Source organism: Bacillus sp. UNC69MF (assembly GCF_000746035.1).
In the GTDB taxonomy this organism is placed as follows: domain Bacteria; phylum Bacillota; class Bacilli; order Bacillales; family Bacillaceae; genus Bacillus; species Bacillus velezensis.
This window is the reverse complement of record NZ_JQKM01000016.1, coordinates 1-56,657: the sequence shown is the minus strand read 5'-3', so window position 1 is coordinate 56,657 and position 56,657 is coordinate 1. Positions and strand designations below refer to the sequence as shown.

56 protein-coding genes, 1 rRNA gene and 1 pseudogene are annotated in these 56,657 nt (G+C 44.5%); 21 read left to right on the top strand and 37 right to left on the bottom strand.

Annotated elements, in window-relative coordinates:
- Positions 1–252: helix-turn-helix domain-containing protein (locus tag BR62_RS0111160; RefSeq protein ID WP_032870864.1), on the bottom strand; the 252-nt coding region annotated here is incomplete at its 3' end.
- A 262-nt stretch (positions 253–514) separates the two neighbouring features.
- Here BR62_RS0111160 and BR62_RS0111155 point away from each other — a divergent pair.
- The 4 genes from BR62_RS0111155 (at position 515) to BR62_RS0111140 (ending at position 5,561) form a co-directional block, all read left to right on the top strand.
- Entirely contained in the window at positions 515–1,432 is a 918-nt protein-coding gene (locus BR62_RS0111155) for a DMT family transporter (protein ID WP_007409862.1), read from the top strand.
- Between the two features lie 347 nt (positions 1,433–1,779).
- On the top strand, positions 1,780–3,201 hold the full coding sequence (locus BR62_RS0111150) for a glycoside hydrolase family 68 protein (RefSeq protein ID WP_015240964.1): 1,422 nt from the start codon (positions 1,780–1,782) through the stop codon (positions 3,199–3,201).
- Between the two features lie 61 nt (positions 3,202–3,262).
- Positions 3,263–4,819 carry a glycoside hydrolase family 32 protein gene (locus tag BR62_RS0111145; protein WP_156097782.1) on the top strand — a complete coding sequence of 519 codons (1,557 nt, stop codon included), beginning with the start codon at positions 3,263–3,265 and terminating at the stop codon, positions 4,817–4,819.
- Positions 4,820–4,898: 79 nt separating this feature from the next.
- Entirely contained in the window at positions 4,899–5,561 is a 663-nt protein-coding gene (locus BR62_RS0111140; protein ID WP_007409865.1) for a GntR family transcriptional regulator, read from the top strand.
- A gap of 77 nt (positions 5,562–5,638) precedes the next feature.
- Here BR62_RS0111140 and BR62_RS0111135 read toward each other — a convergent pair whose 3' ends face one another.
- From BR62_RS0111135 to BR62_RS0111125, 3 genes are all read right to left on the bottom strand, one after another.
- Complete coding sequence (locus BR62_RS0111135) at positions 5,639–6,148, bottom strand: DinB family protein (RefSeq protein WP_015240966.1); 510 nt, start codon at positions 6,146–6,148, stop codon at positions 5,639–5,641.
- Between the two features lie 50 nt (positions 6,149–6,198).
- Positions 6,199–7,416, bottom strand: coding sequence for an MFS transporter (locus tag BR62_RS0111130; protein ID WP_032870860.1), 1,218 nt, complete (start codon positions 7,414–7,416; stop codon positions 6,199–6,201).
- Between the two features lie 158 nt (positions 7,417–7,574).
- Complete coding sequence (locus BR62_RS0111125; protein ID WP_007409874.1) at positions 7,575–8,447, bottom strand: LysR family transcriptional regulator; 873 nt, start codon at positions 8,445–8,447, stop codon at positions 7,575–7,577.
- A gap of 126 nt (positions 8,448–8,573) precedes the next feature.
- Here BR62_RS0111125 and BR62_RS0111120 point away from each other — a divergent pair, with 126 nt between their 5' ends.
- On the top strand, positions 8,574–9,152 hold the full coding sequence (locus BR62_RS0111120; protein WP_012118916.1) for a LysE family translocator: 579 nt from the start codon (positions 8,574–8,576) through the stop codon (positions 9,150–9,152).
- Positions 9,153–9,170: 18 nt separating this feature from the next.
- Here the strand turns inward: BR62_RS0111120 and BR62_RS0111115 are convergent, their stop codons facing one another.
- From BR62_RS0111115 to BR62_RS0111085, 7 genes are all read right to left on the bottom strand, one after another.
- Entirely contained in the window at positions 9,171–10,373 is a 1,203-nt protein-coding gene (locus BR62_RS0111115; RefSeq protein WP_032870858.1) for an MFS transporter, read from the bottom strand.
- Positions 10,374–11,264, bottom strand: coding sequence for a LysR family transcriptional regulator (locus BR62_RS0111110; RefSeq protein ID WP_032870856.1), 891 nt, complete (start codon positions 11,262–11,264; stop codon positions 10,374–10,376).
- Positions 11,265–11,420: 156 nt separating this feature from the next.
- Positions 11,421–11,789, bottom strand: a complete 369-nt coding sequence (locus BR62_RS0111105; protein ID WP_032870854.1) for a DUF1304 domain-containing protein — start codon at positions 11,787–11,789, stop codon at positions 11,421–11,423.
- 30 nt (positions 11,790–11,819) lie between these two features.
- Positions 11,820–12,458, bottom strand: a complete 639-nt coding sequence (locus BR62_RS0111100; RefSeq protein WP_004393039.1) for a nitroreductase family protein — start codon at positions 12,456–12,458, stop codon at positions 11,820–11,822.
- 13 nt (positions 12,459–12,471) lie between these two features.
- The gene (locus BR62_RS0111095; protein WP_169510223.1) at positions 12,472–12,933 is read right to left on the bottom strand and encodes a MarR family winged helix-turn-helix transcriptional regulator; all 462 of its coding nucleotides are present in this window, start codon (positions 12,931–12,933) and stop codon (positions 12,472–12,474) included.
- 111 nt (positions 12,934–13,044) lie between these two features.
- Positions 13,045–13,923 (bottom strand): YitT family protein, encoded by an 879-nt coding sequence (locus tag BR62_RS0111090; RefSeq protein WP_032870851.1) that lies wholly within the window; start codon positions 13,921–13,923, stop codon positions 13,045–13,047.
- A gap of 183 nt (positions 13,924–14,106) precedes the next feature.
- Complete coding sequence (locus BR62_RS0111085; RefSeq protein ID WP_007409879.1) at positions 14,107–14,559, bottom strand: MarR family winged helix-turn-helix transcriptional regulator; 453 nt, start codon at positions 14,557–14,559, stop codon at positions 14,107–14,109.
- Between the two features lie 119 nt (positions 14,560–14,678).
- On the opposite strand from BR62_RS0111085, the gene BR62_RS0111080 reads away from it, so the two are divergent.
- Together BR62_RS0111080 and BR62_RS0111075 are read left to right on the top strand one after the other, a co-directional pair.
- Complete coding sequence (locus BR62_RS0111080) at positions 14,679–15,110, top strand: GNAT family N-acetyltransferase (RefSeq protein WP_032870848.1); 432 nt, start codon at positions 14,679–14,681, stop codon at positions 15,108–15,110.
- Positions 15,111–15,461: 351 nt separating this feature from the next.
- A complete protein-coding gene (locus tag BR62_RS0111075) occupies positions 15,462–16,328 on the top strand; it encodes a DUF1259 domain-containing protein (protein WP_032870845.1) in 867 nt (288 codons plus the stop codon).
- Between the two features lie 176 nt (positions 16,329–16,504).
- On the opposite strand, the gene BR62_RS0111070 is transcribed toward BR62_RS0111075, so the two are convergent.
- Both BR62_RS0111070 and BR62_RS0111065 read right to left on the bottom strand, forming a co-directional pair.
- Positions 16,505–16,906 carry a carboxymuconolactone decarboxylase family protein gene (locus tag BR62_RS0111070; RefSeq protein WP_007409882.1) on the bottom strand — a complete coding sequence of 134 codons (402 nt, stop codon included), beginning with the start codon at positions 16,904–16,906 and terminating at the stop codon, positions 16,505–16,507.
- A gap of 104 nt (positions 16,907–17,010) precedes the next feature.
- Positions 17,011–17,919 carry a LysR family transcriptional regulator gene (locus BR62_RS0111065; protein ID WP_025285581.1) on the bottom strand — a complete coding sequence of 303 codons (909 nt, stop codon included), beginning with the start codon at positions 17,917–17,919 and terminating at the stop codon, positions 17,011–17,013.
- 118 nt (positions 17,920–18,037) lie between these two features.
- Here BR62_RS0111065 and BR62_RS0111060 point away from each other — a divergent pair, with 118 nt between their 5' ends.
- Positions 18,038–18,823 carry a 3-hydroxybutyrate dehydrogenase gene (locus tag BR62_RS0111060; RefSeq protein ID WP_015240976.1) on the top strand — a complete coding sequence of 262 codons (786 nt, stop codon included), beginning with the start codon at positions 18,038–18,040 and terminating at the stop codon, positions 18,821–18,823.
- 300 nt (positions 18,824–19,123) lie between these two features.
- Here BR62_RS0111060 and BR62_RS0111055 read toward each other — a convergent pair whose 3' ends face one another.
- Positions 19,124–20,572 carry an aminotransferase-like domain-containing protein gene (locus tag BR62_RS0111055; RefSeq protein WP_032870842.1) on the bottom strand — a complete coding sequence of 483 codons (1,449 nt, stop codon included), beginning with the start codon at positions 20,570–20,572 and terminating at the stop codon, positions 19,124–19,126.
- Between the two features lie 129 nt (positions 20,573–20,701).
- On the opposite strand from BR62_RS0111055, the pseudogene BR62_RS0111050 reads away from it, so the two are divergent.
- Together BR62_RS0111050 and BR62_RS0111045 are read left to right on the top strand one after the other, a co-directional pair.
- Positions 20,702–21,612, top strand: a pseudogene (locus tag BR62_RS0111050) (DMT family transporter).
- 149 nt (positions 21,613–21,761) lie between these two features.
- Complete coding sequence (locus tag BR62_RS0111045) at positions 21,762–23,831, top strand: thioredoxin domain-containing protein (RefSeq protein ID WP_032870840.1); 2,070 nt, start codon at positions 21,762–21,764, stop codon at positions 23,829–23,831.
- Here BR62_RS0111045 and BR62_RS0111040 read toward each other — a convergent pair.
- Positions 23,828–24,724, bottom strand: coding sequence for a CPBP family intramembrane glutamic endopeptidase (locus tag BR62_RS0111040; RefSeq protein WP_032870838.1), 897 nt, complete (start codon positions 24,722–24,724; stop codon positions 23,828–23,830). The genes BR62_RS0111045 and BR62_RS0111040 overlap by 4 nt on opposite strands.
- Before the next feature lie 214 nt (positions 24,725–24,938).
- Between BR62_RS0111040 and BR62_RS0111035 the strand changes: the two genes are divergently transcribed.
- Positions 24,939–26,270, top strand: coding sequence for an MFS transporter (locus BR62_RS0111035; protein WP_007615061.1), 1,332 nt, complete (start codon positions 24,939–24,941; stop codon positions 26,268–26,270).
- 32 nt (positions 26,271–26,302) lie between these two features.
- On the opposite strand, the gene BR62_RS0111030 is transcribed toward BR62_RS0111035, so the two are convergent.
- The 12 genes from BR62_RS0111030 to BR62_RS0110975 form a co-directional block, all read right to left on the bottom strand.
- Positions 26,303–26,683 (bottom strand): VOC family protein, encoded by a 381-nt coding sequence (locus BR62_RS0111030; protein ID WP_015418645.1) that lies wholly within the window; start codon positions 26,681–26,683, stop codon positions 26,303–26,305.
- Between the two features lie 51 nt (positions 26,684–26,734).
- Positions 26,735–27,679, bottom strand: a complete 945-nt coding sequence (locus BR62_RS0111025) for a LacI family DNA-binding transcriptional regulator (protein WP_007409892.1) — start codon at positions 27,677–27,679, stop codon at positions 26,735–26,737.
- A gap of 62 nt (positions 27,680–27,741) precedes the next feature.
- A complete protein-coding gene (gene xth, locus BR62_RS0111020; RefSeq protein WP_020958116.1) occupies positions 27,742–28,500 on the bottom strand; it encodes an exodeoxyribonuclease III in 759 nt (252 codons plus the stop codon).
- On the bottom strand, positions 28,497–29,054 hold the full coding sequence (locus BR62_RS0111015; protein ID WP_032870836.1) for a methylated-DNA--[protein]-cysteine S-methyltransferase: 558 nt from the start codon (positions 29,052–29,054) through the stop codon (positions 28,497–28,499). Before BR62_RS0111015 ends, xth begins: the two co-directional genes overlap by 4 nt.
- The gene (locus tag BR62_RS0111010) at positions 29,051–29,632 is read right to left on the bottom strand and encodes a bifunctional transcriptional activator/DNA repair enzyme AdaA (protein ID WP_020958118.1); all 582 of its coding nucleotides are present in this window, start codon (positions 29,630–29,632) and stop codon (positions 29,051–29,053) included. The genes BR62_RS0111015 and BR62_RS0111010 overlap by 4 nt, the downstream gene beginning before the upstream one ends.
- Before the next feature lie 190 nt (positions 29,633–29,822).
- On the bottom strand, positions 29,823–30,062 hold the full coding sequence (gene rpsR / locus BR62_RS0111005; RefSeq protein WP_004392983.1) for a 30S ribosomal protein S18: 240 nt from the start codon (positions 30,060–30,062) through the stop codon (positions 29,823–29,825).
- Positions 30,063–30,105: 43 nt separating this feature from the next.
- Positions 30,106–30,624, bottom strand: a complete 519-nt coding sequence (gene ssbA / locus BR62_RS0111000; RefSeq protein ID WP_004392979.1) for a single-stranded DNA-binding protein SsbA — start codon at positions 30,622–30,624, stop codon at positions 30,106–30,108.
- Positions 30,625–30,663: 39 nt separating this feature from the next.
- A complete protein-coding gene (rpsF, locus tag BR62_RS0110995) occupies positions 30,664–30,951 on the bottom strand; it encodes a 30S ribosomal protein S6 (RefSeq protein ID WP_004392977.1) in 288 nt (95 codons plus the stop codon).
- 111 nt (positions 30,952–31,062) lie between these two features.
- Positions 31,063–32,163 (bottom strand): redox-regulated ATPase YchF, encoded by a 1,101-nt coding sequence (ychF, locus tag BR62_RS0110990; protein WP_004392975.1) that lies wholly within the window; start codon positions 32,161–32,163, stop codon positions 31,063–31,065.
- A 125-nt stretch (positions 32,164–32,288) separates the two neighbouring features.
- The gene (locus BR62_RS0110985) at positions 32,289–34,292 is read right to left on the bottom strand and encodes a molybdopterin-dependent oxidoreductase (RefSeq protein WP_032870833.1); all 2,004 of its coding nucleotides are present in this window, start codon (positions 34,290–34,292) and stop codon (positions 32,289–32,291) included.
- Between the two features lie 46 nt (positions 34,293–34,338).
- Positions 34,339–34,545, bottom strand: a complete 207-nt coding sequence (locus tag BR62_RS0110980) for a DUF951 domain-containing protein (RefSeq protein ID WP_004392973.1) — start codon at positions 34,543–34,545, stop codon at positions 34,339–34,341.
- 85 nt (positions 34,546–34,630) lie between these two features.
- Complete coding sequence (locus tag BR62_RS0110975; protein WP_088005468.1) at positions 34,631–35,656, bottom strand: YkvI family membrane protein; 1,026 nt, start codon at positions 35,654–35,656, stop codon at positions 34,631–34,633.
- A gap of 143 nt (positions 35,657–35,799) precedes the next feature.
- Between BR62_RS0110975 and BR62_RS0110970 the strand changes: the two genes are divergently transcribed.
- Both BR62_RS0110970 and yyaC read left to right on the top strand, forming a co-directional pair.
- Positions 35,800–36,303 carry a GNAT family N-acetyltransferase gene (locus BR62_RS0110970; protein WP_020958120.1) on the top strand — a complete coding sequence of 168 codons (504 nt, stop codon included), beginning with the start codon at positions 35,800–35,802 and terminating at the stop codon, positions 36,301–36,303.
- A 174-nt stretch (positions 36,304–36,477) separates the two neighbouring features.
- The gene (gene yyaC / locus BR62_RS0110965) at positions 36,478–37,092 is read left to right on the top strand and encodes a spore protease YyaC (RefSeq protein WP_004392969.1); all 615 of its coding nucleotides are present in this window, start codon (positions 36,478–36,480) and stop codon (positions 37,090–37,092) included.
- A 29-nt stretch (positions 37,093–37,121) separates the two neighbouring features.
- Here yyaC and BR62_RS0110960 read toward each other — a convergent pair whose 3' ends face one another.
- The 10 genes from BR62_RS0110960 to rpmH all read right to left on the bottom strand — a co-directional run bounded on the left by BR62_RS0110960 (position 37,122) and on the right by rpmH (position 46,490).
- Positions 37,122–37,973, bottom strand: coding sequence for a ParB/RepB/Spo0J family partition protein (locus BR62_RS0110960; RefSeq protein WP_004392966.1), 852 nt, complete (start codon positions 37,971–37,973; stop codon positions 37,122–37,124).
- Positions 37,966–38,727 carry a sporulation initiation inhibitor protein Soj gene (gene soj, locus BR62_RS0110955; RefSeq protein ID WP_007409899.1) on the bottom strand — a complete coding sequence of 254 codons (762 nt, stop codon included), beginning with the start codon at positions 38,725–38,727 and terminating at the stop codon, positions 37,966–37,968. The genes BR62_RS0110960 and soj overlap by 8 nt, the downstream gene beginning before the upstream one ends.
- Positions 38,728–39,025: 298 nt before the next feature.
- Positions 39,026–39,877, bottom strand: a complete 852-nt coding sequence (gene noc, locus BR62_RS0110950) for a nucleoid occlusion protein (protein ID WP_007615083.1) — start codon at positions 39,875–39,877, stop codon at positions 39,026–39,028.
- A 121-nt stretch (positions 39,878–39,998) separates the two neighbouring features.
- On the bottom strand, positions 39,999–40,718 hold the full coding sequence (gene rsmG / locus BR62_RS0110945; RefSeq protein WP_007409901.1) for a 16S rRNA (guanine(527)-N(7))-methyltransferase RsmG: 720 nt from the start codon (positions 40,716–40,718) through the stop codon (positions 39,999–40,001).
- 13 nt (positions 40,719–40,731) lie between these two features.
- Positions 40,732–42,618, bottom strand: a complete 1,887-nt coding sequence (mnmG, locus tag BR62_RS0110940; protein ID WP_007615086.1) for a tRNA uridine-5-carboxymethylaminomethyl(34) synthesis enzyme MnmG — start codon at positions 42,616–42,618, stop codon at positions 40,732–40,734.
- Between the two features lie 16 nt (positions 42,619–42,634).
- The gene (mnmE, locus tag BR62_RS0110935) at positions 42,635–44,014 is read right to left on the bottom strand and encodes a tRNA uridine-5-carboxymethylaminomethyl(34) synthesis GTPase MnmE (protein WP_007409903.1); all 1,380 of its coding nucleotides are present in this window, start codon (positions 44,012–44,014) and stop codon (positions 42,635–42,637) included.
- A gap of 289 nt (positions 44,015–44,303) precedes the next feature.
- Positions 44,304–44,945, bottom strand: a complete 642-nt coding sequence (gene jag, locus BR62_RS0110930; protein WP_032868209.1) for an RNA-binding cell elongation regulator Jag/EloR — start codon at positions 44,943–44,945, stop codon at positions 44,304–44,306.
- A complete protein-coding gene (gene spoIIIJ / locus BR62_RS0110925; protein ID WP_007409906.1) occupies positions 44,942–45,691 on the bottom strand; it encodes a YidC family membrane integrase SpoIIIJ in 750 nt (249 codons plus the stop codon). Before spoIIIJ ends, jag begins: the two co-directional genes overlap by 4 nt.
- Positions 45,692–45,851: 160 nt before the next feature.
- Positions 45,852–46,202 (bottom strand): ribonuclease P protein component, encoded by a 351-nt coding sequence (gene rnpA / locus BR62_RS0110920; protein WP_004392944.1) that lies wholly within the window; start codon positions 46,200–46,202, stop codon positions 45,852–45,854.
- A 153-nt stretch (positions 46,203–46,355) separates the two neighbouring features.
- Complete coding sequence (rpmH, locus tag BR62_RS19215; protein WP_003178075.1) at positions 46,356–46,490, bottom strand: 50S ribosomal protein L34; 135 nt, start codon at positions 46,488–46,490, stop codon at positions 46,356–46,358.
- A gap of 621 nt (positions 46,491–47,111) precedes the next feature.
- Here rpmH and dnaA point away from each other — a divergent pair.
- The 8 genes from dnaA to BR62_RS0110880 form a co-directional block, all read left to right on the top strand.
- Positions 47,112–48,452 (top strand): chromosomal replication initiator protein DnaA, encoded by a 1,341-nt coding sequence (dnaA, locus tag BR62_RS0110915; protein ID WP_007409908.1) that lies wholly within the window; start codon positions 47,112–47,114, stop codon positions 48,450–48,452.
- Between the two features lie 184 nt (positions 48,453–48,636).
- Positions 48,637–49,773 carry a DNA polymerase III subunit beta gene (gene dnaN / locus BR62_RS0110910; protein ID WP_007409909.1) on the top strand — a complete coding sequence of 379 codons (1,137 nt, stop codon included), beginning with the start codon at positions 48,637–48,639 and terminating at the stop codon, positions 49,771–49,773.
- Positions 49,774–49,907: 134 nt separating this feature from the next.
- Positions 49,908–50,123: a ribosome maturation protein RlbA gene (rlbA, locus tag BR62_RS0110905; protein WP_004392910.1), complete on the top strand. Its 216-nt coding sequence runs from the start codon at positions 49,908–49,910 to the stop codon at positions 50,121–50,123.
- A 15-nt stretch (positions 50,124–50,138) separates the two neighbouring features.
- Positions 50,139–51,251, top strand: a complete 1,113-nt coding sequence (gene recF / locus BR62_RS0110900) for a DNA replication/repair protein RecF (protein ID WP_007409910.1) — start codon at positions 50,139–50,141, stop codon at positions 51,249–51,251.
- A gap of 17 nt (positions 51,252–51,268) precedes the next feature.
- Positions 51,269–51,514: an extracellular matrix regulator RemB gene (gene remB, locus BR62_RS0110895; protein ID WP_004392908.1), complete on the top strand. Its 246-nt coding sequence runs from the start codon at positions 51,269–51,271 to the stop codon at positions 51,512–51,514.
- A 56-nt stretch (positions 51,515–51,570) separates the two neighbouring features.
- Positions 51,571–53,487, top strand: coding sequence for a DNA topoisomerase (ATP-hydrolyzing) subunit B (gyrB, locus tag BR62_RS0110890; protein WP_011996153.1), 1,917 nt, complete (start codon positions 51,571–51,573; stop codon positions 53,485–53,487).
- 215 nt (positions 53,488–53,702) lie between these two features.
- Complete coding sequence (gene gyrA, locus BR62_RS0110885) at positions 53,703–56,171, top strand: DNA gyrase subunit A (protein ID WP_032870831.1); 2,469 nt, start codon at positions 53,703–53,705, stop codon at positions 56,169–56,171.
- Positions 56,172–56,469: 298 nt separating this feature from the next.
- Positions 56,470–56,657: ribosomal RNA gene (locus BR62_RS0110880) — 16S ribosomal RNA — on the top strand; the annotation flags it as partial.

The following is a 56,657-nucleotide window of genomic DNA, read 5'->3' as shown; positions in this document are numbered from 1 at the left end:
GTAACGAATCTCTGCCTGCAGTTTCTCTAAATCGGAAGAATACTCCGGACCTTTTCCGTAAGTGTATTGCTTTCCAACAGGCTGTTCGAATCGATGTGTATCACCAGCCTTATACCATCTAACCCATGTCTGAACCTGTGTCTTATTCTTAATATTCAACTCCTGCAGGATCTCTTTCATAGGTACGCCTGCCAATCTCATTTCTACAGCCTTCTGTTTCACTTCAACCGGATAACTCACTCTTGTCCCCATAGAAAAAACACCTCCAAGTCTAATTTCGGATAACAATCATCCGTATTCAAACTTGAAGGTGTTTTTATTTGTCTCATCTTATGGGGTCAGTCCCAACCCGCCGGGGTGTTTTTTTATTGCTCATTCATCAGACGGCCGTTTTGTAAGAGCTTTCTCCGAAAATCTTTTTGACGGAATTTAATATACAATATATAATATATCACATGTAAGGAGTTCGTTTTCCTAATTATTGTAAGTTAATATCAGAACATCAGAATCGGGGGTGTCTATCCTGGAAAAACACGCTGCTCTTTCTTATTCACGAACAACAGGCATTTGGCTTGTGCTTACAGGAGCTATCTTATGGGGGGTCTCGGGAACGGTTGCCCAGTATCTGTTCCAGCACCGCCATTTTAATACAGAATGGCTGACTTCGGTGCGCCTTCTGGTGTCAGGGGCGCTTCTGCTCGGCATCGCGTACCGCAAAGAAAAAGGACGGATATGGGCTGTTTGGAAAGACAGACGGGACAGAATTCCCCTTCTTTTATTCGGGATTTTCGGAATGTTAGGCGTTCAATACACCTACTTCGCGGCAATTGAGTACGGCAACGCGGCAACTGCTACCGTTCTTCAGTATTTAGGGCCAGCGATCATTACATGCTTTTTAGCGATTCGCGCAAAGAGAATTCCTTCAGGAAAAGAGCTGCTCGCCGTCTTATTGGCGGTTGCCGGCACATTCATTTTGGTCACGCACGGGAATGTCGGAAGCCTGTCCGTATCCGGTCTGGCCGTCTTTTGGGGCATCAGTTCGGCGTTTGCACTGGCGTTTTACACCCTTCAGCCGCATCGTCTGCTGAAGAAATGGGGATCTGCCATTATTGTCGGATGGGGCATGCTGATCGGCGGAGCCGCCCTCAGCTTGATCCGCCCGCCCTGGAAATTTGAAGGCGAGTGGTCCTTTCCTGCATATGCCGCGATCGTGTTTATCATCATTTTCGGAACGCTCATCGCTTTTTATTGCTACTTGGAAAGCCTGAAATATCTGAGTGCCTCTGAAACCAGCCTGCTCGCTTGTGCAGAGCCGCTGTCGGCAGCTTTTTTAGCTGTGATCTGGCTGCATGTTCCCTTCGGAATATCAGAATGGCTGGGTACTTTGCTGATTTTAGCTACCATCGCTTTATTATCTATCAAGAAAAAATAACCTCTCTTTTTTAGAGAGGTTTTTTCCTAGGCCCAGAGCACCCCTTAGTCTCAATTACCCATATATTAAAAGGCCTTTTTTCATTTTACTATCATCCAAAAGAGGAAAATAGACCAGTTGTCAATAGAATCAGAGTCTAATAGAATGATGTCGACAAGTAAATCATGCAGGATTGTTACTGATAAAGCAGGCAAGACCTAAAATGTGTTAAGGGCAAAGTGTATTCTTTGGCGTCACCCCATACATATTTTAGGTCTTTTTTTCTGTAACAAACCTGCCATCCATGAATGCAGGAGGATCGAATCGGCAGATCGCAAAAAAAGGTACATACAAAAGGAGACATGAACATGAACATCAAAAAATTTGCAAAACGAGCCACAGTTCTAACTTTTACGACTGCACTTCTGGCAGGGGGAGCGACTCAAGCCTTCGCGAAAGAAAATACCCAAAAACCTTACAAAGAAACGTACGGCGTCTCTCACATCACACGCCATGATATGCTGCAGATCCCTAAACAGCAGCAAAGTGAAAAATACCAAGTGCCTCAATTCGACCAATCAACAATTAAAAATATCGAGTCCGCAAAAGGACTGGATGTGTGGGACAGCTGGCCGCTCCAAAACGCTGACGGAACAGTAGCTGAATACAACGGCTATCACGTCGTGTTTGCTCTTGCCGGAAGCCCGAAAGACGCTGATGACACATCCATCTACATGTTTTATCAAAAAGTCGGCGATAACTCGATCGACAGCTGGAAAAACGCTGGCCGTGTCTTTAAAGACAGCGATAAGTTCGACGCCAACGATGAAATCCTGAAAGAACAGACACAAGAATGGTCCGGTTCTGCAACCTTTACATCTGACGGGAAAATCCGTTTATTCTACACTGACTTTTCCGGTAAACATTACGGCAAACAAAGCCTGACAACGGCGCAGGTAAATGTGTCAAAATCTGATGACACGCTCAAGATCAACGGAGTGGAAGATCATAAAACGATTTTTGACGGTGACGGAAAAACATATCAAAACGTTCAGCAGTTTATCGATGAAGGGAACTATACATCCGGCGACAACCATACGCTGAGAGACCCTCACTACGTTGAAGACAAAGGCCATAAATACCTTGTATTCGAAGCCAACACGGGAACAGATAACGGATACCAAGGCGAAGAATCTTTGTTTAACAAAGCGTACTACGGCGGCAGCACAAACTTCTTCCGTAAAGAAAGTCAGAAGCTTCAGCAAAGTGCTAAAAAACGCGATGCTGAATTAGCGAACGGCGCCCTCGGCATCGTAGAATTAAACAATGACTACACATTGAAAAAAGTCATGAAGCCGCTGATCACTTCAAACACGGTAACTGATGAAATCGAGCGCGCGAATGTTTTCAAAATGAACGGCAAATGGTATCTGTTCACTGATTCACGCGGTTCAAAAATGACGATCGACGGTATTAACTCCAACGATATCTACATGCTTGGTTATGTATCAAACTCTTTAACAGGTCCTTACAAGCCGCTGAACAAAACTGGTCTTGTACTGCAAATGGGTCTTGATCCTAACGATGTAACGTTCACTTACTCTCACTTCGCAGTGCCGCAAGCCAAAGGCAACAATGTCGTGATCACAAGCTACATGACAAACAGAGGCTTCTTTGAGGATAAAAAGGCAACATTTGCGCCAAGCTTCTTAATGAACATCAAAGGCAAGAAAACATCCGTTGTTAAAAACAGCATCCTTGAACAAGGACAGCTTACGGTTAACAACTAATAACAACAAAAAGAAAATGCCGATACTTCATTGGCATTTTCTTTTATTTCTCAACAAGATGGTGAACTCAATCATGGCACGAAAATGGCCCGTTGTAATATTGATCTTTTTGGGTGCGTTCCTGTTTGTCGGCTTACTGCCGAACAAAAGCCACAATTCCTCTGACACAAACACGGAGCATAAGAAAGATTACCGTGCGGCGTATCATTTTACGACCCCGGACAAATGGAAAAACGACCCTCAAAAGCCCATTTTTTTCGAGGGGAAATATCATTACTACTATCTTTATAATCGGGATTACCCGAACGGCAACGGCACAGAATGGCGGCACGCCGTATCAGAGGACTTGGTGCACTGGACGGACGAAGGCACGGCTATTCCGAAATACACCAACGAAAACGGCGATATATGGTCCGGTTCTGTCGTCATTGATAAACACAACACCGCGGGCTTCGGCAAAAACGCGCTGGTCGCCGTCACAACGCAGCCGACAGCCAAAACAAAAGCCCAGGAACAATATTTATGGTACAGCACGGACAAAGGAAAAACGTTTACTTCCTATAGTGATCAGCCCGTGATGAAAAATCCGGGAACTAAGGATTTCCGGGACCCGAAAGTGATCTGGGATGAACAGGATGACAAATGGGTGATGGCCATGGCCGAAGGCGAAAAAATCGGTTTTTATGAATCACCCGATTTAAAAAATTGGACATACACGGGCGGTTTTATCACTCAGCAGATCGGCCTCGTCGAATGCCCCGACCTTTATATGATGCGTGCAGATGACGGAACAGCCAAGTGGGTTCTGGGCGCAAGCGCAAACGGCAAACCCGCAGGCAAACCGAATACGTACGCGTATTGGACCGGAAACTTTGACGGGAAGGAATTTTCCGCCGATCAAGAAGAACCGCAATGGCTCGATTACGGCTTTGACTGGTACGGCGGCGTCACATTTGAGGACGGTAATAGCGAAGATCCGCTGACAAAACGCTATGCGCTGGCATGGATGAACAATTGGGATTATCCGAATGAAACACCGACACTAAAAAACGGCTTTAACGGTACGGATTCTATCGTCCGTGAAATCCGCCTTCAGCAGCAGGACGGCGGCACATACAGCCTTGTGTCAGAGCCGGTTGAAGCATTGAACCAATTAACCTCTTCAACTGACAGCATAGAACTCAAACAGGTGAACGGTTCAGAGACACTGCCGATCAAAGGTGATACATATCAGCTTGATATGGATATCGCTTGGTCAGATATCAAAAATGCAGGCGTCAGACTCAGAGAATCAGCAGACCAAAGTCGGCATATTGATGTCGGTATTTCGGCAGAAGACGGCTATGCCTATGTGAACAGATCGTTTACAGACCAGCCTGATAAAACCGGTGCATACGCCGAAAGCAAAGCCCCATTTGACGGAAACAAAGGGCGCGTCCATCTGAAAATTCTCGTGGATAAAACAAGTATTGAAGTATTTGCAGACGACGGAAAAACCGTTTTGACAAATGAAGTGTTCCCAAAACACGAAGATCAGGGAATCACGCTCTTTTCTGAAGGCGGCTCCGCTGACTTTCAGCATATTGAGATGAAGCATCTCGGTTCGATTCATTCTTAGACGTCCCTCTTCATTTCTAACCAGCGCCCGGACTGTGGTAAAATGCAAATATGTATACTACGATTCATGAGGTGTTCCATTGGATAATCAAAACAAAGAACCTGTGCTGAAAAGAACCATCATGCGGGACGAAGTGTATCGCACACTCAGAAACTGGATCATAACGGGCAAGCTCAAACCGGAAACAAAGTTAAAGGACAAGGATTTGTCGGAAACATTGGGAATCAGCCGCACCCCGATACGGGAAGCCTTATTGCGGCTGGAAGATGACGGCTTGGTGATAACAAAAGCGAACAGATGGACGCTTGTCGCTCCGATTGAGTTAAAAGAAGCGGAAAACTTGTATTCCATCGTCTGGACGCTTGAAAAACTCGCATTGCAGCAAGCTCTCCCGCATGTGGACGATGCCGTGATTCAGGAATTGAAACAGCTGAATGAAAATCTTCTTCAAACAATGAAAGACGGCGATAAACTGGCCATCCTGGAAGCGGACAATGCATTTCACCATCGCATCATTCTGCTTGCGGACAACGCCGAACTTCACAAATTGCTAGTAAGCCTGAAAGTCAAAATTCAGAGAATGGAAATCCGCTATTTCAGTGAAAACGGCGCTTTAAACAGATCATATAATGAACACTCTGATATCATTCACGCATTAGAACAGCAAGATGCCGCCGCTGCTTTTACAGCGCTTGAAGCGAATTGGAAAAACAGTTTAGAACGGCTGCAGAACATGGCATAGCAAATGAAAAAGCCAAATCACTCATATGATTTGGCTTTTTTACGGATATCACAAGACAGCCGCGTTGGCTGTCTTGTTTACTTATTGTTTATATATAAATACATACCGTAATCCGTCGGCACAGAAGCATACCCCATCTGTCTGAGCATGGCTGTTATATTCCCGCGATGATACGTTCCGTGGTTCACAACATGGAGGATCATATCGGCCGCTGCGGTTTTCATGATGTCACCTGACGGATGCTCTATTTCAAGAGGGAGACTGATATTTTCTTCCTTTTGCAAAAATAATTGATACCGGTCTGATAATTCCGAGAACATATCTTCCAGCTCTTCTATCTCTTTAGACAAGATGTCCTCTTTTTGCTGTTCAGCTGATTTCAGCGTATCCTCCAGACGCTCTCCGGAGAACACATCAAACCACCCCTTATCCGACAGATACACATGAGTCAATACACCGGCTATCGACGGAAAGACACTTTGAATCTCCTTACGATACACATCCTCCGGAAGCTCTTTAAGCCGGGTGAATATTTGCTGATTTGCCCAAAGATGATAATCATACAATTGCAGTGCCAGATGTCCCACATTACCCTCTCCTCTCTCGATATAGAACGTACGTTCCTCATTATACTACACTACATGCGGCTTTGTACCATCTTCTTCATTCGCAGCTGAGAAAATCCGATAAAAGCCGAAATTAATAAGAGGAGGCCTGCGCCAATATAAATAAACCGCACGCCGAATACATCCGAGATAACCCCCGTTCCGATAATGGAAAACATAAAAATGAACTGAACTAAAGCTGATCTCGCCGCTAATATATTGACCCGTGTCTTTTCGGTCGTGATGTTTTGAAGGAATGTTTCCTGCGTGAGATCTCGTAATACACAAGCCGGCCCCATACACAGCACCAGAAAAAGGGCCGTAACGGCGCTTGTGATCAACCCATAAATAAACGTGAACATTCCATATGCCAAGGCTCCCGTCAGCATAAGCGGAATGAGATGATGCTGAAACTTACCGGATAACTTATAGATGATCAGTCCGCCGATCATCGTCCCTGCATAATAGACTCCGTTGACATACCCCCACCAAGCCTCTCCTTTATGAAGGACGTCATGCACATAAGTCAAGGACACAGACCCGATCCATATCATGCCTGCCCACGATTCGATCACATCCATCACAATGAGAACCCTGAGCTGTTTTTGCTGAAATAAATACACCCAGCCGCTTGCCGCATCTGCAAAAAGGGAACGTTCCCTGACTGCTGCCGGCGCACACAAGCGTACTTGAAGAAACAGAATGATGCCCAAAACCGAAGAAACCAATAACATGACAGTGACGATCATTGTATCGCTCTCTCCCAAGAACGCTATGATGACGCCGCCCAGAGACCACCCCGCAAACTGAACGGTCTGATCCGCCGCAGATAATAAACCGTTCGCTTTCGCCCTTCGATCAGGAGGAATGATTTCCCCAATCAGTGCGCTTTTTATCGGAGCAAACCATCCGTTGCAAAAAGAAATGCCTCCGATCAGACAAAACATCAGAAAAAAGAATGCGGATGAACCGGTTTGGATGACAAAAAACAAACAGACTAACAGTGTGATCTGAATCAATTGAGAACTGATTAACAAAGACCGAAGCGTGAACCGGCCGGTGACCAGCGGCAAAATGGCGCTGCCCAATACGCGACATACAATGCTGACGAACGTCATAAGAGAGGCCATCGCCGTCGAACCGGTTTTTGTAAACAAAAACAAGATGACAGCCATCGTATAAAGTGAGAACCCCAAGTTGATAGCGGTCTGGCTGTATAAAATAGCGTAATACGCTCTCTTCATATTCATCTTCTCACTCCCTGATTATGTAAATCATACCATATTTGCTGATCAGCTCTCTTTTTTTAAAAAAGGTAGGTATGGAGTCAAAGCTGGCTGACATCGAAAATGTCATTAAGATTCCGGACAAAAACAAAAGCCGATGCGCGCAGGCATCGGCTTTCAAATTAACCTATCATCTCAAGAACAAGCGACACAAAAGCTTCAGCGGCCGGAAGCTGCCATTTTTTCTTTTTGACCAGCATATGAGAATAAAGCCGCTCGAACGGCTCAGACTGCTGAAGAATTTTCAGCTTCCCCGCTTTTACCTCTTCTTTTACCGTAATATAAGGTAAAACGGAGAAACCGAGTCCGCTCATCACCGTCTGCTTAATTGCTTCTATACTCCACAATTCCATTGTTTGTAAATGACTGATATCATGCTTGACGAGAAATCGTTCAAACATAGTCCGATAGCTGCATCCTTCTTCATTTGTAATAAAAAAGTGCTTGCCGCTTTGTTGATAGTCGTCAAAATGTTCCGGTGCGTCACTGCCCGCCACGAGGACGATGCGTTCCTCCAATAAAGAATGATGTATGCATTTTTCCATTTGTATCTCCGGATACACCATAAATGCGATATCCACGCGGCCACTTACTAATTCCACCTGATTCTGCCCGCATGTTCCGTTGCTCAATATGATATTGACGTTCGGATACTTCATGGAATATTCTCTGATAATCGGCCCCAGTCTGGAAATGGTCAAAGACTCCGGCGCCGCAATTTTTAAAACGCCCTTCACCTCGTGAATGCTTTGCATATTTTTGATCTTGTCATGGGCGGAAAGTAAATCCTCGGCTAACGGTATCAGCTCTCTCCCTAAAGGCGTCAGTTTCAGACGCCTTTTTTCGTACGTAAATAATGCGCCGCCGATCTCCTGTTCAAGCGCCTGAATATGAGTCGTAATCGTCGACTGCGTATATCCCAGCTTCGCCGCGGCCCCTGTATAGCTTCCCTTATCTACAATGGCCTGAAATGTAATAAGATGTCTGATCTCCATATGAATTCACCTCTAAGATGTATCGAAAAAATCAATAATGCGATTTTATTTTTCAATTTTATTTATAACTATTCTTATCATACAATAAAAAACGGTTCCATCACATTAGCAAATGAAGGTGATTTAATGAGTATCATAGCTTTTCTTTCTTATGTCCTGATGACATCTATTACGCCCGGGCCGAGCAATATTTTAATGATGAATGAAGCGCGCAGAGCCGGCTTTATCGGTTCATGGCGTTTTAACGGCGGCATCCTGACGGGATTTGCAGTGCTCGGCATTCTCAGCGGTCTGTTTACCATGAGTGTTTATCATTGGATTCCCGTCGTGGAACCTTACTTTAAAATTGCCGGAGCCGTCTATTTGCTCTATTTGGCTTGGCAGATCTCGCTGCCCAAAACATCAAAAGGCGATTCTGAAAAAACCCGATCGTCTTTTCTATCGGGATTTCTGTTTCAAATGATCAATATAAAGAGTATTTTATTCTTTTTAACCTTAATGAGCGCCTTTATATTGCCATTTCAGCACACGTATCCATTGATTGCGTTCTGGCTCGCGTCGGCTATTCTCCTGGGCTGGGCGGCTTTACTGCTGTGGTCGGCGTTCGGCTCTGTTTTTAAACATCTCTTTGAGAAACACGATAAAGCGTTTCGCATCGTGATGTGTCTGCTGCTCATCTATTCTGCTGTAAGCATTTATCTGTAATTCAAAAAAGATAAACGCCTATTGGTGTTTATCTTTTTTTCGTTTCGTCAATAATCCCAGCCAGACTGAAACGGCTGCTGAAACGGCAGAAAGCGCCGTGATCATGACGGCAATGCCGCCCCAGCCGAATTGGTGATAGAAAGCGCCGCTTGCAGTCCCCCCGATGCTCCCTCCCACATAATAGGAAAACAAATATAAGGCCGCGGCCTGTGCCTTATCGCGGACGGCCAGTTCACCAACCCAGCTGCTGGAGATCGAATGGCCCGCAAAAAAGCCGAATGTGAAAATCGCAACTCCTAAAATCATGATCCCTATATCAGCAGATAAAGTAATGCAGACACCAATCATGACAATCACCAATGAGAATGGCAGGATTTTTCTTTTGCCGTATTTGTCTGCTAACATGCCCATCCACGTTGAACTGAACGTTCCGACAAGGTATACGAGAAAAATAAATCCGACTGCCGTTTGGCTTAGTGAATAAGGCGGCTTCATCAATTGAAAACCGATATAGTTATATAAAGATACAAAGCCGGCTTCCAATAAAAAACCGATGATCAAAAGGCAGCCGAAACCGGGCGTCCTGTATTGACGGTAAAATGAGGTAAAAATGTCGTTTCTTTTATATGTCCGGGGCGTAAAATGAGAAGAGGCAGGAAGGATCGTCCAGAAGATAATGCTTGCCAGCAAACTGATGAGGCCGATCGTCAGCAAAGCCGTATGCCAGCTGAAGGAATCCGTCAGAAAGCCGCTGATGATGCGTCCCGTCATGCCGCCAATCGAATTTCCGCTGATATAAAGCCCCATTGCCATTCCCAAGCTGTCCGGCTCAATTTCTTCAGCTAAATAAGCCATTGCCGCCGCGGGAAGCCCCGCTAATGCGGCTCCCTGCAGCGCCCTGCAAACGACGAGCAGCTGAAAGTCCGAAACAAACCCTGTGAGAACGGCTAGGACGGATGCAGCAAATAATGACACGCCCATTATCTGCTTCCGCCCGTACATTTCTGATAAAAAACCGGCGAATACCAGACTGATGGCTAAAGCAATCGTTGCCGCTGATTGGCTTAAGCTTGAAACCGCCGGTGACAGGTGAAAATCGTTTGCGATATCAGGCAGCAGCGGCTGCGTTCCCCAAAGGATGGCAAACGTGCAAAATCCGCCAGCAAACAAAGCGAAGTTTACCTTTTTGAATTGAAGTGTGCCGCGGCGGATGTGAGTCATTTATCTTCCCCCTTTTCTGTTAAGCCGGGTTTGAATAAACGCTATAAAATTCTCCGCTGCCGGCGATAAATAGCCGTCTTTCCTCCAAGCCAAACCAATCTCTCTTTTACAGATCGGATTGGTGACACTTAGAAGTTTGACCTTTGTTTTATCAAAAACGTGCAAGTCAGGGATAAGAGACACCCCCAGTTTAGCGCCGACTAACCCGGAAGCTGTCACAATATCTTCTCCCTCAAATACGACATCCGGTGAAAATCCCGCTTTTTCACACAACTCTTTAATCATGCCGTGAAGAACATTTGTATCTTTAAAAGAGATAAACGGTTCACGCTCCGCCATTTTCAAATCAATTTCATCATATGAGGCGAGCGGATGTTCAGCAGAAACGGCTAAATATAACTCTTCTGTTAAAAGCGGCTGGCAGATCACCTCATCGTTTTCATCACGAAGCGAAGTCAATGCGATGTCCACTTCTCTTGACGTTAATTGCTCGATAATCTGCTGATTTGATGCTTGGGTCAACTGAAAATTGACATGAGGATACATGTGTTGAAACGAGCTGATCACATCCGGAACCATACTCATGCCAAGCGACGGCAAAAAAGACAACAATATTGTGCCGTTGTTGGGATGGATTTCATTCCACACTTCCTGTTTACCGATTTCAATTTGTCTGATAGATTGTTCCACACGATGCAAAAACATTTTCCCGTACCGATTCAAATAAATATTCCTGCCTTTGCGATCAAAAAGCTGAACGCCCAGCTCGTCTTCAAGCTTTGAAATCGAACGGCTGAGAGCGGGCTGAGATATGGACAGCTGTTTTGCTGCCTGTGTAATATGCTGCACTTGCGCCACTGTCTGAAAATAATTAATCTGATGCCAATCCATTGATTGCCTCCGCGATTTGTTATTTTCACTTATCATACGTTACCCGATCTATAACTTCTAATTGTTAGTTTGCATGAAACTGATGCATATAAGGAATGATTTTCAAAACAGAATAAAAAAAGAGGGCTTCCTTTCCGGAAGCCCTCTTTCCGTCTGCTACGCCAATAAAAGAAAAATAAGCGCTAAAACAGCCGGAAGTCCTTGTTTTACGATAATTGATTTGTTTGAAGTAAAGCCTCCGAAAATGGCCGCGATGACCACGCAGATGACGAAAAACATTTGAATCATATGGCCAATCGGATCAGCTCCGAGGATCAGCCCCCAAATGAGGCCGGCAGCCAGAAATCCATTATACAGACCCTGATTTGCAAACATGACCGCTACATTCCGATCACCTTCTAAATGCTTCGGCAATTTGAAGGACCGCTTAGCTGCCTTCGAATTGATAAAAAACATTTCAAGTATCATGATAAATACATGTTCTAAAGCTACAATTCCGACGAAAACAGCTGCAATCATGTCCACTGTCCCTCTCCTCTCAGCTTCACTTCAACCTTATTTCCATTGTGCGATTGTTTCGATAGGAAGACGGTAGGAAGCATATCCTTCGTCTGCCGCTTTTCCGATTGATAACAGCATGACCGGTACATAACGCTCTTTATCCATTCCGAAAACCTCGGCAATCTTTTCTTTATCGTAGCCGCCGATTGGGTTTGTGTCATAGCCGTGCGCGCGTGCCGTAAGCATCAGCTGCATGGAAACGAGTCCTCCGTCAATCAGAATCGTTTCACGGTTCACTTGCTCCGGAAGTTTTTCAAAATGCGCCGTCAACGCAGCGATTTGTCTGTCTTTTACTTCCTGCGGCATGTAGCCCAGTTCGACCGCTTTTGAATAAATTTCTTCTAAATAGTCATCACTGTTCATATCTGCGAAAACCGCGATCACCGCAGATGATGTGCTGACTTGTGTTTGGTTAAAGCTGGCAAGCGGCGCGAGTTTTTCTTTTCCTTCAGGGCTGTCAATGACGAGAAAACGCCACGGCTGCGCGTTGACTGAAGACGGCGCTGTCGTTGCTTCTTCCAGGATTTGAGTCATTTCTTCTTTGCTGATTTTAACAGCCGGATCATAATTCCGAATGGAACGGCGCCCTTTCATAATGTCCATAAAGTCGTTTGTTTTCAGTTCTGTTTTCATGTGTAAAACACTCCTATGCTTTCATATTTTCTATATTATTCTGCATCTGCGACAATACGTTTTTTAACATACTGCGTTCTTCCTCGCTGACACCGGCAAGCATTTCCTTTATGAAACGCTCCTTCTCCTTTTTGGAAGCCTCAATTCTCTCCCGCCCCTGTTCAGTAAGCCGGACAAGTATAATTCGGTTGTCCTCGGGCTTCCGCCTTCTTGTGACCATTTCTTTGGCTTCAAGCTGTTTCAAGTGTCTTGTCACGGCTGCGCCATCAATATTCACCTTTTTCTGAAGATCGCTTTGGCTGATCTCATCGACGTAAAAAAGCACGGCGAGAAGCTCAAGGCGGGATTGGCTGATTCCGGTGCACGCTTCAAACTTCGTGCCGATCACTTTATGCAGTGATTGGAGCTGATATAAAATCTCGCCTTCCTCTGAACAACATGCTGTCAAAACCCATCCCCACTTTCTTTTGCGCAATTAATTGACTAGTCAATATTTGATATATCAATAATATACAGCCGTCATTCTATTTTTGCAAGTTTTTTCTCCTTTTTTAAAAAAAGCTGCCGATTAACGGCAGCTCTCTACTTAATGATTATGGACTTTTCTGAAATTACTGCCTTTTACTTCTGCGACATCATATACCGTCACAAAGGCTTGTTTATCAATGTCATTAATAATTTCTTTCAGTTTGGTTTCTTCCAAACGGTTGATGACACATGTGATTTCTTGGAATTTTTCATGAGAAAAACCGCCGTATGCTTCTTTATAAGTAGCGCTCCGGCCCAATTCTTCACGAATGGTCTCTACCATTAATGCAGGCTCATTGGTGATAATCTGAAATGTTTTAGAACCGCTTAAGCCTTCCTCAACCACATGAATCACCTTAGATGCAATGTAGTAAGCAATGACGGAAAGCAATGCGCCTTGCAGCCCAAATACAAAAGAAACAAAAATAAACACAAACATGTTTAAAAATAAAATGAGGTCGCTCGTGCCAAACGGCAATTTCCGTGACAGAAGCACAGCCAGCATATCAATTCCATCTAATGCGCCGCCGTTGCGCAATGCCAATCCCATTCCAAAGCCGAGAATAATCCCGCCGACAACGGTGATTAACAGGGTGTCTCCCTCGATGATAGCCGGTGTGTGGTGGAAAAAACTCGTGCCCGCGGCAAGTGAGACAATACCGATAATTGATAGAAACGCAAAACCTTTCCCGATTTGCTTATATCCTAACCAGACAAACGGTATATTGATCACCGCAATTAAGATCCCAAGAGGCAAATGAAACAGCTGTGAACCGACAATGCTGAGTCCGGTCACACCGCCGTCAGATACACTATTCGGAATCAATACGGTTTCCAGTCCATACGCGGCAATAATTCCGCCGATGATGACCATGATGGCCCGTACGATTGATTTCGCTCTGAATTTCTTACGTCTTTGTTTTTCGATTGTACTCATATCATTCCCCGCTTCAATTATTTTTTCTTATTTAAATATACCATAATTGATACTTTTCGTTAAAAATAAGCCTATCGGCTATGTTGAAGCAGGAACCGAGGAAGGAGATGTCACAGATAACGTATCCATTTATGACTTTAATCATTCACAACGCAATCATTCACTAAAAGGAATTAATGACCATTAATAATCTCTTTTATTCCCCTTCTTCACAAATTCCCAATCATGTTCTATATTTTTTCTCACCCGCTGAAGAAGGCTGAAAATGGTTTCTTTTTCCTCAGATGTAAAGCCGGACAGGGCTACCTCCGCAGAATGCTCTCCTTCTCTTTGCAATAACGGATAAACCTTTCTCCCTTTTTCAGTCGGAAACAGTTTTTTTATTTTTTTATTTTGATCATCAGGACGCTTTTCAATAAACCCCTGTATTTCCAATTTTTTGATTGCTCTCGCCGCTGTTGTTCGGTCGACTTTAATCATTTCCGCCACTTTTTCCTGTATCACTCCCGGGTTTTCACATATCCGCACAAGATAGAGATACTGCCCTTTTGTTAAGTCTAATTCTTTAAATTCAATATTGCTGATGGAATCCAGTGCCCGTGCGATCATGCCGATTTCCCGCAAAATATCAGTCATATCTTTTCAAACCCTTCATGTTTTGTTGCATTTACAATATAATTATTTTATCGTTACTTCTATAAGACCACAAGCAAGCCGTGCAGTCCAGACTAACATGTGAAAAGGATTGGTTGATTATGAGGATAAAAAGAATAACAACGGAAATTGATTTACAAGCAGCGCTTGAGATTAGAAAAGCAGTATTCATTGAGGAACAGCAAGTACCTGAAGCCGATGAATTTGATCAGTTCGATACGCTTGAGGATCAGTGCGGGCATGTCTTGGTTTTTCATGAAAATCAGCCTGCCGGCACAGGACGCGTCCGCATTGTAAACCATACAGGCAAGCTCGAACGAATCTGCATCCTGAAGCCTTATCGCAAATACGGGTTGGGCAAAGTCATCATAAGCGAATTAGAAAACATGGTAAAAGAAAAAGGCATCACCCAATGTAAACTGCATGGACAAACACATGCGGAAGGCTTTTATCACAAACTGGGCTATCAGACAGATTCACCGGAATTTATGGAAGACGGCATCCCGCATGTCTTGATGACAAAAGAGCTGTGAGCTGTCACTGAATGAGCAGCCAAACGGCTGTATGAATTATTTACCGAAAGCCTTGTATAAAGGCTTTTTTTCTTAGCCTGAAACTCAAATTAAAAGGTATGTGTGCGCAGCCGGTGCTTGTCACAAATGGCCGCCACAAAAAAATCAAATCTGGAATAAAACTACCAATTTAAGCTTTTAATCTATTAAAAATTAACAGTTAAAGAGATTGTAAAAAGGGAAGAAAATCTCAAATTATACAAGAAAGACTGATTCTCTCTAATATGGACTGCTGACGCGTTACATTTTTTCTATCTTCACATATCTTTAATACTAAGTACGTTATAAATAGATTCCAGGAGGAGATATGAAGTGGAAGAAACGAGTATGGAGCCATCACGGCTCTGCAAAGAATTTGCTAGAATTCTCAATTCAACGCCCAGTGTCGTAAATGGCGTATGTACGGCGACAAGATTTCGAAGCAACATTCATCCGGTGGTACTCGGAAGAAGAGCCGAGGCATTTCCTTTTATTCCTCAGGCCTTTTCATTTGAAAGCATGGATCGGGAAGGCAGAGCTTTATGTTTAGGTGAGACTGTTTTACTGCAAGAAGAAGTGAACCCGTTAATGAGTGAGCTGCGCAAATTCGGTATCATCGTAACTGCCGTTCATAACCATTGGCTGTTTGATAAACCGCGTCTGATGTTTATGCATTTTGAATCAATTGATAAACCCCTCAATTTTGCAAGAAAAGTGAGAGAGGCCCTGAGAGTTCTAACTACTAAAACTGTGCGTGCGGTACCAAAAACTGACGGGGAGCTGATTGAACGGCATGGTCTTTGTGACGAGTTCAACGATATTCTAGGCGGAACCATGCATACGTTTGAAAATGGAATTTGTACAGTAATGAGATCACGAACGAATATAAAACCAGTAGTACTGGGACGGCCCGGAAGATCATTCTTGCTCATTCCGCAAATGTTTTCATTTGAATCAATGACAAAAGACGGCCGTGCTCTCTGCAGCGGAGAAACTGTCATTCTGCAAAAAGAAATCAATCCATTTATCAGCGTTCTTCGGAAACATGATCTGATTGTAACGTCACTTCACAATCACTGGCTGTTTGATAAACCGAGACTGATGTATATTCATTTCGAAGCGATTGATAAACCTGTCAACTTCGCCTTAAAAGTAAGAAATGCTTTAAAAGTGCTTACTGATAAAGAGGTCGAAGGTTAGCATGTTTCTAAGTATTAAAAAGCGATTAAAATAATCGCTTTTACATATGATCAGCCGAAAACAAAAAAGAGGTCAGACATTTGTGTTAAAAAACAGCCTTATAGGCTGTCGTTTTGTGTATATTCTATTGATGAGTTTATACTAATTCATCCCGCATTCCCCAAGCTCTTTATTTCTCAATGGTTTTCTACATGTCGTTGTGCAAACACTTTCTTAGCCACTGAAAGAGCATTAAGTACACGCGGGAAGCCTGTATAAGGAACCAATTGGGTGATACTCTCTACAATCTCAGTCGGTGTTAATCCGGATGTAAGCCCTGTATTGATATGAAGTTCAAGCTGCGGCTCGGTTCCTTGCGTTACAAGGGATGAAATGGTAACAAGCGCACGTTGTTGATTGGTTAATCCCGGCCGTGAATATATATCTCCGTAAGCAAATTCTATCATGTACTTACTTACATCTGGGGCGATATCTTTCAAGTCTTCAGAAATCTTTAAATGCGTAGAGATTTTATCATCGCTTGTTAAAGTGTACTCCATTAATTTGTCTAAACCTTGTTGGTAACGGCTTTGATCCATTTGAATTTCCTCCTGAAAGGTACTTATTTTCTGACATAAGATAATATATCGCAGCCCTCTCTAACCGTAAAATACATAAAAACTATAAAAACCATTCATTTTTTTCATGAGTTATCTTGATTTACGTAATTACTCTTACAAAAAAATGAAATATACCGGATAAATTCGCGTACTGCGTGCGAAACGTATTTTCCTTTTTTTAAAATAATCGCCACTTTCCAAGGAATTGATGGATTAACAATGGAGATTGCCTTAACTAAACTTTGATCAGTCTTTTTTACTATAGACTGAGGAAAAATGGAGATACCTAGTTCTTCTCCAATCATTTCGCTGATAAAATCCCATTGAGAACTTTCATAAACGATATTTGGACGAAAACCGGCTCTAATACACTCTTGAATAATCCGATCGTGAAGAGAAAAGTCTTCACTAAACAGGATGAAAGGTTCATTTTTCAAGTCCTGCATTTCCACAATCTCTTTATGAACAAGCGGGTGAGCGGAATGAACGAAGAGCATCAGTTCTTCATTAAGCAATGGAATGATATCAAACTGCTCTTCGTCCACTGGCTCAATAACCACGCCAAGGTCCAGTACCCCATCTTCAACCTCCTGTTTCACCTTGTTTCCCCCATGTTCTATCAGCTTGATGTTCACATCAGGATACAATTGTTTAAATCCTCTAATGATTTTAGGAAAAAACAAGACACCGATAAGCGGCGGTATTCCAATTTTCACTTTTCCTTTTTTTAAATGTAAAAGATCGTATAAGTTCGTCGACAAGTCATCTATTGACTTCATAATCATTTGGCCTTGCTCAAATACAATTTCGCCTGCATCTGTCAAAGCGATTTGTCTGGCTGATCGATCAATGAGCTCAACCTTTAATTCCTCTTCCAAACTTTTCACCATCTTACTTAAGGCAGGCTGTGACAAATGCAAATTTTCTGATGCCTTAGTAAAACTGTTGGATTTAGCAACTTCAAGAAAGTAAGTGATTTGGCGTATATCCATCGTATGATCTCCATTCCATAAGTTTAACGAATACATTATATTCTTTTTATTCATTTTACTTATACAACTGCTGGGTGTAAACTTTTAGAAGAACAAAATGAATCCTGGAGGGGTTACTATGAGTAAATTATTGGAAAGTAAAGTTGCTCTTGTTACAGGCGCGGCGAGTGGAATTGGTTTAGAAATTGCACGTGAATTCGCTAAAGAAGGCGCAAAAGTTGTGATTTCCGATTTGAACGAAAAAGCCGTGCAACATGCAGCTGAGGAACTTACGGAACAAGGATACGAAGTCCTCTCTGCGGTTTGTGATGTAACAAACGAAGAACAAGTAGAAAAAAGTGTCTCTAAGACACTTGAAACCTTTGGACGATTGGATATTCTGGTAAACAATGCGGGGATTCAGCATGTGTCGGATATAGAAAACTTCCCGACTGATAAGTTTGAATTTATGCTGAAATTAATGCTTACTGCTCCTTTTAGTGCGACAAAAAGAGTATTCCCTTTGATGAAAAAACAAAAATTTGGCCGCATCATCAATATGGCTTCCATAAATGGTTTAATCGGTTTTGCAGGGAAAGCGGCTTATTGCAGCGCCAAACACGGTTTGATCGGTTTAACTAAAGTATCAGCATTGGAAGGAGCGGAATACGGAATTACCGTCAACGCCTTGTGTCCGGGATATATCGACACTCCATTGGTGCAAAACCAGTTAAAAGATATTGCAGAGACTAGAGGCATTTCTAAAGAAAAGGTGTTTGAAGAAGTCATTTACCCCTTGGTTCCTCAAAAACGTTTATTAGCCGTGCAAGAAATCGCTGATTACGCAGTATTCCTCGCCAGTGACAAAGCGAAAGGAGTTACAGGACAGGCAGTCGTAATGGACGGCGGTTATACGGCCCAATGATCTGAATTTCATCTGCAGGAGTCATAGCGCTTTGGATTAAATGATTTACTCTTCAAGAACCAAGCCGCTGTTCTTCTAGGAGAGACATAGCCATACAGATTGAAGTTTGAATAAAAACAAGGAGAGCAGAAATTAACATTTTTTTGACATTCGGCATCTTAACTTAAGAAAAGCCGCTTTGTTGGCGGCTTTTTTACTGGTTTTCATGAGGGGAAAAGAAGCATTTGAAAAAGCGAAACGCGAAAACAAGCAGATTCTTGTCATTGATAGCATGTCCCTGTCTTTTAGTAATCATTATATTTATCTGCTTGCCAATTCCTTAATCATCAAACCCAATTCATAAATTCCCTTTTGAAGGTCTTCAAGAGATGCATAAGCATATGATAAGCGAATATAATTCCCTTTTTCTTGAGCATAGATACTGCCGAGATTGAGAAGTATCCCTTTTGTCAAAGCTTTTGTATAAAGTAATTTCATAGATAGTGAAGGCAATATTTTTACCCAAACAAAGAATCCTCCCTTCGGCATATTCCATGCAGCGACATTCTTCAAATTGGTTTCTAAGAGACTCATGACCAATTGCCTTCTCACCTTTAATTGACTTCTCACCTGTTCTAGATGTTGCTGGTATTCACCCGATGTAAACCACTCTGCCGCTACTCTCTGAGATAACGAACTGGAGCCGTAATCTGTTTGCATTTTTATGTCGGATAAACGTTCAATCACTGGTTCTGGACCGACGATCCATCCAATCCTCAAGCCCGGACTTAACGTTTTCGATAAACTGCCTATGTAAAGCACATGCCCATTTTTATCTATTGTTTTAATAGGATCTGGAGGAATCTCATCTATCCATAACTCACGATAAATGTCATCTTCAATAATGGGAAGCTGTGCATTCTCACTTGCCGCAAGGATTTCTTCCCGTCTCTTTTTTGACATTAAAATACCTGTCGGATTATGAAAACAGGGATTTGTATATAAGATAGCCCTCCCCCGTTCCCCCCTTGCCATGCGGATGTGTTCCGGCAAAAGCCCATCGTTATCCATAGGAACTCCAGTCAGCTTCATACCGGCTGATTGAAATACGTGTAATGAATAAAGATAGGACGGCTGGTCAAGATAAACGGTCGATCCCCTTTGTAAAAGCCCCATTGATATAAGCTGCAAGGCTTGCAGTGCGCCCGAAACAATAAGAATGGAAGAAGGAGACGCTTGAATGCCGATTGTTCTTAAATAGCCGCTTAATGCCTCTCTCAAAGGCAAATAGCCTTTTGGTTCCTCATACCCGAATGCCTCTATGTTTTGAGATACCTTTCCCATGATCTCTTTCATAACAGCTAAAGGAAAAATCTCATGTGAAAGTTCTCCTTTACTGAGCTGTATAAGATCAGAATTCGATTCTGATTTATTGATCTCTTGAACGATTTTTTGGCTTGGCTGCTGGATTCCGGAGGTTACATACTGATCCCAATCGGGAGCGGAATTCTTAGCCAAAAGTGTCCATGTATTGTTCGTAACAACTGTCCCTTTGCCCATTCTGCCTTCGATTAATCCATCCGCCGTCAATTCCTCTAAAGCTGTAATGACTGTGCTCCTGTTCACCTCAAAGTGTTTAGCAAGCGTGCGCTGGCTTGGAATCTTACTTCCAATCGGCCATTCTCCATTTCCTATTTTCTCTTTTATAAATTGAATGATTTGTATGTACTTAGGAAGCTTTTTCATCTTTTTTTCTTCTGGAGCGCTCATAAAAAGGATCCTCCTTAAAAGTGGTTGGGTCAAAATCTATTTAACTGGTTGAAGTCATATCATCAAATCTTTATTAATATAGAAACACATTAAATAACTGGTTGGTTTTTGTAAAGAGGAGTGAGAAAGATGAGAAAGAAAACAGTTCGAATCGGTATATCTTACAGTCTGATGATTGGGTTGTGGGCATCAGCTTTCCCGGGAATTCGCGCGGGTTTGGAGAGTTACACGCCGGAACACCTCGCTTTGTTTCGCTTGTTGATTGGGTCAATGGCACTGTTGGTTTTTGCTGTTTTGACTCATATGCGTTTACCTGACATGAAGGATATCCCTGCTATTTTATCGTTAGGATTTTTAGGTTTTGCACTATATCACATTTTGCTGAATATCGGAGAAAAAACAGTCAGCGCAGGGACAGCAAGCTTACTCGTGACCATGACACCTATTTTTTCTGCAATGTTATCCCGTCTGTTTTTTGGTGAACATTTTGGGCTTTATAAATGGATTGGCTCTATCATAAGTTTATTGGGTGTGTCGATCATTTCATTTGGGGCAGGAAACTATACAAATTCAGTGAACGGCATTTTGTTAATCCTGCTGGCAGCTTTTTCGGAGAGTATTTATTTCGTTTTTCAAGCTCGCTATATAAAAAAATATGGATTTATTCCATTCGTTACATTCACTATTTGGGGCGGGACAATACCTATGCTTGATTTCTGCCTGGCTTAGGGGAAGAGTTTTTGAACGCTTCAATGAACTCAACATTGTCTATCGTTTACTTAGGTTTATTACCAACGGTTGTGCCTTACTTTGCACTTGCGTATGTAACTTCACTCGTCGGTGCTTCAGAAGCAACCATTTCACTTTATTTAACACCCGCTATAGCCTTGGTCATTTCTTGGGTGTGGTTAGGTGAAGTACCTGCGTTTATTGCACTGACAGGCGGGATGGTTACAGTCGCCGGGGTGTGTTTCACCTATCTAACAGTAAATAAAACGATAAAGATTTTAAATCCTTACTTCTTATCTAAAAAGCAATAAGGTAGATGAAGTTTAACCCTAAAAATAGAGTCATAAGCAGTTCTCCTTTTTAATGACTTGGGTTTGGTTCACAAAGTTGAGTGTATGAATTTTTTTAGAGGATTGTGGTATGTTAAACATACAAATATTAATAGAAAGCAGGTGAGCCCATGCCAAACAATAGCAAACCCAACAGTTTAATCACGGAGAAGTCCCCCTATCTGCTCCAACACGCCCACAACCCCGTAAACTGGCATCCTTGGGGAAAAGAAGCCTTCGAAAAAGCAAAACGCGAAAACAAGCCGGTTCTTATCAGCATCGGCTATTCGACGTGTCACTGGTGCCACGTAATGGCCCACGAGTCCTTTGAGGACGAAGAGATCGCCGGTATGTTAAACGATAAATTCATAGCCATCAAGGTTGATCGTGAGGAGCGGCCTGATGTCGATTCCGTGTATATGAGAATCTGCCAGCTGATGACGGGGCAGGGCGGGTGGCCGCTGAACGTGTTCGTCACACCAGATCAGAAGCCGTTTTATGCGGGGACGTATTTTCCGAAGACGAGCAAATTTAACCGTCCGGGCTTTATCGATGTGCTTGAACATCTGTCCGAAACGTTTGCGAATGACCGGCAGCATGTCGAGGATATTGCTGAAAACGCCGCCGCTCATCTTGAAGTCAAGGTTCACCCGGCCGAGGGCATGCTTGGCGAACAGGCTGTTCATGACACGTATCGCCAGCTGGCCGGCGGGTTTGATACAGTGTACGGCGGGTTCGGCCAGGCTCCAAAATTTCCGATGCCGCATATGCTCATGTTTCTGCTTCGCTACTACAGCTATACGGGCAAGGAACAGGCTTTGGCCGGCGTAACCAAGACACTCGACGGCATGGCGAACGGCGGGATTTTTGACCACATCGGGTTCGGCTTTGCCCGCTACTCGACTGATAATGAATGGCTCGTGCCGCATTTTGAGAAAATGCTGTATGACAACGCCCTTCTCCTGACCGCATATACAGAAGCCTACCAAGTCACAGGTAATGAGCGCTACAAACAGATTGCGATGCAGATCGTAACGTTTATTCAGCGGGAAATGATGCATGAAGACGGCAGCTTTTTCTCAGCTTTAGACGCTGATACCGAAGGCCGTGAGGGGAAATATTACATATGGTCCAAAAAAGAGGTTATGAACCTTCTCGGTGATGAACTCGGCCCGCTTTACTGCAAGGTGTATAACATCACAGATCAAGGCAATTTTGAAGGCGAAAACATCCCGCACCTCATTTTCACGCGGCGTGAGGCCATCCTCGAAGAGACCGGCCTCACCGGACATGAGCTGGCCGAACGCCTTGAAGAGGCAAGAACAAAATTGCTGGAAGCGCGTGAAAACAGAAGCTATCCGCATACAGATGACAAAGTGCTGACCTCATGGAACGCGCTCATGATTGCCGGGCTGGCAAAAGCCGCAAAGGTATTTCACGAGCCTGACTTGCTCAGCATGGCGGAAACAGCGATCCGCTTTCTCGAACGGCACCTCATGCCGGACGGGCGCGTCATGGTCCGCTATCGCGAGGGCGAAGTGAAAAACAAAGGGTTTATCGATGATTATGCTTTTCTCATCTGGGCTTATCTTGAACTGTATGAAGCGGGTTTTAATCCGTCTTATCTGCAGAAAGCGAAAACGTTATGTACAAGCATGCTGGAGCTGTTCTGGGATGAACGGCACGGAGGTTTCTTCTTTACGGGGAATGATGCTGAGACCCTTCTTGTCAGGGAAAAAGAGGTTTATGACGGGGCCGTGCCTTCCGGAAACAGCGCGGCTGCCGTACAGCTGCTTCGTCTCGGCCGCCTGACGGGTGATATATCACTGATTGAAAAAGCCGAAGCGATGTTTTCTGTGTTCAAACGGGAAATAGAGGCCTATCCGAGCAGCAACGCTTTCTTCATGCAAAGCGTACTGGCACATACAATGCCCCAAAAAGAAATCGTTGTTTTCGGAAGGAAAGATGACCCGGACAGAAAACGTTTCATTGAGGCGCTTCAGGAGCATTTCACTCCCGCCTATACGATTCTCGCCGCAGAACATCCGGAAGAGCTTGCCGGCATTTCTGACTTTGCCGCGGGTTATCAAATGATCGACGGGAAGACAACGGTCTACATTTGTGAGAATTTCGCCTGCCGGAGGCCGACGACGGATATTGATGAAGCGATGAACACCTTACAAATCAGCAGCAGAGCCTAGGCGGCCTGCTGCTTTTCTTTTTTCACAAAACGGAACGCGAGCCATACGAAGATGATATTGATCACCAGAGTCGATATGCAATCATATATTTCATAGCCGCCGGCTGCTGTTGTAAATATCGACGGAATGCCGCCGTACACCGAATGATCCTCTGTGAGAAAGATAAATAAAAACATATTATTGGCAGCGTGACCGCCAAGGGACATCTCCAGACTGCCCGTTTTAATCGTGATAAAGGTCCAGATCATGCCGATGGTGACATATCCGATTCCCGCCCAGAGAGCTCCATTTTCCATCTCCGGATTCCCGAAATGAAGTGCGCCGAATAATCCGCCGATAATGACTGTCAGAACCACCGCATTTGCCGTCAATTTTCCGGCGAACTGAAGCAGAAAACCGCGAAAGAGAAATTCCTCCGCAGAGGTTTGAATCGGCACCAACAAGACGGCCGCCGCTAACAGCAGCAGAAAACGTGAAGCATGGAATTCCTGAAGCATGAAACGATCCGGATGAATTGTAAAATCAATCAGCCCCGCGACAAACATCAGCACAACATATGTGCCGAATCCAAAGAAAATCCTCTTCCAGTTCAGCGACTGATTTGGTGTGATGATGGATAAAAACCGCCGTTTCATAATGAAACGAACCGCTATCCAAATGCCCGGAATCGCTATGAAATAGACGATATGCTGTAAATAAATATCCGCCAGCGGGTCACTTAATGCCCCCTCATCCCAATTTATCGTCAGTGAAGGATTGAAAGCGGACGTGAAAAACATATAAAACACGGTCAGTATGCTTCCGAAAAAGAACAAACCCACAATGACCAACAGAGAAAGGAGATATCTCGATACACTATTTTTTCCCTCTGCGGGCCGTACAAACGTATTCATATTTATGCATCAACTTCCTTTCCTTCAACATTTTACAATATAAACAAAAACAGATATAGGAAATGTTATATATTTTAAGAAGAAAGCGCTATGCCGTTTCCTTTGGCTCTGGTTATTTACACTCTGTTTTTGCCAAAAAAAGACCTTTATAATGTATTCGTCAGATAAATTCACAGTATTTTCTGATTACAATTGCAAAGTCAGGGGGTTGTTTATGAAACATCAGACATTCTCAAATGTAGCGAACCGATTAGACCGTCTCCCCATTTCACGTGTGCATTATCAAGTATTAACCGCTCTCGGAATCATCTATTTTTTTGATCTCGCTGATCTGTTTACGCTCAGCAACGTGGCTCCGGCGCTGATTGAGCATTGGGGCGTGAAGCTGTCCACCATTGCCGACATCACGGCCGCATCATTCCTGGGCATGTTTTTAGGCGCGTCCATCGGCGGAAGGCTGTCCGATCGGATCGGCAGGAAAAAAGCGCTGAATTGTTTTGTCCTTGTCTTTTCGATCTCATCTTTTCTGAATGCGCTGGCATGGGACATTCCGTCCTTAATGATTTTCCGCTTCTTGACCGGGCTCGGCGTCGCGGCCGCCATGATTGTGACGAACAGCTATTTGGCAGAATTTTTTCCATCCTCCGTACGGGGAAAATACATCTCCCTTTGCGCCATGATCGGACTAATCGGCGTTCCCGTCACAAACGTTGTTTCCGCTTTTGTCATTCCTTTAGGCTCATGGGGGTGGCGGCTCGTATTCGTATGGGGGGCGGCCGGTCTCATTTATTTCTTTTTTATCCGCCGGCTTGAGGAATCGCCGCGCTGGCACGAAAATCGGGGCGCATATGATCAGGCAAACGCCATTATGAACCGTCTTGAAGCACGTGCAGAGAAAGAAAAAGGCCCGCTTCCTGCGCCAAAAGAGGCGGCAGAAGTACATACAGTGAAGCACGCAGGCTACTTAGGGCTGTTTCAGGGCAGGAATTTAAAGATCACCATCATCCTGTCAGCGGTATGGATTCTTGAAACCTTTGGCTTTTACGGCTTTGCTTCATGGGTGCCCAGCCTGCTGAAAAGCAACGGCATCACCATGGAAAAAACGCTGTGGTACAATGTGCTTCACTCTGTCGGCGCGCCGCTTGGCGCATTGCTCGGTTCCATGATATCCGAGACGTTCCAAAGGAAATGGATTCTGGCCGCAAGCGCCTTTCTGACTGCCATTGCCGGACTGTTATACGGCATGACGTTTATTCCCGTCATGATTATTGTGTTTGGATTTGTCGTTAACGTCACGGAACGGATCTTCACCTCAAATCTATACGCCTACACATCGGAACCGTATCCTACGGAATATCGCTCGGCCGGGAGCGGGCTGGCGTATGGGCTCGGCCGTTTTTCCAACATATTCGGCTCCCTGCTCGTCGGGTTTATTGCCGTTAAGCTCGGCTACATCAGCGTCTTTTTGTTCATCGGCGGCTGCTGGCTTCTGTGTTCCGTTTTGTTAATCCTCTTCGGCCCGAAAACAAATGCACAGCAAATTTAATCAAAAAAACAGTGCGGAATCACTCCGCACTGTTACACTGTGATTTCTATCAAATTGCCTTCCCCATCCTCTATCACGCTCTCATAATATCCGTCACCCGTCACGCGCGGGCCGCTTACAACCTGAAATCCATCATTTTTAAACGTTTCCGTCAATTCATTCACCCGCTCCTTGCTGCCTGTAGAAAATGCGAGATGCGCCCATCCGGTCATATTCTGTGACGGAACTTCATCAATGCCGCCTTTTTTCATAAGTTCCAGCCTGCATCCGGAGTCAAATGAAAGAAAATACGATTTGAAATCTTTTTTCTCATTATGATAAAGGTCATTGGCCTTGGCGCCGAAGTATGTCTCATAAAACTCTTTCATCCGTTCCAAATCTTTCACCCATATCGCTGCATGTTCAATTCGCATATGTCCGCCTCCCTTTTTTTCTCAATCTATTTATAAAGCATGAAACCCATTTCAGCTCAAGACTTTTTTCCGCTGAAATTGATGCATAATTTGTTTTTTAGCTGTTTCTTCGTGAAAAAATAATAAAAATGCTTCCTTTCCGACCCGTTCCAAATGAAGTTCCAGGGATGGAATATTCAATGCCCGGCTGACGCTCAGATTTCCCTCGCCGATGATCTCCGCGTCCCATTTCTGTTCTTTCGCAAACTGGTACAAGCCGGCAGCCACGTCATCACTGTGCGCATAGATGGCCGTCGGCGCCTTGTCGAAACCCCAGAAGTGCTCACCCGCACGCTTTCCGTCGTCCATATCATGGCATCCGACCAGAATGCGGGTTTCATCAAGAGAGCCGAAGACCGCCTTATATGCGGTTACCTTGTCGGCCGTACTCGGGCTTTTTTCCGCTTCCCGCACACATGTAAAAGCAACGTCTTGATGCCCGCGGTTTTTCAAATACAAAAAGCTTTCTCTGTATGCTGCCTGCCTGTCATTATAAGCGCAGGGAATCTCTTGATGCTGTGTATATTCACAAGCGACAATGGGACCGTATTCCAGGTAAGGCACGGCGGTCTCCCATTCATTCGCGCGGGACGTGACAATCAGTCCGTCAATCTTTTTCATTTTCAGCAGTTCGAAATATGTCATCTCTATAGCGGGGTCATAGTTGGTGGGGAGAAGGGTTGTCACGTAATCATGGGCAAACGCTTCCTTCGTGATACCGTTTACAATTTTGTCAAAGCAGGGATGGTCACTGTACGGCAAAATCACGCCGATTGTATTGGTCTTTCCGCGAATCAGATCAATGGCGGTTCGATTAGGGGTATAATCCAGCTCCTTCATCACTTGATTCACAAGACGCCTTTTCTCCTCAGATACGTACGGGTGTCGGTTTAATACGCGTGATACGGTGGCCACCGACACATTCGCCAGTTTCGCAATCTCTTTTATATTTGCCATGTGCTCCTCCATTTTCAGTGATAAAAAAGCAGCAAGAGTGGATTTCTCTTACTGCTATCTCATCATAAATCCACTGTCATTTCAACAGGGCAATGGTCAGAACCCATGATATCGGCACAAATGGCCGCTTGGCTGATCCGCTGCTTCAGTCTGTCTGAAACAATGACGTAATCAAGCCGCCAACCGATGTTTTTCTCACGTGCGTTCGTCCTGTAAGACCACCAGGAATAGGCGCCTTCCCGATCAGGATATAAATAGCGGAATGAGTCGGTAAATCCCGCGTTCAGCAGGGCGCTGAACGCTTCCCGCTCCTGCTCCGAGAAACCGGCGTTCTTCCGGTTGGCTTTCGGATTTTTTAAGTCTATCTCCCTGTGTGCGACATTCAGATCGCCGCATAAGATCACGGGCTTCTTCCGGTCAAGCTTCTGCAGATAATCCTTAAAATCGGCTTCCCATTGAAGACGGTAATCAATTCGCTCTAATCCGCGTTTGGCATTCGGCGTATAACAGTTGACGACAAACACATGCTCAAATTCAAGCGTGATCACCCGTCCTTCTTGATCATGGTCGTCAATCCCCAGTCCATAGAGCACGTGCAGCGGCTTTTCTTTCGAAAAAACAGCCGTGCCTGAGTAGCCTTTTTTCACCGCATAGTTCCAATAGGCGTGATATCCTTCAGGCTGTAATGATACTTGTCCGTCCTGTACTTTTGTTTCTTGCAGACATAGAATATCAGCTTCCGTTTCCTGAACGTAAGTATTGATATCTATCTTTTTCATCACGGCACGCAAGCCGTTTACATTCCAAGAAATCAGTTTCATGTGATCCCTCCTGTCCGGCTCAGCCGGTATTCCAGTGTTTCAATGTTTCCGCCCTCTAATGCCAGCAGCTGCTTTTTCATTTCTAAACCGCCTCTGAATCCGGTCAGTTTCCCGTTTTTTCCGATGACGCGATGGCACGGAACCGTAATCAATACCGGATTTTTTCCAATCGCAGCGCCCACGGCTCTTACGGCTGCCGGTTTCTGAATCATTTTTGCTATATCCGAATAGGAGTATATCTCGCCGTACGGTATGTCCATAAGCGCTTTCCATACAGCAAGCTGAAATTCTGTTCCGTAAAGATCCACCGGCACTGAAAAAGCTGATCTGCCATTTTCAATGTACTCGGACAACTCTGCCGTGTAAGGCGCCAGCTTTTCATCATCACGTGCCAATCGGTATTGCGGCAGTGATTTTTTTGCCCACTGCTCAAGCTCTTCAAAGCTTCCATGATTTGACCCTATAAAGCAAAGCCCCTTAGATGTGGCGGCTGTATACAGGCTCCAATCATTCCGTGTGAAGAGTGTCCAATAGATCATAGGCTCTTTACTCATATTGAACCTCCCTGTCCCATTTTGGCCGTTTTTCTGTATTCTGTGGGCGAACTCCCGGTTCCCTTTTTAAAAAGGGTCGCGAAATGCGCTGTGTTTGGAATTCCGACAGTCAGAGCGATCTCCATGACTGTCATATCAGTATGCTTTAAAAGGTGTTCCGCCTTCGACAATCTTATTTTCTGTATATACGCAATCGGGGATATTCCCCTGATTTTTTTAAATGTCCGCTGTAAATGATAGGGGCTGCCGTGACACATTTCGGCCAGTACACTCAGAGTCAGGGATTCGTGATAATGGCGTTCAATGTATTCAATGATTTGAGCAATCCATTCTTCATCAGGAAGACGAAGACCGTTCGGCCGGCACCTTTTACAGGGACGAAAATGTTTCTCGAGCGCTGCATCAGCCGTATCAAACACCAGCACGTTTTCTTTATTCGGAACTCTCGATTTACAAGAAGGCCGGCAGAAAATCCCCGTCGTTTTTACTGCATAATAAAATGCCCCGTCATAAGAAGCATCATTATGTATGATTGCGCTCCACTTTTCATCAGTCAGGATATTTCTGTCTGTCTCCATCTCAGCCACCCCCTGTTTTTCAGTATAAACAAATTCATTGCATAAGTACGCGTTTTTGAATAGAGGAGCAAGATAACAAAGATAGGTGTCAGGAGCACTTCCATGTTTCATGTGAAACATTTCGGCAGGATGGAGGGGGACTGATATAAAAAAAGAGCAGGAGCCCGCAGGCTCTTGCTCTTTTTTCGGCTTACTCGCCAGTTACGTATGGAAGTAAAGCCATTTGACGTGCGCGTTTGATCGCGATAGTCAATTTACGTTGGTATTTCGCGTTTGTTCCAGTTACACGGCGAGGTAAAATTTTACCACGCTCAGAAACAAACTTTCTAAGAAGATCTACATCTTTGTAATCGATGTGCGTAATGCCGTTAGAAGTGAAGTAACAAACCTTACGGCGTTTCGCACGACCGCCTCTGCGTCCTCCTGCCATTGTCATTTCCCACCTTTCTCGTTATGAATATAGCGATAATCTATTAGAACGGAAGATCATCATCCGAGATGTCAATCGGCTTGCCGTCGTTGGCAAATGGATCATCATTAAAGCTGTTCCCTTGATTTCGTCTCTGGTTGTTCTGATTTCCGCCGAACGGATTATCATTTTGGCCTCCGCCAAAGTATTGGCCTCCGCCGCTGTTTCCTTCGTTGTATCCGCCTGATCCAGAACCGCCGCTGTTTTTAGGCTCAAGAAATTGAACACTTTCAGCTTGGACTTCTGTCACGAAGACACGCTGTCCCTGCTGGTTTTCATAATTTCTTGTCTGGAGTCGGCCGTCTACGCCGGCAAGGCTTCCTTTTTTAAGAAAGTTTGCAACGTTTTCGGCTTGTCTTCTCCAAGTGACACAATTAATGAAATCGGCTTCACGTTCTCCGGACTGGTTCGTGAATGTACGATTCACAGCAAGAGTAAACGTGGCGACAGCCGCACCGCTTGGCGTATAACGAAGCTCTGGGTCTTTTGTCAGTCTTCCGACTAATACAACTCGGTTAAGCATATGAAAGACCACCTTTTAACATTATATATTTCAAATTGCTTATTCTTCTTCTTTAACAACGATGTGGCGAATGATATCGTCACTGATCTTAGCTAAACGGTCGAATTCAGCAACCGCTGCAGCTTCAGACTGAACGTTTAAGATTTGATAGAAACCGTCACGGAAATCGTTGATTTCGTAAGCAAGACGACGTTTACCCCAATCTTTTGTTCCAGTGATCTCCGCTCCGTTAGAAGTCAATACGTTGTTGAAACGCTCGATAACTGCCTTCTTTGACTCTTCGTCAATGTTCGGACGGATAATGTACATAACTTCGTACTTTTTCATCTGTTTGCACCTCCTTTTGGTCTAAGCGGCCCTATAATGGGCAAGGAGCAATAATTCTATTACTCACAAGTTTATATTATACCAAAGCTCTTGTCCCTTTACAACTGTGTCCTATACATTAAATCGGAAATGAATGACATCTCCGTCTTGGACTACATATTCCTTACCTTCCAGACGCACTTTTCCGGCTTCTTTCGCTCCGGACATTCCGCCGCCTGCCAAAAGGTCTTCATAAGCAACCGTTTCAGCGCGGATAAAGCCGCGTTCAAAATCAGTGTGGATGATACCCGCACACTCAGGAGCTTTCATGCCTTTTCTGAATGTCCATGCGCGCACTTCCTGTTCGCCCGCCGTAAAGTATGTCGCAAGGCCGAGAAGAGAGTATGACGCTTTAATCAGCTGATCAAGACCTGATTCTTCAATGCCGAGCTCCTCAAGGAACATTTGCTTTTCTTCGCCTTCCAATTCAGCAATTTCAGACTCAATTTTCGCACAGACGACGATAACTTCGGCGTTTTCACCCGCGGCGTACTCCCGGATTTTCGCAACATATTCATTATCTGAAGGATCAGCCACTTCATCCTCGCTTACATTTGCTACATAAAGCACAGGTTTTGACGTAAGCAAATGAAGCTGCTTCACAAGCTTTTGCTGTTCTTCCGTAAATTCAACGGAACGGGCAGGCTTTTCTTGTTCGAAAGCTTCTTTTAATTTAGACAGAATGTCAAATTCAAAAACCGCTTCTTTGTCTTTTTGCTTAGCAAGCTTGCTTACACGCGTGATGCGTTTTTCGACTGTCTCCATGTCGGCAAGAATCAATTCAAGATTGATCGTTTCAATATCGTCAATCGGATCGACTTTCCCTGACACGTGCGTAATATTGTCATCAGCGAATGCGCGTACAACGTGGCAGATCGCATCAACCTGACGGATATGAGAAAGAAACTTATTTCCGAGTCCTTCACCTTTTGATGCGCCTTTTACGATCCCCGCGATATCAGTGAATTCAAACGCAGTCGGCACCGTTTTTTTCGGGTTCACCAATTCAGTCAGCTTTTGCAGACGTTCATCCGGCACTTCCACGATTCCCACGTTCGGATCAATTGTACAGAACGGGTAGTTGGCTGATTCGGCACCAGCCTGGGTAATTGCATTAAATAACGTCGATTTTCCGACATTCGGCAAACCGACAATTCCAGCAGTTAAAGCCATTCTTTCATCTCCTCTATATCAAACCATCATCGTATAAACGTATTGTAACCTAGAGCAATTATAAGGAGGTTCATAGGAAAAGACAAGCTGAGAAAAAAGCATTTCCCGCCCTCTCTCTCCTTAGATTATCCTTTTTTAACCGCTACCAGACAGTCAAAAAGCGTACTTCCCATTCCATTATCAGAATTTGAATCCTTTGTGAGCATGTTGACGGAGCCTCCGAATGCCGCCCACATGCCTTCATCTATATTCACCGTCTTCGGGTGAGCCTGCTTCATGATTTTCACCCTGCCGCGCAGACGGCCGCGGTCATTGTATACCTCTGCCGTATCTCCGTCTTGAAGTGAAAGCTCCTCGGCGATATCCGGCGACAGATCCACCTGAATCTGCTGAAGCTTTTCAATAAACGGCACGTGCTGTGAATGATTGGAGCGCTGCGGGTGAATGGACAGCAGCGTATACGGATATTTCCCCGCCAGTCCGGCGTCATGATAAACAGACTCCTCCGGCACTTCCAATTGAGGGAGGCCGCTGTATCCTTTCTCTTCTGCCAGTGACGAGACGAATTCAAATTTTCCGCTCGGGGTTAAAAATTGAAAATCACTCCACGGAACCTGTTTGACCGGAAGCGGCATATGTCCTTTTTCCTTTAATTGCTCAAGGGTGATTCCTTCTTTCTCCAAAGAAGAGAGCCCCATTTTTAAGAAATCTTCCGTACTGTAATCAAAGAGCTCCCCGAATCCGAGACGCTTTGCGAGTTCCGTCCAGATCCAGCGGTCTGATTTTGCCTCTCCCTGCGGTTCCGCAAGCTTCTTGCCATATTGAACATAGTGATGATACATGCTGGAATAATAAATATCTTCCTCTTCGAAAACAACGGCCGTCGGCAGCACATAGTCACAGAGCTTCGCCGTATCGGTCATGACAGAATCAATGGCCACTGTGACCGGTGTTTTTTCAAATGCTTCCTTCACTTTTTTTGTATTCGGCACCTGTGTCAGCGGATTGCCGCACGTCACGATGATCATCTCAATCGGCGGATCGGCTGCATTCAGCGCCTCTTCGGCTTGAGTCATCATCGAAAACGTTCTCGAACTTTTCTTCAGATCAGGACGGGTGAGCTCAGCCTTTGCAAAGCTTTCACCGACTTGCACATTTCCGAAGTTTGCGCCGCCGCCTTTGATACCGACATTTCCGCTCGCCGCAGCTAAAGCGTCAATCCACCGTATCGTCCCGCCCCCGTTTTTATATCTCTGCATCCCAAGACCCATAAAAGTGGAGGCGGGACCGTCAGCATATAAATCAGCAAGATATTCAATCACTTCTAAAGACGTTTCTGTTTTCTCAATGATCTCCTCAATAGAAATCGTCTGCAGAAGCTTTTCTATTTCTTCAAAACCGACCGAATGCCTTTGAATGAAATCGGAATCGGTTCTGCCGGTTTGGCATAATACTTTTAAACCCCCCGCCGCAAGCCAGCCATCCATGCCGGGTTTAACGGATATATACCGATCGGCAAGCTTTGCAGTCGGGTTAAAAATAGGATCAATGACCGTCAGTGTCGCTCCTTTTTTCTTCACCTGCTGCAGATGATGATAGAGGTGCATATTCGTCCGGGACACGTTTCTGCCCCATACGATCACATGCTTGCTGTGATAAATATCAAGCGGTCCATGCCCGTAAGAACGCCCGAAATCCCAGCGCTGCGCTTCAATGCCGGAACCCCAGCAAATGCTGCCCGCAATCTCCGTCACACCGCCGTATCCATTGAAAAAACGCTGGTCGAGCGCCTTCAAAAGACCGTTATTGGCGTAATCATGACTGTGCAGCACTGCGGCAGTGCCCAACGTCTCCTTAATCACCGCCATTTTTTCAGCAATTTCATCTAACGCCTGCTCCCAGGAAATGCGGACAAATTCGCCGTCTATCTTTTTTAAAGGAAAACGAAGCCGTTCCGGCGCATTCGTTTTCGCCTCCAGCATTCTGCCACGGCCGCAAATTTTCCCTTCCGTAATGGGATGATTCGGGTCTCCGTCTACTTTCGTCACCTTTCCATCCTCAACTGTTACCAAAAAGCCGCAGCTGTCCCAGCAATTCAGCGGGCACGCTGACTGATGCACTTTGCTCATCGGGCCTCTTCCTCTCCTCTATATGAAAAAGCATGAGCGCCAGCCCTTATGATGTAGGCTCCTCATGCTTGACGAGTACTTTTTTCAGCTTTCTCTCAAAATCTCTTCTCGGAATCATAACACTGTGGGAACAACCCGTGCATTTGATCCGAATATCCATTCCCATCCGAATGATTTTCCACCTGTTTTCACCGCAAGGATGCGGTTTCTTCATTTCAACAATATCATTCAGGCCAAAGTCTTTATCCGCCAAGACCCTTCACCTCTCTCCATAGACTGCTTTATTTATTGTACAAAAAAAGACAGGATAAGAGCAACGGCCGCACTCAAAATGAGCATTATACTTTTTTCCATCTCCCTAAAATAGGGTAAAGAAGAAGACATACCAGCAAATAAAGACTTAAAAGCCCGTAAATGGGATATAAAATCGCGATCAAATCTGAAAAACCGATTGTCGTAAAAGGCACCATCACAGCTAAAAGAAGAGATACGAGCGTCCATCTCGGCAATTTCACAAATGCAAGCATGCGGCTGGACAGCCCGAACAGACCGGTCACGGTTGTCGTATAGATGGCTAAAAAAAGCACGGCGGCCATACAAAGAAATAACGGATAAGGAGCGCCTTCAAGGACGGCGAAAAGAGGAATCTCATATTGTGTAAGACTGCCTGAAAGCTGTACAAGCGTTTCATTGTAAACAAATGAAATCATACCGAAAATCAGCCCGCTTGCAACGCTTGCGATTTTCGCTTCTCCCAGTCCCTTCATATCTTTCCCGATTGAAGAAAGAACAGCGACAACAGAAAGGATGTTTAAGGACGTGAAGGTAATGCTTGCCGGCCAATTATACTGGCGGGTCAAATCTATCGTCCACGTGTAATGATGGGTTGTCTGAAAAAAGACCAATGCATATAACAGCCCCGCTACAAGAATCGGTATCAAAATACTATTCAGAGATAATATTCCTTTTATATCCCAAAAGAATAAACCGACGGTCACAATGCAAAGAAGAAAAATACCGATCCAAAACGGCAGCTTGTACATTTGCAGCGTCACACCGCCGCCGGCAATCATAACCATCGTCATTGAAAACAAATAAAACATAATAAGCACATCATAGACTTTAGCAAGAGCCGGCCCCATCAGATGCTCAAGCACAGGTAAAAAGTGCGTTGATTGAACCCGATAGCTGATCTTCAACACAATATAAGCCGAAATCGTAAACATGACTGTAAACAATACAATAGCCAGTCCGCTTTCGACACCGAAAAACTGCCATATTTCCTGCCCGCTTGCATACCCAGCCCCAATCTGGCTGCTTAATATGAGCAGCATCCACTTCATCCCGGCTCTCCACACCCTCATCACCTCATAAAATTTCTGATAATCTCCGCATATTGCTACTATATTGAGTGACAGCGGCAATCATTCATACAAATGGGACAAATATGGTATGATATCGACGATTGACTATTCAGAAAAATTCACTTATGCAAGGAGCTCAAACCATGTACATCAGGCGTTTAACCGCAAATGATACCCAGCCTTATACCGATATCAGGCTCAAAGCTTTAAAAGATCACCCGGACGCATTTGCCGTCAGCTATGATGAGGAGAAAGAATGGCCGTCCGAAAAATTTAAAGCCAGGCTTGAAGCCGACAATGCCATCGTGCTTGGCGCCTTTGAAAAAGACAGACTGATAGGAATCCTCAAGATCTCCAAGCATCCGCTGTTTAAACTAAGACACATTGCGGTTATCGGTTCTATGTATATTTCCCCCAAACACCGAGGGTCAGGCGCGGGAAAAGCGTTAATGACGGAAGCCATCAGCCGAGCAAAAAAGATGAAGGACACAGAACAGCTCCATCTCTCTGTTACCTCAACAAATGAACCCGCAATAAAACTCTACGCTCAGTTAGGATTTATCCTCTTCTCTACAGAAAAAAGAGCGCTGAAATTAGATCATCAGCAATATGTTGATGTAGATCAAATGGTCTTATTTCTTTCATGAACTTAGAGAATAACTGCTCTGGGTTCTTTTTTCTATCCCGCTCTTTTCAAACAACCGGCATGCTGATCATGACATAAGCATAAAAAAAGGCAGCGCTGGATATACTGTAAACAACCATACATCACCAAAAACAACAATGTAATACTCGTATGACATGACAAGGAAGTGAACCTTATGAATCGAAAAGGCGGGCTTTTTTCTCAAGAACGGGCAAAACAATATGTATCTCATACGGATTCTTCTGCTGCGAATCAAATACAAGCGATCCTTACTTCATCTTTACGTAAAGCAGCCGGCAGACCGTTAGTCACCGTGTGTATCGGCACAGATCGGTCGACCGGAGATTCATTAGGTCCGCTCGTAGGAACAAAGTTAGAAAAAATGAATTTAGGCAGATTGCACGTTTACGGCACGCTGTCAGATCCTGTTCACGCCGTCAATATGAAAGACAAGCTGAAAGATATTCAACATCTACATAAAAATCCGTTTATTATAGCGGTTGATGCTTGTTTAGGCCGCGTCAAAAGCGTAGGGTCATTTCAAATCGGCGATGGGCCGCTGAAGCCCGGAGCAGGTGTTCAAAAAGATCTTCCTGAAATCGGTGACGTTCATATCAATGGAATCGTCAATGTCAGCGGGTTTATGGAGTATTTTGTCCTGCAGAATACGAGGCTTCATCTTGTTATGAGCATGGCAAATGTTTTAGCAGAGGGGTTACAGCTGACAGATAAATCAGAAGGCCGGCAGGAACGGCTCAGTCCATTTCATAAGCTGACAAGACGTATATAAAAAACCATCTTTTTTTAAAAAGATGGTTTTTACGCTTCTCTTTCAGACAATAGTTCTAGGATACGTTCAAGATCTTCATTTGAGAAAAACTCAATCTCAATCTTCCCTTTTTTCTTTTGTCTCTTAATATTTACTGTTGTTCCGAAGTAATTTTGCAAATACGATTCCCGCTCTTTTAACACCACATCTTGGACAGGTTCTTTTTTCTTTGTTTCACGTGGAACATTGTTGTTTAACTGCTGAATCAGCTGCTCAAGCTGACGGACGTTCAGCTGTTCTTCAACCACTTTCTTCACAAGCGGTTCAAGCTTGTTTTTATTTTTCAAACCAAGCAAGGTTCTGCCGTGTCCCATGGATAACGTACCTTCTGCAATGAGGTTCTGGATGCTTTCCGGCAGCGTCAGCAGTCTTAAATGGTTGGCAATATGAGGCCTGCTTTTTCCGAGCCGTTTAGCGAGCTGTTCCTGGGTTAAATCCAAATGCTTCAGCAGTGAGTCATATGCCAGAGCTTCTTCAAGCGGTGATAAGTCTTCACGCTGAAGGTTTTCCAAAAGAGCGATTTCCCGCATCAGCGATTCAGATAAATCCCGCACGATAGCCGGCACTGTCTCTTTACCGGCAAGTTTTGCGGCGCGGTAACGGCGTTCGCCGGCTACAATATCATAGCCCTTCAATGATTTTCTCACGATAATGGGCTGAAGAATGCCATGCTGAATGATGGATTCCTTCAGTTCAGCTAATGACTCATCGTCAAATTGTTTTCTTGGCTGATAAGGATTGGGGCGTAAATCACTGATTTTAATCTCTTCCACTGTCTCTTCAGACAAATCAACCTGATTAAACAACGCGTTAATCCCTTTTCCGAGCCCGCCTTTAGCCATTCGCTGCCACTTCCTTTGCTAAATCTAAATATACTTCCGCACCTCTCGAACGCGGATCGTATAATATGATCGGCTTGCCGTGACTCGGCGCCTCACTTAAACGGACATTTCGAGGGATAATGGTTTGATACACTTTATCTCTAAAGTATTTCTTTACCTCTTCTATCACTTGAATGCCGAGATTCGTTCTGGCATCAAGCATCGTCAGAAGCACTCCTTCTATCATTAAATCGGTATTTAAATGTTTTTGCACAAGCCGAACTGTATTTAATAATTGACTCAATCCTTCAAGAGCGTAGTATTCGCACTGAACCGGGATAACGACTGAATCTGAAGCGGTAAGCGCATTAATCGTTAATAACCCGAGAGACGGAGGACAATCAATAATCATGTAATCGTAATTTTGTTTCACTGATTCTAATGCTCTTTTCAGCCTGACCTCCCTTGAGATCGTCGGAACCAATTCGATTTCCGCTCCCGCAAGCTGGATCGTGGCCGGAATGACATCTAAGTTCTCTACTGAAGTCGGTTTAATAATATCTGTAACATCTGCATCATCTACTAAAATGTCGTACACACAATGATCCACATCGGCTTTTTCAATCCCTAATCCGCTCGTTGCATTGCCCTGCGGATCAATATCAACAAGAAGAACCCTTTTACCTATGTAAGCCAAGCAAGCCCCCAGATTAACAGAAGTCGTCGTCTTCCCGACTCCGCCTTTTTGGTTCGTAATTGCTATGATTTTTCCCACGATGTCACCTACCTTCACATGAACATGTACTGTCTTGTTTCTATCTTATCAAAAAAAGAGTAAAGCGTTTTATTTTTTTCATAATTTGTTTATCAGCAAGTGAAAAAAATGTAAACGAAAAAGACACTTTCTAATATAAGTTCTCCGATAAAGTGACTTTTTTGACTGTAAAAAGACAATTCACGACACAAAAAGATAAAATTTTACATATATAATGTATAGTGCACAATAAATCTATCATTATCTCAAAATAGTTTTTTGATTAAAATAAAAACTCCCCTGCTGATCAGGAGAGTTTTTACTTAGGTATCCGAATGGTAAGCTGGATGTACTCTTCGAATTCTTCTTCTTCAGTATTCAGTCTGACGCCGCTGTCTTCTACCATAGACAGTGACTGACGAATCGTATTCATCGCAATTCTTGTATCCCTGCTGAACGCTTTGCGTCTCGGCTTTGGTTTCTGCTTATTCTGTTCAAGCATTTTCACCACTCTGTCTTCCGTCTGCTTAACGTTTAAGCTTTTCTCAATGATTTCCGCAAGCAATGTGACCTGAAGCTCCGGCTGTTTGAGCGGAATCAGTGCTCTTGCATGACGTTCCGTAATTTTTTTCTCCATAATCGCATCCTGGACGGGTTCCGGGAGCTTTAACAATCGGAGCTTGTTCGCAATCGTTGACTGGCCTTTTCCTAAGCGCTGCGCCAAGGCTTCCTGTGTTAAATCATGAAGTTCTAACAGCCTTGCGTACGCATGAGCTTCCTCAATGGAGGACAATTCTTCCCTTTGCAGGTTTTCAATCAAAGCGACAGATGCTGTTTCCGTATCAGAAAAATCTTTAATAATTGCGGGAATCTTCTCCCATTCAAGCGTCTGTACCGCTCTCCAGCGCCTTTCACCCGCAATGAGCTCATATTGTCCTTCATCTTCTGTATGTCTGACAACAATCGGCTGAATGATGCCGTGTGTATGGATAGTCATTGCTAACTCTTTGATTTTTTCATCTGAGAAAATGGTGCGTGGCTGAAAACGGTTGGGAACGATAGCATGTACCGGTATTTCGAGTATCTCTTCTTTGTTTGTATCATGCTCAGCTATCTCCGGTTCCTCTTCCTTCTCACCAAACCCGAAGAAACGAGAGAATGAATGCTTCATGTACCTACACCACCTTTAAAAACTGCCATTTTTATAATTCTATTTTCTCATGGTTTTTCCTGCTGTATCTTCATCAATTTTGCAGAAAATATGATGGAATTGTCACATCAGGCTGTCTAAATTACCCTTCAATTGGCGATTTATTTGGAGTACCCGGTTTTCTCGGATATTTTTTCGGAGTGCTTTTCGTCTTGCGAATGATCATGATGTTCCGTTCACTTTCTTCAACAGGAAGTGTAAAGGAATGAACTTGTTCAAGCTCTCCTCCCAATACTTTAATCGCCTTTTGCCCCGCTTTCAGCTCTTCATCAGCTGCTGCTGCTTTTAGTGCGGCAAATACGCCGTTTTTCTTGGCCAGCGGCAGACAAAGCTCACTCAGGACCGACAGACGCGCCACCGCACGGGCCGTCACGAGATCGAAGCTTTCCCGTACGTCTTTCCGTTGTCCGAATGTCTCCGCTCTGTCATGGACAAATGTCGTATGCTCTAATTGTAAAGCATCAGAGAGAGTTTCCAAAAACGTAATCCGCTTATTCAGTGAATCGACGATGGTGACATGCAGATGCGGGAAGCAGATTTTGATGGGCAGGCTTGGAAAACCGGCGCCGGCGCCGACATCACAAAGAGTGGTGACCTTTTCAAAATCAATATAAAATGCCGCCGTTATCGAATCATAAAAATGCTTGAGATAAACTTCCTTTTTCTCAGTGATGGATGTCAGATTCATTTTTTCGTTCCATTCCACGAGCATCCGGTAATACAACTCGAATTGCTCCAGCTGGCGGTCAGAAAGGGAAATCCCTTTCTCCGCTAAACTGGATGTAAATTCCTCTATATTCATGCCGTCATCCTTTCTATTCAGCTACCTTGGCAATACGGCCCTGCTCCAGGTATACCAGCAGGATTGAAATGTCTGCCGGATTGACGCCGGAAATACGGGACGCTTGAGCAACTGATAAAGGACGCACTTCTTTCAGCTTTTGACGGGCTTCAGTAGCAATTCCTTTAATGGCGTCATAATCAATCCGATCAGGGATTTTTTTGTTTTCCATTTTCTTCAGCTTTTCCACTTGCTGCAAGGATTTTTCGATATATCCTTCATATTTCACCTGAATTTCCACTTGTTCCGCCACATCTTGCGGAACCGGAGAATCTGCAGGCGCAAGTTTTGTCACTGTTTCATAGTTCATTTCCGGACGTTTCATTAAATCTGTGCCGCGCACTCCGTCTTTCAGCTCGCTTCCGCCGAGTGAACGGATATATTCCTGATTCTCAGGAGACGGCTTGATAATAACAGACCAGAGACGTTTTTTCTCTGCCTCGATCGCCGCTTTTTTCTTCTCAAACGCTTCATAGCGCTCATCAGAAATTAAGCCGATATCGTGGCCGATTTCCGTCAGACGAAGATCCGCGTTGTCGTGACGGAGCAGCAGTCTGTATTCCGCCCGTGAAGTCAGCAGACGGTACGGTTCATTGGTTCCTTTCGTTACCAAATCATCAATCAATACACCGATATAAGCATCGGAACGGCTGAGGATCACTTCTTCTTTTCCAAGCGCTTTGCGGCCTGCGTTGATCCCTGCCATAATTCCTTGCCCGGCTGCTTCCTCATAACCTGATGTACCGTTAATTTGACCGGCCGTGTACAGGTTAGGGATTTTTTTCGTCTCCAGTGTAGGCCAGAGCTGCGTCGGTACAATCGCGTCATACTCAATCGCGTATCCGGCTCTCATCATCTGCACCTTTTCCAGTCCCGGAATGGTCGCCAGCATCCGCTGCTGCACGTCCTCAGGAAGACTCGTGGATAAACCTTGAACGTATACTTCCTGCGTATTTCTGCCTTCCGGCTCAAGGAAAATCTGATGACGCGGTTTATCATTAAACCGAACGACTTTATCTTCAATCGAAGGGCAGTATCTCGGTCCCGTTCCTTTAATCATACCGGAATACATTGGCGAACGATGCAGGTTGCTGTCGATGATCTCATGAGTCTCAGGACTCGTGTAAGTCAGCCAGCAAGGCAGCTGATCGGTAATGTATTCAACCGTTTCATATGAGAAAGCGCGCGGAACCGGGTCCCCCGGCTGGATTTCTGTTTTGCTGTAATCAATGGAATCGCTTGAGACACGAGGAGGCGTACCCGTTTTAAAACGGACGAGATCAAAACCGAGCTCCTCTAAGTGCTCAGAAAGTTTAATAGACGGCTGCTGGTTATTCGGACCGCTTGAGTAAGACAGATCACCGAGAATGATCCGCCCTCTTAAATACGTTCCGGTTGTCAGCACGACCGTTTTTGCCTTATATTCAGCACCGGTTTGCGTAATGACACCGCGGCACTCCCCGTCTTCAATGATTAAACGCTCGGCAATCCCTTGAAGAAGTGTCAAATTCGGTGTTTTTTCCAGCGTATGCTTCATTTCGTGCTGATATTGGAATTTATCCGCCTGCGCACGCAGCGCCCGTACGGCCGGACCTTTTCCTGTATTCAGCATTCTCATTTGAATATGAGTTTTATCTATATTTCTAGCCATTTCTCCGCCGAGCGCGTCAATTTCGCGGACGACAATCCCTTTCGCGGGGCCGCCGACAGACGGATTACATGGCATAAACGCAACCATATCAAGATTGATCGTCAAAACAAGCGTTTTGGCTCCCTGGCGCGCGGATGCGAGGGCAGCCTCAACACCGGCATGCCCGGCGCCGATGACAATCACGTCGTATTGGCCTGCTTCATACCCCATGGTTTTTTCCTCCCTTTTATTTACCTAAACAAAATTGTGAAAAGAGCTGATCAATTAAGCTTTCGTGGACGGCATCACCGATGATTTCGCCCAGCAGCTCCCAGCACCTTGTCAAATCAATTTGCACCATATCAATCGGAACATCCTGTTCAATTCCGTTCAGCGCATCATCAATCGCTTGCTTTGCCTGATGCAGTATCGAGATATGACGGGTGTTGCTGACATAGGTGAGATCTCCGCTTTCGATCGCTCCTGTATAAAATAGCGACTGAATCGCTTCCTCTAAATCTTGAATGCCTTCTTCTTTCAGCAATGAGGTCGTGACGACAGGCCGGCCTTTCGCCAGTTCCTTGACGCGCTCAGCGTCAATCTTAGCCTCAAGGTCCGTCTTATTCATAATGACAATGACGTCCATTCCCTCAACCGCTTCAAACAATTTCACATCTTCTTCAGAAAGCTCTTCGCTGTGGTTAAGCACAAGCAAAATGAGATCCGCTTCCTTCAGAACCTGCCGTGACCGTTCCACACCGATTCTTTCGACGATGTCTTCTGTCTCACGGATTCCGGCGGTATCGACAAGCCGAAGCGGCACGCCTCGGACATTGACATATTCCTCAATCACATCACGCGTCGTTCCCGGAATATCGGTTACGATCGCCTTCGTTTCATGGACAAGGCTGTTAAGCAGAGAGGATTTTCCGACGTTCGGACGGCCGATGATCACGGTAGACAGTCCCTCACGCAAAATTTTCCCCTGCTCAGACGTACGGAGCAGCGCCTCGATTTCTTTCTTCACGCCGCTTGCCTTCTCCACTAAAAGCTGATGCGTCATTTCTTCGACGTCATCATATTCCGGATAATCTATATTAACCTCAACATGGGCAAGTGTTTCTAACAACTCATCACGCAGACGGCGGACAAGCGCGGAAAGCCGTCCTTCCATCTGGTTCATGGCGACATTCATGGCACGGTCCGTTTTGGCCCTGATCAGATCCATCACCGCTTCCGCCTGTGATAGGTCAATCCGTCCGTTTAAAAATGCGCGCTTCGTAAACTCACCGGGTTCTGCCAGTCTCGCACCTTCTCTTAAAGCAAGCTGGAGCACCTGATTAACCGTCACAATACCCCCATGACAGTTGATTTCAATGACATCTTCCCTTGTGAATGTTCTGGGCGCTCTTAAAACAGACACCATGACTTCCTCAATAATCCGTCCCGTCGTGCTGTCCGCGATATGCCCGTAATGAATGGTATGCGATTCTGCCGAACTGAGCGTTTTGCCTTTCGGACCCTTGTACATTTTGTCGGCGATCTTTACGGCTTCCGGGCCGCTCAGCCGAACGATCGCGATCGCGCCTTCACCCATCGGAGTTGAAATCGCTGCAATTGTATCCATGCTGTTCACCTCTCTTTATCTCTGTTTCCATCTATATAAAAAATTTTATTTACGCCAAAATTAAAAGATAACATAGTTTGGTTTGAAGTGGAAGATACGTTATCCACAAAGGCAGAAATTCATCCCTTATTACTTTAACTTATCCACATGTGAATAACAATTAATTTTATTTCCTAAAACCTTTTTTATCAACAGCATAGACCGAAAAAGAAAAAACTTAAACGCAAAAAGTGCGATTCTGCTTAGGAATAGAGCCATTTTTACCAATAAAAAAACCGAAGTTCCGATTTTACCCGGACTTCGGTTTTCTGCTATCTTTATGGGAAATAACGAGATGGCGGTACCGGCCTTCACCGGTAGAAAACGTTTTGATATTTGGATGCTTTGACAGCGCGTCATGGATGATTTTTCTTTCACCTGACGGCATCGGTTCTAAATGCACATCTTTTTTCGTTTTCGACACTTGCTTGGCCAGCCTGTTTGCCAGCTGCTCCAGAATTTCTCTTCTTTTCCGCCGATAATTCTCAGCGTCGACAACGGCTTGGCGATACTGGCCGGAGCCGTGGTTCAAAACAAGCTGCGTCAATGTTTCCAGGGCATTGAGTGTTTGTCCTCTTTTGCCAATAAGCAGCGCCGCTTTTTCACCTTTAATGTGAAAACAGACTGTTTTCTTGTTTTCTTCCGTAACAATCTCAGAAGGTCCGGCAATGGAATGGATGATTTCTTCCAAATACGCTTTCGCTTCATGAACAGGATTTTTTTTCTCTTCCAGTTCTACGATCGCATTCTTTTTTCCAAAAATACCCAAAAACCCTTTGTATCCTTCTTGCACCACCGTTATTTCTACTTGATCTTTCGTCAGTTGAAGTTCCTGAAGGCCTGATTGAACTGCTTCTTCGACATTCCGTCCCGCAGCAGTCACCTTCTTCACTTTTTCTTTCCTCCCGCTTTCTGCGTTTCCGGATCGTGTTTAATGTCAGGTCCTTTAATAAGGAATGTCTGAGCAATCATAAACAGGTTTCCGACTACCCAATACAGAGAAAGCGCGCTCGGGAAGTTGATCGCAAATACGATGATCATGATCGGCATAATCCATACCATCATTGCCATTTGAGGATTCTGAGTCGGATTTCCGGCCATCATCAGCTTCTGCTGGACAAAAGTGGCCACACCGGCAACGATAGGAAGAATATAGTAAGGATCCTTCTCTCCTAGGTCAAACCATAAAAAGCTGTGCTGTGAAATGGCTTGCGTACGCATAATGGCGTGGTAGAATCCGATCAAAATCGGCATTTGAATCAGGATCGGGAAACATCCCGCCAGCGGGTTTACCCCGTGCTTTGAAAACAGGGCCATCGTTTCCTGCTGAAGCTTCTGCTGCGTTTTTTGATCTTTAGAGCTGTATTTTTCTCTGAGCTTCTGCATTTCAGGCTGCAGCGCCTGCATCGCTTTTGAGCTTCGAAGCTGCTTGATCATCAGCGGCAGAATCAGCAGACGAATTAAAATCGTAACGATGATGATCGATAAACCATAGTTATCGCCCGTCAGTTTCGCTACGTACGTAATGACTTCTGACAATGGATACACAACATATTTGTCCCAGAAATGCGGACTATTCGCCGTAATCGGCTCTTTCACACTCGAGCACCCGGCCAGCAGCACGAGCATACCGACCATACTCAGTAGTAACCATATTCTCCTTTTCAAGAACGTTTCCTCCTATACCAATCTTTATGAACCTTGTATGTATTTTAGCATCTTTCAGTTTCAAATGGCGTTCATTTTTCGCCAAATAAAAGGAAGCGCTTTTAAAAACGTGAAGAAAACAAAATATGAGCTATTTTGACGAAGATTTCTTATATAATGAGGTTTTTCTGAATAAGTGCTGCAGACTCTTTTTCGTTTCTTCAAAACTGAGGTCGCCGGCGGGTTTTCTTGCGATAATAATAAAATCTTTCGGCTTGAGCAGCTCTTTTTCCTCCTGAACAGCCTGTCTGATTAACCGCTTCACCCGATTGCGCACGACGGCATTGCCGATTTTTTTACTGACAGAAAGCCCTACCCGGAGCTCTTCCTGTTTCGGCTGATCAAGCGTATACAGCACGAACTGGCGGTTTGCCATAGACGTTCCGCGTTTAAACACTTTTTGAAAATCTTCATTTTTCTTTAACCGATTTCGCTTCTTCACTTTAATTCACTCCGATATTCACTCGCAGAAACTTTTATTTCTATCTAAAAAAAACGGGCCGCCGGAATACTGAAGAAATTTCTCCAGTACCGGGCGACGCATGACATCTCACTCTCTTAATGTGAAAAAAGACCACTGACATTATTCAGTGGCCTAAGCTGATAATACTTTTCTGCCTTTGCGGCGACGGCGTGCTAATACTAGACGACCGTTTTTTGAACTCATACGGCTTCTGAAGCCATGAACTTTACTGCGTTTACGGTTATTCGGTTGGAATGTTCTTTTCATTTATGACACCTCCCTCGAGGAATAGCTGTTAAAGACAGTCTTACTTATTATATTTGTGCTGCCTATTCATTGTCAACTTCAGCAGTGCTTTTATTTCTTACAACCATAATAGGATAACATACCTTAACCAGTTTAGAAACCTTATTTTTCATATTCCTTTTTTTAACGCAAAAAAAAAGCCGCGCTCCCCCGGAAAAACGACATGTGGATAATTTTTTTGCTTTTTTTTAATATCCACAGTCGTTATCGACAACATTTTCACATTGCTAACTCCTGTGGACAAAGATTTTTCAACAAGTTGTCAGGTTTGTGGATAAGATTACGAGAACCATTGCAAGTCCTCGCTTAATTTGATATTATATTTGTGTTTTAACTCTTAATTACTTATCCAGCCCATTCTCTTTATCCACAAACTGTGGATAAGTTGTGGATTGTTTTCACACAGCTTGTGTAGATTGTTGTCCACAACTTGTGGAATTTGTCGAAAAGCTGTTTTTCTACTATACTATATGTTTTCAACATTTCGTGTGTACGAATGGTCAGAGCCATATGCTCTTTTTTTGTGTTCTATAACAGGGAAAGGGCGCTGATTTTTAAAGAAAAGGAGGGCTGTGCCGGATAATGGAGAATATATTAGATCTTTGGAATCAAGCTCTAGCTCAAATTGAGAAAAAGCTAAGCAAACCGAGTTTCGAAACTTGGATGAAGTCGACGAAAGCCCATTCGCTGCAAGGGGATACCTTAACCATCACCGCTCCCAATGAATTTGCCAGAGACTGGCTGGAGTCCAGGTACTTACATCTCATTGCAGATACCATATACGAATTAACCGGGGAAGAATTGAGCGTCAAATTTGTCATTCCTCAAAATCAGGACGAAGAAAACTTTCTACCGAAACCGCAAGTGAAAAAAGCGGCAAAAGAGGAACCGTCTGATTTTCCCCAAAGCATGCTCAACCCGAAATATACATTCGACACATTCGTCATCGGATCGGGAAACCGATTCGCCCATGCAGCATCACTGGCTGTGGCGGAAGCACCCGCTAAAGCGTACAACCCTTTATTTATATACGGGGGAGTCGGCTTAGGAAAAACCCACTTAATGCACGCGATCGGCCATTATGTCATTGATCATAATCCTTCAGCCAAAGTGGTGTACCTGTCTTCTGAAAAATTCACAAATGAATTCATCAACTCAATCCGCGATAATAAAGCCGTTGATTTCCGCAACCGCTACCGGAACGTTGATGTACTTTTGATAGATGATATTCAATTTTTAGCCGGAAAAGAACAAACACAGGAAGAGTTTTTCCATACATTCAACACGCTTCATGAAGAAAGCAAACAAATCGTGATTTCCAGCGACAGACCGCCGAAAGAGATCCCGACCCTTGAAGACCGCCTGCGTTCGCGGTTCGAATGGGGATTGATTACGGATATCACACCGCCGGATCTGGAAACGCGGATTGCCATCCTGAGAAAAAAAGCGAAGGCGGAAGGCCTTGATATTCCGAACGAGGTCATGCTTTACATCGCGAATCAGATTGACAGCAACATCCGCGAACTGGAAGGGGCATTAATCCGGGTTGTCGCCTATTCATCTTTAATCAATAAAGACATTAACGCAGACCTGGCTGCAGAAGCATTGAAAGATATTATTCCGTCTTCTAAGCCGAAGGTCATTACGATAAAAGAGATTCAGCGGATTGTCGGACAGCAGTTCAACATTAAGCTTGAAGATTTCAAAGCGAAAAAGCGCACGAAATCCGTGGCGTTCCCAAGACAAATTGCGATGTATCTTTCAAGAGAAATGACAGATTCTTCTTTGCCTAAAATCGGGGAAGAATTTGGCGGGAGAGACCATACAACCGTCATTCACGCCCATGAAAAGATTTCAAAACTGCTGATTGATGACGAGCAGCTTCAGCAGCAGGTGAAAGAAATAAAAGAACTGCTTAAATAATAGTGCCCTCGGATGAATCGGGGAAAGTGTGAATAACTTTTTCATAGCCATACACAGTCTGTCCACATGTGGATAGGCTGTGTTTCCTGTCTTTTTCACAACTTATCCACAAATCCACAGGCCCTACTATTACTACTGCTATTTTTAAAATATATTAATTATATTATCCGTTAGGAGGATAAACATGAAATTTACGATTCAAAAAGATCGTTTAGTCGAAAGTGTACAAGACGTTCTAAAAGCCGTTTCATCCAGAACCACAATTCCCATTCTCACCGGTATTAAGATCGTCGCCTCAGATGAAGGGGTATCTTTCACAGGAAGTGACTCTGATATTTCAATCGAGTCATTCATTCCGAAAGAAGATGATGATAAAGAAATCGTGACGATCGATCAGCCAGGAAGTATCGTGCTGCAAGCGCGTTTCTTCAGCGAAATCGTTAAAAAACTTCCGATGGCGACTGTTGAAATCGAAGTTCAAAATCAATATTTAACGATTATCCGTTCCGGAAAAGCCGAATTTAATTTAAACGGCCTTGATGCAGATGAATATCCGCATCTGCCGCAAATCGAAGAGCATCACGCCATTCAGATTCCGACGGATCTTTTGAAAAACCTGATTCGCCAAACCGTGTTCGCTGTGTCCGCCTCAGAAACACGCCCTATCTTGACAGGTGTAAACTGGAAAGTCGAAAACGGTGAATTATTATGCACTGCCACGGATAGCCACCGACTCGCTTTAAGAAAGGCGAAGCTTGATATTCCGGAAGACAGCTCTTATAACGTGGTCATTCCTGGGAAAAGCTTAACCGAGCTGAGCAAAATTCTTGATGACAACCAAGAACTGGTTGATATCGTCATTACAGAAACTCAAGTTCTGTTCAAAGCGAAAAACGTATTGTTCTTCTCAAGATTGCTTGACGGAAACTATCCGGACACGACCAGCTTAATTCCGCAGGAAAGCAAAACGGAAATCGTCGTAAACACGAAGGAATTTTTACAGGCGATAGACCGTGCTTCTTTATTGGCGAGAGAAGGCCGCAACAACGTTGTAAAGCTTTCTGCCAAACCGGCGGATTCGCTGGAGATTTCATCAAATTCTCCGGAAATCGGGAAAGTGGTCGAAGCTGTGCTGGCTGACCAGATTGACGGCGAGGAATTAAATATTTCATTCAGTCCAAAATATATGATGGACGCACTGAAAGTACTTGAAGGAGCGGACATCCGTATCAGTTTTACGGGAGCGATGAGACCGTTTCTTATCCGTACGCCGAATGATGAAACCATCGTTCAGCTCATCCTTCCGGTCAGAACGTATTAATCAAACAGAATGTGCTGCCGGCTTAGTTCGGCAGCTTTTCTATTCATCAGCCGCTCCCTCAAGTTTTCCCTTTCCTTATTTCAGGATTTTTTAGTACAATTAGATATTAGTGATATTTGAAAGAGGTCGATAATATGGCAAATCCGATTTCGATTGATACAGAAATGATTACGCTTGGCCAGTTTTTAAAATTAGCCGATGTGATTCAGTCCGGCGGCATGGCGAAGTGGTTTCTGAGCGAGCATGAGGTGACTGTCAACAATGAACCTGACAATCGCCGCGGCAGAAAGCTTTACGTTGGAGACGTGGTCGCGATTGAAGGATTTGGTTCATTTCAAGTCGTCAATTAAAGCGGGTGACAGCGGTTGTATATCCAAAATTTAGAATTAACATCCTACCGTAATTATGAGCGCGCTGAGCTTCAATTCGAAAACAAGGTGAATGTGATCATCGGGGAAAATGCCCAAGGCAAAACCAATCTGATGGAAGCCATCTATGTCCTTTCGATGGCAAAATCACACCGCACCTCAAATGACAAAGAACTTATACGGTGGGACGAAGACTATGCTAAAATAGAAGGAAGAGTGATGAAGCGTAACGGGGACATCCCGATGCAGCTTGTCATCTCCAAAAAAGGTAAAAAGGGCAAGGTCAATCATATAGAGCAGCAAAAACTCAGTCAGTATGTCGGAGCGCTGAACACCATTATGTTTGCCCCTGAGGATTTAAATCTCGTCAAAGGAAGCCCTCAGGTGAGGAGGAGATTTCTCGATATGGAGATCGGGCAGGTTTCTGCCGTTTATCTGTATGATTTATCTCTTTATCAAAAAATCCTTTCACAGCGGAATCATTTTCTGAAACAGCTGCAAAGCCGGAAACAGACTGACCGGACTATGCTTGACGTTCTCACTGATCAGCTGATTGAAGCAGCCGCAAAAGTTGTCGCCAAACGTCTGCAGTTTACGGCGCAGCTTGAAAAATGGGCGCAGCCGATCCATTCCGGCATTTCCCGGGGACTTGAAGAACTGACGCTTAAGTACCACACGGCGCTTGATGTATCAGATCCCAAAGATTTGTCGAAAATAGGTAACAGCTACCAGGAGTCTTTTTCGAAATTAAAAGAAAAAGAAATAGAACGAGGCGTCACATTATTCGGACCGCATCGGGATGATGTCCTTTTTTATGTGAACGGACGCGATGTGCAGACGTACGGTTCACAGGGACAGCAGCGTACGACGGCTTTGTCTTTGAAGCTGGCCGAAATAGATTTGATTCATGAAGAAATCGGAGAATACCCCATTTTACTTTTGGATGATGTACTAAGCGAGCTGGATGATTACCGACAGTCCCATTTGCTTCATACGATCCAAGGCCGTGTGCAGACATTTGTCACCACGACAAGCGTGGATGGCATTGACCACGATACCTTACATCAAGCAGGAATGTTCCGTGTGGAAAACGGTACGTTAGTGAAGTGAAGAAATGAGGTGAGCGATTGTATATTCATTTAGGTGACGACTTTGTCGTTTCAACACGCGATATCGTCGGCATTTTTGACTGCAAGGTCAATGTATCGCCGATCGTTGAAGAATTTCTGGACAGACAGAAAGAAAAAGTAGTGCCGTCCGTAAACGGCACGCCAAAGTCTATCGTAGTCACGACTGAGAATATATATTACTCTCCCTTATCTTCCGGCACACTGAAGAAACGTGCGCAATTTATGTTAGAAATAGATTCTTAGCGGATCTTTACAATGAATATATCGTTTAAGAAAAGTGTAGGTGAATGTGCATGGCTATGGAACAGCAGCAAAATAGTTATGATGAGAATCAGATACAGGTATTAGAAGGTTTGGAAGCTGTTCGAAAGAGACCGGGGATGTACATCGGATCAACTAACAGCAAAGGCCTTCACCACTTGGTGTGGGAAATCGTCGACAACAGTATTGACGAAGCCCTGGCCGGTTATTGTACAGATATTAACATCGAGATTGAAAAAGATAACAGCATTACCGTTAAGGACAACGGGCGCGGAATTCCGGTCGGTATCCAGGAGAAGATGGGCCGCCCTGCGGTTGAAGTTATCATGACCGTTCTCCACGCCGGCGGTAAATTTGACGGAAGCGGATATAAAGTATCCGGCGGTCTTCACGGTGTAGGGGCATCTGTCGTAAACGCCTTGTCGACCACTCTTGACGTTACGGTTCATCGTGACGGAAAAATCCACTATCAGGCGTACGAGCGCGGTGTACCTGTGGCCGATCTTGAAGTGATCGGTGATACTGATAAGACCGGAACGATTACGCACTTCGTTCCGGATCCGGAAATCTTCAAAGAAACAATCGTATACGACTATGATCTGCTTTCAAACCGTGTCCGGGAATTGGCCTTCCTGACAAAAGGCGTAAACATCACGATTGAAGACAAACGTGAAGGACAAGAACGGAAAAACGAGTACCACTACGAAGGCGGAATCAAAAGCTATGTTGAGTACTTAAACCGTTCCAAAGAAGTCGTTCATGAAGAGCCGATTTATATCGAAGGCGAGAAAGACGGCATAACGGTTGAAGTTGCATTGCAATACAACGATAGCTATACAAGCAATATTTATTCTTTCACGAATAATATCAACACATACGAAGGCGGGACGCACGAAGCCGGATTTAAAACCGGTCTGACCCGTGTCATAAACGACTATGCAAGAAGAAAAGGGATTTTCAAAGAAAATGATCCGAATTTAAGCGGGGATGATGTGAGAGAAGGGCTGACTGCCATTATTTCAATTAAGCACCCTGATCCGCAATTCGAAGGGCAGACGAAAACCAAGCTCGGCAACTCCGAAGCGAGAACGATCACTGATACGCTGTTTTCTTCTGCGCTGGAAACATTCCTTCTTGAAAATCCGGACTCAGCCCGCAAAATCGTTGAAAAAGGTTTAATGGCCGCAAGAGCGCGGATGGCAGCGAAAAAAGCGCGGGAATTGACCCGGCGCAAAAGTGCGCTTGAGATTTCCAATCTGCCGGGCAAACTGGCGGACTGTTCTTCTAAAGATCCGAGCATTTCCGAGCTGTATATCGTAGAGGGTGACTCTGCGGGCGGATCAGCGAAACAGGGACGGGACCGTCATTTCCAAGCTATTCTGCCGCTGCGCGGTAAGATTCTGAACGTTGAGAAAGCCAGACTTGATAAGATTCTCTCAAACAATGAGGTCAGATCAATGATCACGGCCCTCGGAACAGGAATCGGAGAAGATTTTAATCTTGAAAAAGCGCGTTATCATAAAGTGGTCATCATGACGGATGCCGATGTTGACGGCGCCCACATCAGAACGCTTTTATTAACGTTCTTCTACAGATACATGCGGGAAATCATCGAAAACGGCTATGTCTACATTGCCCAGCCGCCGCTTTATAAAGTGCAGCAGGGAAAACGGGTGGAATACGCTTATAATGATAAGCAGCTTGATGAGCTGTTAAAAGAACTTCCGCAATCACCTAAGCCCGGCCTCCAGCGTTATAAAGGTCTTGGAGAAATGAACGCGACTCAGCTTTGGGAAACGACAATGGACCCTGCGACCAGAACGCTTCTGCAAGTTAATCTTGAAGATGCAATGGACGCTGACGAGACTTTTGAAATGCTGATGGGTGACAAAGTAGAACCGCGGAGAAACTTCATAGAAGCAAACGCCAGATACGTGAAAAATCTTGATATTTAACCAAGAAAGCCTTATTTTCGTTAAGAAATAAGGCTTTTTTCTCAAAGCGGCTTCTAAAGCCTCTGAAAACCCGCAAAACCCGTATATTCTACTAAATTAATGTGTATAAACACAAGTTTATTGATATAATGGAGAATAGTGAAATCGTATTGAAGATCATAATGGACAATCTACTCCCACATTATTTCATGTGATACTTCAGGGAGGTTTTTTTAATGAGTGAACAAAACACACCACAAGTACGTGAAGTCAATATCAGTCAGGAAATGCGGACATCCTTCCTGGACTATGCAATGAGCGTTATCGTATCCCGGGCGCTTCCGGATGTGCGTGACGGTCTGAAGCCGGTTCACAGACGGATTTTGTACGCGATGAATGATTTAGGCATGACCAGTGACAAACCATATAAAAAATCTGCCCGTATCGTCGGTGAAGTTATCGGTAAGTACCACCCGCACGGTGACTCAGCGGTTTACGAATCAATGGTCAGAATGGCGCAGGATTTTAACTACCGCTACATGCTTGTTGACGGACACGGCAACTTCGGTTCGGTTGACGGCGACTCAGCGGCTGCGATGCGTTACACAGAAGCGAGAATGTCAAAAATCGCAATGGAAATCCTCCGGGACATTACGAAAGATACGATTGATTATCAAGATAACTATGACGGCGCAGAAAGAGAACCTGTCGTCATGCCTTCGAGATTTCCGAATCTGCTCGTCAACGGAGCTGCCGGTATCGCGGTCGGAATGGCGACAAATATTCCTCCGCATCAGCTTGGGGAAGTCATTGAAGGCGTGCTTGCCGTAAGTGAGAATCCTGAGATTACAAACCAGGAGCTGATGGAATACATCCCGGGCCCGGATTTTCCGACTGCAGGTCAGATTTTAGGCCGGAGCGGCATCCGCAAGGCATATGAATCCGGACGGGGATCCATTACGATCCGGGCTAAGGCTGAAATCGAAGAGACATCATCGGGAAAAGAAAGAATTATTGTCACGGAACTTCCTTATCAGGTGAACAAAGCGAGATTAATTGAAAAAATCGCAGATCTTGTCCGGGACAAAAAAATCGAAGGAATTACCGATCTGCGTGACGAATCCGACCGTAACGGAATGAGAATCGTCATTGAGATCCGCCGTGACGCCAATGCTCACGTCATTTTGAATAACCTGTACAAACAAACGGCCCTGCAGACGTCTTTCGGAATCAACCTGCTGGCGCTCGTTGACGGACAGCCGAAGGTACTAAGCCTGAAACAATGTCTGGAGCATTATCTTGATCACCAGAAGGTTGTGATCCGGCGCAGAACGGCTTACGAACTCCGCAAAGCGGAAGCGAGAGCTCACATTCTGGAAGGTTTAAGAATTGCTCTCGATCATTTAGATGCCGTTATTTCTCTTATCCGCAATTCCCAGACGGCTGAAATTGCGAGAACAGGTTTGATCGAACAATTCTCACTGACTGAAAAACAAGCGCAAGCCATTCTGGATATGCGCCTTCAGCGATTAACCGGTCTGGAGCGCGAAAAGATTGAAGAGGAATATCAATCACTTGTTGCGCTTATCGCCGAGCTGAAAGATATTTTAGCCAATGAAGCAAGAGTTCTTGAGATCATCCGTGAAGAACTTAATGAAATCAAAGAGCGTTTCAATGATGAGAGACGCACTGAAATCGTGACGTCCGGTCTTGAAACAATTGAAGATGAAGATCTTATCGAGAGAGAAAATATCGTCATCACACTGACCCATAACGGCTATGTTAAACGTCTCCCGGCGTCCACATACCGCAGCCAAAAACGGGGCGGAAAAGGCGTACAGGGAATGGGAACGAATGAAGATGACTTTGTGGAACACTTAATTTCCACATCAACGCACGATACGATCCTGTTCTTCTCTAATAAAGGGAAGGTATACCGTTCTAAAGGATATGAAATCCCTGAATACGGCCGTACGGCAAAAGGCATTCCGATTATTAACCTTCTGGAGGTTGAAAAAGGCGAATGGATTAATGCTATTATTCCGGTCAGCACGTTTGATGAGGAGCAATACCTCTTCTTTACGACCAAACAAGGGGTGTCGAAACGTACGGCACTGTCCCAGTTTGCGAATATACGGAATAACGGGCTGATCGCCCTAGGTCTCCGGGAAGACGATGAACTGATGGCCGTCCGCCTGACTGACGGCAAGAAACAAATCATCATCGGAACGAAGAACGGTTTGCTGATCCGTTTCCCTGAAGCAGATGTAAGACAAATGGGACGCACAGCTGCGGGTGTTAAAGGCATCACGCTGACAGACGATGATGTCGTGGTAGGCATGGAGATTCTTGAAGAAGACTCCCATGTCCTCATAGTGACAGAAAACGGCTACGGCAAACGCACACCGGCTTCAGAATACAGAGTTCAAAGCAGGGGCGGAAAAGGCCTTAAAACATGTAAAATCACTGACAGCAACGGTCCGTTAGTAACCGTGAAAGCAACAAAAGGCGAAGAGGACTTAATGATTATTACGGCAAGCGGCGTGTTAATCAGAATGGATATTAATGATATCTCCACTACGGGACGCGTAACACAAGGCGTCCGTCTGATCCGCATGTCTGATCAAGAGCATGTAGCCACTGTGGCGCTTGTGGAAAAGAATGAAGAAGAGCCGGAAGAAACGGAAGAAACGGAAGAAGTATAAACGTAGAAGCGCAGCTGTAGCAGGCTGCGCTTTTACTATATAAAGAAATGAAAAAAAGCTTTGACACATAGTGATGATGCTGATATAATCATTTTTGTTGTCTTTTTAATAGAAAGGCAAGCCTAGCGAAAATATTTTTTAAAAAAGTATTGACCTAGCAAACTGAAAATGTTATGATTAAGAGGTCGCTTCGAGAGAAGCAACAAAGTTCTTTGAAAACTAAACAAGACAAAACGTACCTGTTAATTCAAAGTTTTAAATAAATCGCACAGCGATGTGCGTAGTCAGTCAAACTACTTTATCGGAGAGTTTGATCCTGGCTCAGGACGAACGCTGGCGGCGTGCCTAATACATGCAAGTCGAGCGGACAGATGGGAGCTTGCTCCCTGATGTTAGCGGCGGACGGGTGAGTAACACGTGGGTAACCTGCCTGTAAGACTGGGATAACTCCGGGAAACCGGGGCTAATACCGGATGGTTGTTTGAA

Coding starts and splice junctions, on each gene's coding strand:
- BR62_RS0111150 (WP_015240964.1), top strand. CDS start 1,780: ATGAACATCAAAAAATTTGCAAAACGAGCCACAGTTCTAACTTTTACG.
- BR62_RS0111130 (WP_032870860.1), bottom strand. CDS start 7,416: ATGAATATGAAGAGAGCGTATTACGCTATTTTATACAGCCAGACCGCT.
- BR62_RS0111125 (WP_007409874.1), bottom strand. CDS start 8,447: ATGGAGATCAGACATCTTATTACATTTCAGGCCATTGTAGATAAGGGA.
- BR62_RS0111120 (WP_012118916.1), top strand. CDS start 8,574: ATGAGTATCATAGCTTTTCTTTCTTATGTCCTGATGACATCTATTACG.
- BR62_RS0111115 (WP_032870858.1), bottom strand. CDS start 10,373: ATGACTCACATCCGCCGCGGCACACTTCAATTCAAAAAGGTAAACTTC.
- BR62_RS0111110 (WP_032870856.1), bottom strand. CDS start 11,264: ATGGATTGGCATCAGATTAATTATTTTCAGACAGTGGCGCAAGTGCAG.
- BR62_RS0111100 (WP_004393039.1), bottom strand. CDS start 12,458: ATGAAAACAGAACTGAAAACAAACGACTTTATGGACATTATGAAAGGG.
- BR62_RS0111090 (WP_032870851.1), bottom strand. CDS start 13,923: ATGAGTACAATCGAAAAACAAAGACGTAAGAAATTCAGAGCGAAATCA.
- BR62_RS0111085 (WP_007409879.1), bottom strand. CDS start 14,559: ATGACTGATATTTTGCGGGAAATCGGCATGATCGCACGGGCACTGGAT.
- BR62_RS0111080 (WP_032870848.1), top strand. CDS start 14,679: ATGAGGATAAAAAGAATAACAACGGAAATTGATTTACAAGCAGCGCTT.
- BR62_RS0111070 (WP_007409882.1), bottom strand. CDS start 16,906: ATGGATCAAAGCCGTTACCAACAAGGTTTAGACAAATTAATGGAGTAC.
- BR62_RS0111065 (WP_025285581.1), bottom strand. CDS start 17,919: ATGGATATACGCCAAATCACTTACTTTCTTGAAGTTGCTAAATCCAAC.
- BR62_RS0111060 (WP_015240976.1), top strand. CDS start 18,038: ATGAGTAAATTATTGGAAAGTAAAGTTGCTCTTGTTACAGGCGCGGCG.
- BR62_RS0111055 (WP_032870842.1), bottom strand. CDS start 20,572: ATGAGCGCTCCAGAAGAAAAAAAGATGAAAAAGCTTCCTAAGTACATA.
- BR62_RS0111045 (WP_032870840.1), top strand. CDS start 21,762: ATGCCAAACAATAGCAAACCCAACAGTTTAATCACGGAGAAGTCCCCC.
- BR62_RS0111040 (WP_032870838.1), bottom strand. CDS start 24,724: ATGAATACGTTTGTACGGCCCGCAGAGGGAAAAAATAGTGTATCGAGA.
- BR62_RS0111035 (WP_007615061.1), top strand. CDS start 24,939: ATGAAACATCAGACATTCTCAAATGTAGCGAACCGATTAGACCGTCTC.
- BR62_RS0111030 (WP_015418645.1), bottom strand. CDS start 26,683: ATGCGAATTGAACATGCAGCGATATGGGTGAAAGATTTGGAACGGATG.
- BR62_RS0111025 (WP_007409892.1), bottom strand. CDS start 27,679: ATGGCAAATATAAAAGAGATTGCGAAACTGGCGAATGTGTCGGTGGCC.
- xth (WP_020958116.1), bottom strand. CDS start 28,500: ATGAAACTGATTTCTTGGAATGTAAACGGCTTGCGTGCCGTGATGAAA.
- BR62_RS0111015 (WP_032870836.1), bottom strand. CDS start 29,054: ATGAGTAAAGAGCCTATGATCTATTGGACACTCTTCACACGGAATGAT.
- BR62_RS0111010 (WP_020958118.1), bottom strand. CDS start 29,632: ATGGAGACAGACAGAAATATCCTGACTGATGAAAAGTGGAGCGCAATC.
- rpsR (WP_004392983.1), bottom strand. CDS start 30,062: ATGGCAGGAGGACGCAGAGGCGGTCGTGCGAAACGCCGTAAGGTTTGT.
- ssbA (WP_004392979.1), bottom strand. CDS start 30,624: ATGCTTAACCGAGTTGTATTAGTCGGAAGACTGACAAAAGACCCAGAG.
- rpsF (WP_004392977.1), bottom strand. CDS start 30,951: ATGAAAAAGTACGAAGTTATGTACATTATCCGTCCGAACATTGACGAA.
- ychF (WP_004392975.1), bottom strand. CDS start 32,163: ATGGCTTTAACTGCTGGAATTGTCGGTTTGCCGAATGTCGGAAAATCG.
- BR62_RS0110985 (WP_032870833.1), bottom strand. CDS start 34,292: ATGAGCAAAGTGCATCAGTCAGCGTGCCCGCTGAATTGCTGGGACAGC.
- BR62_RS0110975 (WP_088005468.1), bottom strand. CDS start 35,656: ATGAGGGTGTGGAGAGCCGGGATGAAGTGGATGCTGCTCATATTAAGC.
- BR62_RS0110970 (WP_020958120.1), top strand. CDS start 35,800: ATGTACATCAGGCGTTTAACCGCAAATGATACCCAGCCTTATACCGAT.
- yyaC (WP_004392969.1), top strand. CDS start 36,478: ATGAATCGAAAAGGCGGGCTTTTTTCTCAAGAACGGGCAAAACAATAT.
- BR62_RS0110960 (WP_004392966.1), bottom strand. CDS start 37,973: ATGGCTAAAGGCGGGCTCGGAAAAGGGATTAACGCGTTGTTTAATCAG.
- noc (WP_007615083.1), bottom strand. CDS start 39,877: ATGAAGCATTCATTCTCTCGTTTCTTCGGGTTTGGTGAGAAGGAAGAG.
- rsmG (WP_007409901.1), bottom strand. CDS start 40,718: ATGAATATAGAGGAATTTACATCCAGTTTAGCGGAGAAAGGGATTTCC.
- mnmG (WP_007615086.1), bottom strand. CDS start 42,618: ATGGGGTATGAAGCAGGCCAATACGACGTGATTGTCATCGGCGCCGGG.
- mnmE (WP_007409903.1), bottom strand. CDS start 44,014: ATGGATACAATTGCAGCGATTTCAACTCCGATGGGTGAAGGCGCGATC.
- spoIIIJ (WP_007409906.1), bottom strand. CDS start 45,691: ATGGTCGGTATGCTCGTGCTGCTGGCCGGGTGCTCGAGTGTGAAAGAG.
- rpmH (WP_003178075.1), bottom strand. CDS start 46,490: ATGAAAAGAACATTCCAACCGAATAACCGTAAACGCAGTAAAGTTCAT.
- dnaA (WP_007409908.1), top strand. CDS start 47,112: ATGGAGAATATATTAGATCTTTGGAATCAAGCTCTAGCTCAAATTGAG.
- dnaN (WP_007409909.1), top strand. CDS start 48,637: ATGAAATTTACGATTCAAAAAGATCGTTTAGTCGAAAGTGTACAAGAC.
- rlbA (WP_004392910.1), top strand. CDS start 49,908: ATGGCAAATCCGATTTCGATTGATACAGAAATGATTACGCTTGGCCAG.
- gyrB (WP_011996153.1), top strand. CDS start 51,571: ATGGAACAGCAGCAAAATAGTTATGATGAGAATCAGATACAGGTATTA.
- gyrA (WP_032870831.1), top strand. CDS start 53,703: ATGAGTGAACAAAACACACCACAAGTACGTGAAGTCAATATCAGTCAG.